Raw genomic sequence first — 57,671 nt, forward strand, 5'->3', positions numbered from 1 at the left:
TACAGGTGGCTGTAAGAGTGAGCCATCAGCTCATTCGCTTTTTTGGTAGCCGCATACAGGCTGACGGGATGATCGACCGGGTCGTCCGTCGAGAACGGCATTTTGGTATTGGCGCCGTACACCGAGCTGGAAGATGCGTAGATGAGATGGTCGATTTTATAGGTCCGGCACGCTTCCAGGACGTTCAGAAATCCGGTCAGATTCGAATCCGCGTAAGCCCTCGGGTTCTGGAGGCTGTACCTTACGCCCGCTTGAGCGGCCAGATTGACGGCCACCCGGATTTCATGCTCGCCGAACACCCGGTTAAGCTGCTCGTGGTCGCATAGATCGGCCGTATAATGATGATAATTCGGGTAATTTTGAAGCTGCTTCAGCCTGTCTTGTTTCAGCGTTACGGCATAGTAATCGTTGAGATTATCGTAACCGACTACCTTCGCCCCGCTTTCCAGCAGCCTTAAAGCCAAATGATAGCCGATAAAACCGGCTGATCCGGTGATCAGAATGGACACCTGCCTACACTCCCCTGCTTACATATTGATGAAAAGACTGCCAGAACTCGCTTCGGTCGCGGTCCAGCTTCGTTTTGTTGAAATTAGCCGCTTTGGCAAAATTCCGGCTTGCCTGCTCCAGCATCCAGTCCCGGTTGATGACTGTTCCCGTAAGCAGAGCGGCCAATTGTTTATCCTGGCCCGGCTTGAACAGGCAGCCCGGATCGAGAAGCTCGGGAATTCCTCCGGCCGTCGAGCCGATTATGGGACAGCCCCTTCCCATCGCTTCGATTGTGGCGCGGGGAAGTCCTTCCTGGAAGCTGGGCTGGATGTAGATATCCACCTTGTCCAGCCAGCCGAACACCGCGCTGCCGCTTGGAAGGACGCCGTCGAACTGGACGTTCTCCTGCAGCCCCAGGCTGCCCGCCATCGCGATCCAGCTCGACTTGTCTCCGTCCCCCAGAATGCGGAACTTGAACGGGGGCAGCTGGTCTTTGATCCGCGCCAGCGCGTTCAAAGCGGTGTCTATGCCCTTAGTTTTGCCGTTCAACGAACCGATCAAACCGATCGTGACCGGCGTTTTCATGCTGCGGATCCGCTCCAGCCTTCTTTGCAGCACGTCCTCGCCCATCTCGGGCAGTTCGACGTTCGAGCACGATTGGGTGCGGCCGCTCGGGCACGGGTATCTTTTCTGCAAAAACTGCTCGGTAACGTAGATGGCGTAGGGGGCTTCCTTGACGTCGGACTTCGTTTTCCATGTTGCGATCGGTGCGTACAGCTTGCCCTGCACGCTGCCGTAGTTCCACAAACCGTCCCAGGCGCAGGCAACAACCTCCACCGCAAACGGTTTGCCCAGCTTCTTGGCAATGGCAATCGCTTCCGAGCCGATTTCACTCGGCAGCCGGGCGATGACCGCGTCCGCTTTCATGACCGCTTCCGTCAGCACGCGCTCGACGTAGCCTTTTTTCGTAATTTTATTAACGGGATTGCTGAGGGAAGGCAGGACGATAAAGTTGACGCCCGCTCCGCTCGACAAGCTTTTCTTCTCCATTTCATGGGCGGAGGTCATTCTCTTGCCCCGGGACACGACTGTGAGAGAGTCGAATACGGAAAGATACCTCTCCCATACGGCGTAAGGCAGCTTGCCGCTTGAGTAAAATTTCCCCGAATCCGTAAAGTAAAACGTATGATCATGTGCCCACAGAACGTTCATAGTGACCCTCTTTTCTAATTGACTTAATGATTTTGGCCGGCACGCCCGCCGCCACTGTCATGGAGGGAACCGGTCTGGTAACGACCGCTCCCGCAGCTACGATAGAACGGCTTCCGATGCTTGCGCCCGCCAAGATCCTGCATCCGCAGCCGATCCAGACATCCCGGTGGATGTGGATTTTGGAACAGACGACCGGATTGTCGCGGATGGGAAGAGACTCGTCCTCCCAGCTGTGCTGGAAGGAGATCAGCGAACTCTGGTGCGCGATGGACACTTCATCGTCGATCTGAAGCTCGCCGCACGCGTCCAGGTAGCACTGCTTGTGGATGCTGACGTTGCTGCCGATCCGCAGGCGCTCCCAGTATTTGATCTCCACCGACCGGCCGACGAAAACGTTGTCTCCGCAGCTGAGCGCCAGGCACTTCAGCAGACAGTACCGCATCGCCACTCCCGCCGTGTCCGGCAGAAGATCGGTCAGTGTCCAAGCGTATTTAAGCGCCGGCCTCGGGAAGAGACGGAGGATGCGGATGACGATGTCCAGCACCGTTTTGAATTTGTGAAACCGGTCTCGGCCTCTCATGAATTCCTCTCCTTTTGTCGCGGATAGACTTTAGCCATTTCAGTGTCCAACCGGCCGTATAAGCCTGAAACATATACAGCAGGGGCAGAATGGGCAGCTTCTTGCGCACCATATTGTCTCCGATCGTGCCGACGCCGTATTCCAGATCGCGTCCCGTTACGGTCATGTAGCCGACGAGCACCAGCGTGCAGGCATAGGCGAAGAGCAGCACCACGACAATCCGGTAAAACGCCCTCGTCTCCTTATATCGGATAAACATCAGCACCGCGAGAGCAAGCGCCACGAGCATCGCGACAGCTTCCAGGGAACGGTACATCACGTTCGTTTCCCAATTTTCCAGATTAACGGGATTGGGGCTCAGGAACAGGAAGGCCGTCAGCAGCACCGCATTGACGATGCCCAGTCCGCCGATTTTGACGGCGAGCACGCCGGCCGAAACGACCAGCATGGCGACCGCGGTTTTAAACCTTTTCGTAAACAACAGGTAAAAGCAAAGCGTGTACACGATCGCATAGTCGCGCAGGCCTGTCGCATACAGCATCACGAACAGAAATAAAACGTACTTCCGCTTCAGCAGCAGATGCGTGCAGTACAGGCCGAGCGCCACACAGGTGACGTCCTTTGCAAAAAGCGAAGTCATCATCATGAACGACGGGCTGACGAACAGTCCCAGAATGATCCAGCCTTCATACATGCGGCGGTTTGTCTGCTCATAGCCGAAAAACGACCGGTTCAGCGCATAAATCAGATAAGCGATCCAGATCAGCATAACCGAATTGTACGTAATGATGACAAGCGGATCGGACACGTCGAGAAATTTAAAGAACGGCATATACATCAGCCCGAAAATCGGGTATGCCGATGAATTGAACAGATAGGTCGAAATATGCTCGACGGCATAATCGAGAAAATCACCCAGTCCCAGGTACGTGACGACCTGCTCGTAATAATGATTTTCATCGGGTCCGGCCAAGGGAGTCGCCGTAAGCGCGTAAACGAACTTGCCGATCAGCATCACGCAAAAGCCAATATACAGCAGAAACGGCTGATCCGGCCACCGAATCATGCAGAAGAGGGGCAGCAGCAGAACGAAAAAAGAAATGATCCCCATGCGCTCATCCAGCAGAAAAATTCCTTTTTCCAGAAGCAGCATAAGGAGTACATATCCGATCACGAACAGGTTCCGAAGAGGAGGCGCTCCCTTCGGCAGCCCTGCTGCGGGGCTATGGCGCCGCAGCGTACATCCGCTCCAGTCTCCGTACACTCGTCTGAATGTCGTATCCGTACTCCTGCAGCGCCTCCAGCCGGACGGGCCAGTCGAGCCGCGACCCGGCGGTTTTCTCCTGCATCACCCCGGCCCACGCTTCGGCCGGTTCGTTCAGGGACAGCCGGCTGACCAGCCCCAGGTTCAGGTCCGCTTCTGCGGGCACCTGATCGGAGATGAGGCAGGGAACGCCCGCAGCCTGCGCCTCGATGACCACGATGCCGAGTCCTTCGTACAGCGAAGGCAGCAGGAAGAGGTCAAAGGCTCCGATCAGCTCGGGGATGTTCTTGCGGACCCCGAGCAGGTGCACATGGTCCGCGATTCCCAGCTCGCGGACCCGGGCTTCCATCTCGCTGCGTAGCGGTCCGTCCCCGATCAGCACAAGCTGGGCGTCCGGACGGACCCGCAGGAAGCGGGCAAAGATCTCGAGCAGAAACCGGTGGTTCTTCTGCTCGCTGAATCTTCCGATGTGCCCGATCACAGGCACATGAGGGTCCGTGACCCCGACCGCTCTGCGGTAAGCCGAGCGGTCTCTCTCCAGCTGCCCGTAAGGCTGGACCTGGATCGAGTTCGGGAACACGACGACCCGCTCGTCCCGCCAGCAGTCGGGGCCGAAAAGCGCTTCGCAGGCGGAGCGGGAGCAGCCGAGCATCGTCGTCGAGTTGCTGCGGATGAGTCCCCGCATGTACCTGCGGTAGAGGCTACGCAACCACGATTCCCGCTTGCTGTCGTGCGTGTTGTGGCTGTGGCTGATTCTCACCGGCACGTTCATCTCTCCCGCAAGCTTCAGCACGTAGCCGCTGAACTGGTAAATGTGGCTGTGCACGACCTGATACGGCCCGTGTTCCTTCAAGTTGGAGAGGAAAGCACGGCGGAAGGCGCGCAGCCCCTTTTTCGGATGGGGCTGTCTGAAGATGCGGCCCCCCAGCTCGATGATTTCGTCATCGTAAAATCCTTTTTCCTCAAACTGTACGGCAAAATGAAATTCGTATTTATCCCGGTCAATCGTCCGGTACAAGTTCATCAATAGCGTTTCGATCCCGCCGGGGTGCATTTTTCCGACGACGTGAAGTATTTTCGTTTTAGGCTTCATGCAGAATCCTCCCGACGTAAGTAACAAGCTCCCGTTTTTTCTGGTTGACGATCCGGACGGAGCCTTCATGACGGTTCTTCTCCGGGACAAGCCCGGCAAGCACTACTTTGGGATCCGTACGGAAATCGAGCACGTGCCCGGAGAGGCCCAGATCTTTGAAAATGCTCGCCAGCTTCTTGTCCCAGGCGATGCCGTAGGTCGGCTTGCCGAAGGAGATGGCCGGGATGCACGCATGCAGGCGCTGGGCGATGACCGTATCGCAGTCCCGGATGCTCTCGACCAGGTCTCCGACATCGCCCGGATAAGGGGCGAATTCCACGCCGGGCATTCCGGACAGCCGCGGTTTGATGTACCGTTCCACGAAGGCGTTGTCGGTATCCGCTCCGTTCGTAAAGACCCGGACGCGGCTGCCGCCGTCGGCCGCCCCTTTCGCCAGGCTGTACCACCAATCGGCGCAATCGTCCCGTTCCCACTGGTAAGGGGAATGCCGCCTCATTTCGTTGGGGTCCATGATACCGAGCCCGACGGTCCGGGCGGAAGCGGACCTTACGCCCCCGGCCGCGTGCTTTCCCGGAAATGCTTCCAGGGTAACCAGCGCCGGATCGGACAAAGCCACGGCCTTGTGCGCCAGAGACGGGGCGATGGAAAGTAAATAAGCCAGCGAATCCTCGTCTCGGACCGAAATCGTTTTGGCGTAATGCAAAATATCGGTAAACCACTTCCGGGCCAGAAAGCTCCAGGGTCCTCTCATGCCGACGAACACGACGTGAAGCGGCTTGCCCTGTCTCTTCACTTCCCGGACCAGACGGCGCATGGCGATGGGAAACGACAAGTAAGTGTCGATGAATAAATGCCCGCCGCCGATCAGAACCGCATCCGCCCGCGTGACAAGCTCGCGGATCTGCTCGCCGAGCACGGCGTCTTTGCGCTTATGGACCGAATACGACTTCATGTAGCGCAGAAAATCCGGCGTCAGCTTTTTTTTCACGCTGACTTCGTTCAGCTTGTAGTCGCGCGTTAACGCGGGTCCGCCGGTTTCCCGGGTTGATCCGCCGCCCGCCGTGGGTTCTTTATACAAACCGGCCGTCAAATCGAAGTTGGTGACGGTATATTCTCCGCACGTGCGGATCAGTTGATTGACGGTCATGGCGATAAGCCCGTCTCCCAGGTTCGTCGAATGGGGCACACCCGCAAGCAATATATGTTTCACGTTAATTCCCTCGCTTTTTGTTGGCGGTCATCCAGGCAAACATCCCGATGGAAATATTCAGCTTCCGCCGGATGACGATCACCATGGCTGTTTTCCAGCAGACGGTACAGAGCAGATTCGTAACGGCCGCTCCCAGCATGCCGAAGGCAGGGATCAAAGCCAGGTTCAGCACGATGTTCAGAACGGCGGAACCGGCCAGAATCCGTCCCAGCGTTTTCTGCTGTCCCGTCATCGTCATCAGCGTCCCCGTCTGTCCGCTGAAAGCGGAGACGAGCTGGCTGGTGGACAAAATCAGCAGCGCCAGCGAACCCCGTTTGAACTCTTCTCCGAACAGGCCGAGAATGGGATCGTTCAGAAACAGGAAGGCGACATAGATGACGCCCGCAAACAGGAATCCCGCCAGGTTGCTCAGGCTGAGCACATGCTGGAGCTGCTTATCGTCCTTCTTGGCGTAAGACTCCGAGATGAAAGGAGCCGCCGTCATGTTGATAGCCGTCAGACCGAACGAAACGAGCGTCGCGATCCGGACGGCCGCCCCGTAAATCCCCGCCTCGGTCGTCCCCTCCATCCAGCCGAGCATCAGCACGTTAAGCTGGCCCAGCACGAGGTACATGCCCGAGACAAACATGAGCGACAGGGACACGTTCACCCATTCGCGGGTGTTGTAGGCGGTGCCCGCATCCCTAGTCCGCGGAGTCAGTCTGCGCTTCAACACCCATGCGCCTATGGCGTAAGACACGGCCATGGCGGCCAGGAAGAGCAGCATCGCCTCGCCCGCTCCGGCCTTCGCTTCCGCGAAGGCGTTGTAGAGAAACAGCAGCGCGATGAAAACGACCGGGCGGATGATTTTCTCCGGCAGCTGCGCGTGCAGCATCTCCTTCAGCGCCTGAAGGGAGCTTTGGCGGAGCAGGGCCAGGGCCATCACCGGTATGCCGAGCAGGCCGGCTATGTAGGTGTAGAGCAGTTCGCCGTTCATGGTTCCGCTCATCAGGAGCACGACGAGGAGCGAAATGACCGTAACGGCCAGCGACAGTCCCGCCGTGATCTGATTTGCCCGGCGGAGCAGGCCTTTCACCTCCGCCCACTGCCCGTGCGCCCGGTAGGACGAGACGTAGCGGACGATAGCGGTGTCGAACCCGAGCTTCGTCGGGAAAACAAGGAACGTCACTACGGTCGTGACGAACGAATAGTATCCGTAGCTGACAGCGCCCAACTGTCTGGCCAGCAGGATTTGCAGAATCAGCGCGATGCCGATTCCCCCCACGTTGACCAGGAAAGACAATGAGCTGCTTTTCATCAGCATTTTCGATAAAGAACGCTGTGTAAGTGGTTTCGCGGTTGTATTCATACTCATCCCGGATTCAATTCCATTCCTGCTTTGGTTTTAAGAGACATTGCGGTAGGTCGGCACCAGATGCTGAAGCAGCGCGCGGATTTCCTCGGGATCGCTGCCGAGCACGCGTTCGAGACGGCGCATTTCGAATTCCAGCTCGGTCCGGTTGATGTTCATCGGCTTCCCGATAAATATCCGGTCGTGCATCGTGGAGGACATGCCTTCCTCGCTGGTCAGCAGCTCCTCGTACAGCTTCTCGCCGGCGCGGATGCCGGAAAATTCGATATCGATATCGACGTTCGGTTCATAGCCGGACAGCCGGATAAGGTCAGTCGCCAGATCCACGATTTTCACCGGTTTGCCCATATCAAGAATGAATACCTCGCCGCCCTTGGCGAAAGCTCCGGTCTGAATCACGAGCTGCACCGCTTCCGGAATGGTCATAAAATAACGCACCATCTCGGGATGGGTAACCGTCACCGGGCCTCCCCTGGCGATTTGGTCCTTGAATCTCGGGATCACGCTGCCCCGGCTGCCCAGGACGTTCCCGAAACGGACGGCCACGAATTTCGTCTTGCTGTGCTTGTCCAGACTCTGGATAAACATTTCCGCGATCCGTTTGGTCGTCCCCATGATGCTCGTCGGGTTGACGGCTTTGTCCGTGGAAATGAGCACGAAGCGCTCCGCGCCGAATTCGTCCGCGCATTCCGCCACGTTTTTGCTGCCGAACACGTTATTCTTGATCGCCTCCGACGGGTTGCGCTCCATGAGCGGCACGTGTTTGTGCGCTGCGGCGTGGAAGACGACCTGCGGGCCGAACTCGCGGAACACGTCCGCAATGCGGGTCCGGTCCTGCACATCGGCGATCACGGTTTCGATCGGAAGATTCGGGAACAGCCGGCGCATTTCCATTTCAATGCCGTAAATGCTGTTCTCGCCGTGGCCGAGCAGGAGCAGCCGGGCCGGTTTGAACGGGGCTACCTGGCGGCAGAGCTCGGAGCCGATAGACCCGCCTGCGCCGGTGACCAGCACGATTTTGTTCTGCACGTAATCGGCGATATTCTGTAAGTCCGTCTGGATGGGATCGCGTCCAAGCAGGTCTTCCACCTGCACGTCGCGCATCTGGTTGGCCGCCATTTTTCCCTGGATGTACTCCTGGATATGCGGAATGATTTTCAGACGGGCTTTCGTCGTTTTGCAAATGTTGATAATGTCCGAAATCTGTGTCTTCGACACCGAAGGCAGCGCGATAATGATGTCGTCGATCCGCTGCTCTTCCACGATCCGGGGGATATCAAGACGGTTTCCCATGACCGGTATGCCGTGAAGCTGAAGCTTCTGCTTGTAGGGATCGTCATCCACGAAGGCGACCGGCTTCATCATGAAGCTGTCGTTGTTTGCAAGCTCCTTCACGAACATGACTCCGCAGCTCCCGGCTCCGACGACAAGCGTCCTTTGGGCGGGCTTGCCGCCCCGTCGGGACCTTGAGCTGCCGTAAAAATTGTCGCAGAACACGCGCCAGACAAACCTTGAACCGCCCAGCATAAGCAGAATGCCGTTCAGATTCTGAAGGAACATGTACAGCGTGATCTCTCCCGCGGACAAGAACGACGTCACCGCATACGAGATCAGACAGGATACGATGACCGCTTTCGCGATCGCTACCATTTCACCGACGCTGGCATACTGCCAGATCCGGTTATAGAGCTGGAAGTAGAACATCGCACACGCCAGCGAAATACCGGATACCAGTGTGTAGAGCATAATGACACTCATGACTTCCTGCGGAATACCGCCCCGGAAATGCGCCAGGAAAGTCAGGTAAATGCTCGCCCATACGATAATCATGTCGATCAGGACAAGCATGGGCGTCCGTTTAGAATAACTCATCTTTTCCCCTCCCTTAGTGTTGGAAACCATTTTGATAAAAGGATGATGAATCTAAATGGATGAAGCCTCCGTTTCCCAAATAAATCAGCTGCTGTAGTCGTAATACGTGTTCATCTTAGCATCCTTGCGGGCGACTTTGTTCAGCACGACGCCGAGTACCCGGGCATGGACGAACTGCAGGCTGTCGCGCGCTTTCTGCACCAGCTCCCGTTTGACTCCGCCCGCGCTCACGACGAGTACGACACCGTCGCACTGGGTCGCCACGACCTGGGCGTCACTGACGGCAAGGACGGGAGGCGTATCGACCAGTATAACGTCGAACTCCTGCTTGAGCCGCTCTAGCAGATCCGTCATCCGCCGGGAACCGAGAATCTCGGACGGGTTGGGCGGTACGGTACCGCAGGTCATGACATAGAGGCCCGGGATATCCGTCTCCTTGAGCGCTTCCTCCACTTCGGCCTGGCGCGTCAGCACATCCGTCAATCCCGTACGGTTCGAGAGGCCGAACGTGTGGTGAGCCGTCGGTTTGCGCAGGTCCGCGTCAATCAGCAGTACCTTCTTGTCCGTCTGGGCATATACGACGGCCAGGTTGTCGATGGTGGTGGACTTCCCTTCCCAGGGGCTTGCCGAGGTGATCATGAGCGTCCGGATTTCTCCATCCACCCCGGAATACTGAATGTTCGTCCGCAGCGTGCGGTACGTTTCGGATATCGGCGACATGGGATTGCTGTGAGCGATAATCGGTCGCTGTTTACTGGATAGGGACACCGGATGCTTCACCTACTTTCTTCCCGATTGGGGTGCGTTTGGGCTTCATATCTCCGGCCCGTATTTCCGGGACGGCTACAAGGGTCGGAAGGCCGAGATAGTGCTCCACGTCTTCCTCCGTTTTAAGGGTGTCGTCAAAATATTCGAGTGCGAAAACGAGCCCGATCGCAAACATGAGCGAAGCCAGGAAGCTGATCGCGACGTTAAGCGGCACATTCGGCTTGACCGGTGCCGGCGTTTTGGCCGGGTCCGCTTCATGGAGCACGAAGACGTTGTCGATTTTCATAATGTTCGGAATCTGCTTCTGGAACATCTGCGCCACCGTGTTAATCATCTGGGCCGCTTTGGAGTATGAAGCATCTTCAAGGCTCAGCGTAAAAATTTGCGTATCGCTGACCGAACTGAACTGGATACGACGCATGAGATCGTCGGAGGTAACTCCGTATTCCGGATGCTCCTTGACGACAAGATCCATAATTGCGGGTGTTTTGATAATTTCTTTGTAAGTGTGGATCAGGGAAATATTCGTGTTGATCGCATTCATATCCAGCCGCAGCATTCCCTGGTTATCCGCAGGGGAGTTCACGATCAGCTTCGTGGAAGCCTGATAAACGGGCTTCAAGTAATATTTGCTTACGACGCCTGTAATCAGACAACCCGCCACCACGATCAGCAGAATAAGCCAGAGCCTTTTACGGAGGACGGCCAAATACCGTTTAATTTCAAAATCTATACTCACCGAACTGAATCCCTCGCTTTCCTTTGGTATCCGTATGACGCGGCCCGGATGAGGGCCTTCGAGCAGCCAAGCTGCTTCTCCACATACTTCATCGCATTAAAACAATGGTTAATTGCCGCTTTGTAACCTTAAAGCATAAAGGTACGCCATTCAGCGGAACATCGCAAAAAGTCTTCGCGGCCGGCCTGAGACCGGTTCCCTTATTTCCAAGGGGAGATCGCTCGCTACCCGGATAGCGTTCCGGCGGCAGTATTCCGCGTAGTCCCGGCCTATCTTCGCCTCTATCTTCGCATAGGCTTCACTGAGCCTGAACGGTCTGCGGACCAGATCATGGGCATCCGACGCAACCAGATGAATCAAACGGCGGGAGCAAAGCTCATAAGCGAGCGACTGTACTTTCGAGCCGAATGTGCCCAGTATGGAATCCGAGGTGAGCTGAAATACCGCTCCCCCTTCCGCAAGCTGCAGCAGCTTGTCCGGATCTCTCGCAACCTCCGCATTTCTCTCGGGGTGCGCAATTACGGGAACGAGCCCCAAAACCGAACATTCGTGGCAGATCTCGGCCAGCTCCGCAGGAAGGGAGTTGGCGGGACATTCAATCAGCAGATACCGGGTTCTCCCGAGCGTCAGCAAAGTATCCTCGTACCAGTCATTGATCAGATTAGGAGTAACTCGGATCTCCTGGCCGCTTTTAACGTGAAGCGGAATACCGTGCTCCAATAAGGATGCATTCAGTTCTGCAACCGCTTGTTCAATTTCGGCGGAAGGGGTGAAATAGCGGCTCGTCCGGTGATGAGGCGTAGCGAAAACCGTCGATATTCCATTCGACACCGCCATTCGCGCCATTTCGAGTGATTGCTCCAGGCTGCCTGGCCCATCATCCAGACCGTGAAGGATGTGTGTATGGATATCGATCATTCATTTTCCCTCCAGATCCGAATGTTACTAAAATTATGTCACAAATCGTATGGATTGCATGAGGGTGTATAGTTATAAATTCATGTAGTTACTACAGCTTATTTTGCAAAGCGAAGTATGAGCTGGATTTCCTGTTTGTTTTTGTTTATATTTATATCATTTTCCAGTTATTTATAATTATTAATCCGTATTTTACGATTAAAATGCCTTCTCCGGCCGCATGCAAGGTACAACGAATCAGACCTTTATCTCTACGCGGCCACTGTCCGTTCATATTTTTTTTTCACGGCGCAAGCCCCCTAATGCTTTTAAAAGACTGGCTCCGCGGGCTTTCGGGGGGTCGTAAATGAATTTTTAACAGTTCCTACCAAAGACAGGTCCCAGGGAAAGCCGTCGGCTCCATTTCGAATTTAAGGGTGGGACAGGGTAACTAACCTAGGTCTTAGGGACGGATTTAGGGGCTGAAAAGGAAGCGGATTTAATTCCCACAATTTTACTTGGAATAGTCCCGGCCTGTACCTACCTCTTCCGAAAACCGGGACAAAATCCGATTTTTCGTCCCGGTCTTCCGGGCAATATCGTTACTAAATTCCCGTCTAGTGTGAGTTTTACCCTCGTAAAAGCCGGTATTTTGCTCTGCCGGGAAGACTCAATCCCGCGGAAACCGCCGATTTTTTGAACGACTTAGGTTTTATTTATCTCCGGGCAGTGACTTTGGACACAAGGAGGCACGCGCCTTCCTTCTTTCAGCCCAATCCGACACGGTCTCAAGAGCTGTTTTTTGCAAGCGTTTCCATTCAAATTTTTAGGGGGTTCTCCTGTACTTTCCTTTTAGTGTCTCGAAAGCCCGCCCGGCTTCCGGCCGGCCAAAAGAAAAAAGCCGCGCGCGGCGGCTTCTCTTTCAACCCTTGTTATTCTGTTCATCAATGCTAACGGAACTTGCGGGGATTGCCTGCCGGATTATTGGTCGGAGGAAGAAAACACGGCTTTCCCGGGGATATAAAGGATCTGTCCGGGGCTGACTTCCTGATCCTCCAGCCGGTTATAAAGCTGCAGCTCCCTCGGATTGATCTCATACCGCTTGGCGATAAGATCCAGCGAGTCTTCCTTCTGAACGATGCACATCGTCACTTTCCGGAACTGCTGATCCTCTTTTTCCGCTTGGATAAAAAGCTTTTTCCACTCCAGTGCATCCGCTTTGGATTCTTCCTGACCCGCTGCGGAGGCGTATTCCCGCTCCTTTTCGGTATGGTCGTTAGAAGATGCACCGTTTGCGAAAAGCGACTGAAGACCGGAACCTCCGGACGATGGCGAATCCTGCTGCTTCTTGCTTCCGAACGCCACCTTCAGTTCCTTCGTTTCTTCCTGCGCGGCGGGCTCTTCGCCGTTAACGACCTCCAAGCTCTCCTCGGCGGGAGCGGAAGCAATCACCGGCTCTTTCTCGGGCTCGATAACTTCCGCATCGACGCTGAAAGCCGGAGACGTTTCCTCCCGCTCCGCCTGACCAGCCGCCTCCCGCTCCGCCGGGGAAGCCGGAGCATGGTTCGCCGCCTGGGCAAGCAGCTGCTGACCCGCAGCCGCAGACGGCGTGCGCTGCTCCTGCGCCTCTTCCCCGCCCGCGCTGCGATAGGAACGCTCGGACGAGAGCTGGTTCAGCGTCAGCTCGCCGAAAGAACGGTCCGCATACGAAGCGGACGAATCCGCCTGCGGCGAAGGAGACTTGGGCGCGGCCAGCCGGTCCCAAGCGCTTGGCGCCGGCCCGGACGGCGGCGCAGCCTGAACCTCGGGCTGCTCTGTCCGCGTCTCGCGCAGCCACGGATTTTCGGCCTTGTACGCGCTGCCCGGATAAACCGGAGCCTGCGGCTGGGCCGATGCCTGCGGCGGCTGCAGCTTCGCCTGCCCGTCCGCCGCAGCCGCATATTCCGTCTGCTGGCGAAGCTGGAGTTCATCGGCTTCTCCCGCAGGTTCGCTCCGCTGCTCTGCCGGAGCATTCTGAGAGACGGAAGCCGTTTCATGCACGAAAACAACCTCTTCGTCCTCTTCGCTCCAGCCTCCGGCTTCGTAAGCCATCTCCACTCCGTGCAGGGAAAGAACCCCCGTCACATTCAGGCTCCGTGAATTCAGTACGTCCACATCAAACGTTTCGATATCGACTAAAATATCCTCGATCCGCTGCACCCGGCTGAGCGGCAGCGTGATCTCCACCGGAATGGAATGCTCCAGCGAACGTTTCGTCTCCTGCTCATCCAGATAGCTTCCGTTCAGCAGCAGGCTGCCTTTCAACAAAGCTTGTTCCTGCTGGGGAATCACCTCTATGCGGGGAATCAGTTCCACATCGTCCAAATCCCGTATGTCGGCGGCTCCTTCCGCCAAATGTACGCGTTCGTAGATGTCGAATCGCAGACCGTTCTGCTCTTCCGTCAACGTTGCCATCCTCCCTTCGGTTGTCCTCTAGTAAAGCTGCGCCTTATCGCGGGACTCCGTTCTTTACTATGTATATGATAGAAGGAGGATGGCATGACTGCATTTTCGTTTTTATGCGTGCATCGCCGCAAGAAGCTCCCGGAAATCATCCGGATAAGGAGCATCGACAGCCAGTTCCTCGCCGGTGACCGGGTGATGGAGCAGCAGGCGTGCGCCGTGCAGCGCCTGCCTTCCGAAAGCGTTCATCCGCCCGCCGTACAGCGCATCCCCGAGCAGCGGGTGGCCGATGTGGCTCATATGCACGCGGATCTGGTGCGTCCGCCCGGTTTCCAGGCGAAGCTCAAGCAGGGCTGCGTCTCCGAAGCTCTCTACCGTGCGGTAATGAGTCACCGCCGCGTCTCCTCCGGGAGACACCCGGCGGCGCGCCCGGTGATGACGGTCTTTACCGATCGGGGCCGAAATCGTTCCCGCCGGAGGTGCCGGCGTTCCGCCGCAGACGGCCGCGTAAATACGCTCGATCGCTTTCTCTCGCATCGCTTCATCGAGCAGAAGATGCGGCAGCTCGTATTTCGCATACAGCACGGCTCCGCTTGTATCCTGATCCAGCCGGTGAATGTGGCGGACACCGCAGCTTTGGCCCGTGGATTCGTAATAGCCGGCCACCGCGTTCGCCAGCGTCCCTCGCTGTCCCGGCTCGGACGGATGAACCGCCCACCCCGCCGGTTTGTTGACGATGAGCAGATAATCGTCCTCGAACAAGACCTGCAGATCGGTCCATTCCCCGGGCACGGATGAAGGCTCGTCGGGGAATACCTTCAACAGTATTTTCTTCCCCTGCCGCCGGATTCCGCCTTCGCGCTCCAGCTTGCGCCACAGCTTAAGCGGAACCGGCAGTACCGCGTGGACCTCTTCCCATGTACACGTATCGCCCGGGAGCGTCAGCTCAATCCATTCCCCTTTTCTTCTGCCCGTCACGATAGCGCCCTCCCTTCCGCAGCCCGACTGCCAAAGCGGCAAGCAGCACGACAAATACGAACACGATAAAGATCAGATCAATCGGAAAATCGAAGAAATAATAGCGTTTCATATGAATATACAGCTCCGTTCGTCATCGAAAGTCTTTCCCATTTTATCATTTCCGCCTTTTAAAAGAAAACAAGCATATGCGAGCCGGAAGCACCCGTTTCCTTAACGGTACCGGCCGGCTTCTCACGGGAGCTGCGGACTGCCTCGCCCGACATGGTCTTCCAAAGTCCGTGCAGGCATAACTATTCTTCCTTGCGTCCGCACAAATACGCACAAAAAATCCCCGGTCCTGACAGACCGGGGAGGCATCATACAACAAGGCAAAACAAAGCAGAACAGTCGAATAACGCCTAAAGCCGCTTCAAAGCTTCGCGGTTCGCCTCGATCGTCGCTTCGATGTCTTCATCGGTGTGGGCAGCCGAAACGAACATGCCCTCATACTGCGACGGAGCTACCGAGACACCCAGATCCAGCAGGTGGCCGAAGTAACGGTTGAATACCGACAAATCCGACGTTTTGGCCGTCTCGTAATTGACTACCTTCTGCTCCGTAAAGAACGGGCACACCATGGAGCCGACACGGTTCAGCGTGCTCGGCACGCCGATTTCTTTGGCATTGGCCAGGAAGCCTTCCGCCAGACGGGCGGATTTGCGTTCGAGGTCCTCGTATACGCCCGGCTGACCGAGCAGCTTAAGCGTTGTATAACCCGCCGCCATCGCGAGCGGATTTCCCGACAGCGTACCCGCCTGATAGATGGGACCGCTTGGAGCGATCTGCTCCATGATGTCCTTGCGGCCGCCGTAAGCGCCGACGGGGAGCCCTCCCCCGATTACTTTGCCCAGACAAGTCAGATCCGGCGTCACGCCGAACAACCCCTGCGCACAGTTAAGATGAACGCGGAAACCGGTCATCACTTCGTCGAAAATAAGCAGGGCGCCGAATTGGGAAGTCACTTCGCGCAGTCCTTCCAGGAAACCGGGCAGAGGAGGCACGACGCCCATGTTGCCCGCAATCGGTTCGACGATGATAGCGGCGATATCCTCGCCGAATTTTTCGAACACCAGCTTGACGGTCTCCAAATCGTTGTAAGGAACCGTCAGCGTATTCTGCGCGACCGATTCCGGCACGCCCGGGCTGTCCGGCAGGCCAAGCGTCGCTACGCCCGAGCCCGCTTTGATCAGAAGCGCATCGGCGTGACCGTGATAGCTTCCCTCGAATTTTAGAATCTTGTTGCGCTTGGTGAAACCGCGGGCCAACCGCAGTGCGCTCATCGTCGCTTCCGTACCGGAATTCACCATGCGCACGATATCGATGGAAGGTACGCGTTCCGCGACCAGCTTAGCCATCTCCGTCTCGATCAGCGTCGGCGCACCGAAGCTCGTTCCTTTTTCCGCCGTCGATTTTACGGCTTCGATCACTTCGGGATGGGCATGTCCGAGAATGAGAGGCCCCCAGGAACCGATATAGTCGATATATTCGTTGCCGTCAATGTCGTACACCCGCGAGCCGCTTGCGCGCTCCATGTACATCGGAGTCAGACCAACCGATTTAAAAGCGCGGACCGGGCTGTTCACCCCTCCGGGGATCACTTGTTTAGCTTCGGCAAAAGCAGCCGCGGACTTCGTATCGTTGCGTTTGTGATTAAGTTCCATAATAGCCGGATACCTCCTGGTTTCAGTCATCAATAAGCTCATTGGGCGGTTCAGACAATCGGAACGGCAAAAATCGCCGTCCTCTGCCGCCCGCTTGACTAAAGCCGGAACGCTTCAAACGAACGAAGACGACCCGGCTCCTGCTTGTCAGTATTTTCTATTATACACGCTTCCGCACGCGATTGCTTTAAGCGGGGTACACGACCTTAGCTGCCGCCGCGTACGTTACCTTTGAGAATAGTCAGCTTCTTTGCTTCATTTCGGCAAGCGGCTTCGTTTTGGTGCGGAGCGCTGCAGACTGTGTGACTTGGACTGCGCCCTTAAGCGTCCCGTGAGGAGCCGTAAGCCTGGATTTAACCCTGGCATTAGCTTTCACTTTTGCCGCTGCCGCTTCGTCCTCGACTCTAGCTTCCGCTTAGGCCTTCGCAGCCGCCTTCGTGCCTCCCGCCGAAGCTTTTGCTGCCGCTCCGGAAGCCGCGCCGGTCAAGCGATCGGCGGCCTCGAATGCCGCCTCCCGTCCCTGCCGGATGCAGTCCGGCAGGCCCACGCCGTGGAAGCCCGCGCCCGTTACGAACACGCCCGGCATACGCTCGGCGAGATCGCTCCGCAGTTCCCGGACATGATCCAGATGGCCGACCGGATACTGGGGCATCGACCGGTACAGACGGGTCACCTCGCAGAAGAGAGGCTCCGCCGTGATGCCCATCAGTTCCGCTACGTCCTTGCGGACTTTCGCCACGATTTCTTCGTCCGTGAGATGGACCCAGTTTTCCTCGCCCGAGCGGCCGACATAGCAGCGGAGCAGGACGTGCCCTTCCGGCGCCGTATGGAGCCACTTGGTGGATGTCCAGGTGCACGCTGTGATCGAACGCCCCTCGGATCTCGGGATAAGGAAACCCGATCCGTCGAATTTGACATTCGCGTCTTTCTCCCGGTAAGCGATGACTACGTTCGCAACCGATACATAGTTGATCGCCTTCAACTTATCGACAGTCGGGTGGTCGCCTAGCAGCTCCGCGGAATGATACGTCGGCAGGGTCAAAATGACGCTGTCGGCCGTTTCCCGCTGTCCGCCCTCGTATCCGACCTCGTAGCGGTCCCCTTCCTTGCGGAGTTCCGTCACTTTCGTGCCTGTCCGGATTGCAACCCCTTCCTCCAACAGTACTTCCTCCAGCCGCTCGACTAGCGTCTGCAAGCCGTTCTTGTAGGTCAGGAAGACGGAGTTGCGGCCGGGGGCCGGCAAATTCAAAGCTTCCTGCTGGGATTTCTTTCGGTTCGACATCATGCCGTAGATTAGGCTGCGATACTGCTGTTCCATTTCGCCAAACTGCGGAAAGGTCGACTGCAGGCTGAGCGCATACGTATCGCCGGCATAAATGCCCGCCAGCAGCGGCTCGACGATCTGGTCCAGCACTTCTTTGCCCAGTCTCCTGTGAAGGAAATGGCCGAGAGATTCGTCGCTGTTGTCTTCCTTCTTGGGCAGCACGAGATCCATCATCGCGCGCGCCTTGCCTTTGGGGGAAACGAGACCCGTTCTCATAAACGGTTCGATATCCGTCGGAATGCCGAGCACCAGTCCCGCAGGCATCGGGTGCAGAGTGCCGTCCCGCAAAATGTACGTCTTCTTCGCCTCCGGGTTCGTACCGGTGAGTTCCCCTTCCAGCCCGAGTTCGCGGCTCAGCTCAATGATGGGAAGCTTCCGGGCCAGGAAAGAATCCGGGCCCTTCTCAATCACAAACCCCTCTTTACGCAGGGTATGAATTCTGCCGCCGAGTTTCTCCGCTCCTTCAACCAGGGTAACATCCGCCGCGCATCCGGTCTCCTTCAACCGCTTCTGCACGTAATAAGCGGCGGTCAGACCGGTAATGCCTCCGCCGACAACGATTACTTTACGGGCCTCGTTCATCATGCAACGTCCTTTCCGCCCGGACCGCATCTTAAGGCTGTCCGGATTATAAAATCGCAAAGAGGCGCATCCAATGTCTGCGCTCCCTGTCGTCTTTCTTTAAGCTTGCTTCGTCAATTCGCCGTACTGCTTCCATACGGCATCGCTGAGCGTCTGCATGTATAGCGGGTCCGTATTAAGCGAATCCGTGCGTTCCAAGTGCAGGCCGATTTCCTTGGCAAGCTGCTGAGCCTCGATATCCAGATCGTACAGCACTTCGAGGTGATCCGAAACGAAACCGATCGGGCACACAAGTACACGCTTCACGCCTTCCTGAGCGAGAGTCCGCAGCACATCCAGGATATCCGGGCCAAGCCACGGTGTAGCCGTTTGCCCCGCGCTCTGCCATGCAAACTGCCAGTTCGCGATACCGGCTTTGTCCGCGATAGCGCGCGAAGTTTCAAGCAGCTGCTCCGGGTACGGGTCGCCGAGCTCAAGAATTTTCTCCGGCAGACTGTGCGCCGAGAACAGGATGCGGACGGAGGAACGGTTCTCCTCTCCGAACTTGCCCAGCGCGCGCTCTACTCGCTCGGTCAGAGCTTGAAGCAGCTTCGGATGCAGATGGTAGCTGTCGACAAACGTCATGGTGATGCCGTGCTCGGCAGCTTTTTCGCGTGCGCGTTTGTTGTAGCTGCCGATGCTCATCGTCGAATAGTGAGGGGCGAGAACAATTCCCACTCCTTCGGTGATTCCGCTCTGAGCCATTTGCTCAATACCGTCTTCGATAAACGGATAGGCGTGCTTCAAGCCTTGGAAACAGACGAATTCCACGTCGTTATGTTCGGAAGCCAGCACATTTTGCAGACCTGCCACCTGGTTATCCGTGTTTTCCCGCAGCGGAAAAACACCTCCGACAATCGCTTCGTAACGGCTGGTCAGCTCATGCAGCTGTTCCGGACTCGGCTTGTTTCCCCGCCGGATATGCGTGTAGTAAGCTTCGATATCCTCCATGCTCCGGGGCGTGCCGTAAGACATCACAAGTACGCCGACTTTCTTCCTGCTCATTGTTCAGACCCCCTTGCCCGCGTTCCGCCCGGCCAGCACCTCGGCAGAATAAGCATGTATAAACTCAGTCAGTTCCTTCAATTTATCCAGGGACGCTTCAGGGAACAGGCCGTGACCCAGGTTGAAAATATAACCGGGCTCCGTGATCCCCTGATCGATAATGCGCTTCGCATGCTCCTGAATGACCGGCATCGGCGCCGTAAGCACGAATGGATCGAGATTACCCTGGACGGCAAAGCGTCCTCCCGTTCTTTTGCGTCCTTCCGGAATGGATACGCGCCAATCGAGTCCGATCACGTCCGTCTGGAGGTCTCCAAGCAGAGGAAGCAGTTCGCCCGAGCTCACGCCCGGGAAATAGATCTTCGGCTGTTCCAGATCCCCGAGTTCGCGGAAAATGCGCTGGATAGTAGGCAGGACGAACACCTGGAAATCCTCCGGTGCAAGCGCGCCGACCCACGAATCGAACAGTTGGACCGCTTTAGCGCCTGCTGCGATATGAGCCCGCAAATATGTAATGACCATGTCTCCGAGCTTATCCATCAGCGCGTGCCATACTTCCGGATTTCCGTACATGAGTTCTTTCGTGCGAATATAGCTTTTCGATGGGCGGCCTTCTATCAAGTAGCTTGCGATGGTGAAAGGCGCTCCGGCAAACGTAATGAGCGGAACCGTCAGCTCGCGGTCCAAAATCCGGATCGTTTCGATGACATGGGACAAGTCGCCTTCCACGTCGATCGGCTTCAGCTTCATCACATCTTCACGGGAACGGATCGGATTCTCGATCACCGGCCCCACGTTTTTAACAATATCGAATTGAATGCCGAGCGACGCTACGGGATTCATAATGTCGGAATACAAAATAGCCGCATCCACGCCGAGCTTCTTTACCGGCATCAACGTGACTTCAGCCGCCAGTTCCGGCTGTTCGCATATTTCAAGCAGCGAGTATTTTTCTTTAATCTTGCGGTATTCGGGATCGTAGCGTCCAGCTTGACGCATGTACCACACGGGCAGCCGATCTACTTCCTGCTTGCGGCAGGCACGAATAAAACGGTCATTAATTATCACAAGACACCTTCTCCTGACCCTGTCATGATTTGTTACCATTATGCCCTAATTATACCCCGGTCACAACCGGAACCGCGCTGCGACTTCCGACAAATGTTTGACAAAGCCGCCGTGAGCGGCCTTTCTTCCGATTTCTTTCTTCCATTCAAACCTTTTAAAGCCGGATAACCGGAGGTTCCGCTTTTTAACGAAATGCGATGAACCCTCTCCTTTTACCCGCATAAAAAATGCTCCGCAGTTTCCCGGCCGGGCTCCTGCGGAGAGAGAGGTACGAAGTGTCTCGGTTAAACGTTTTTCAGCCAGCGTGCCGCATCCTTGGCATGGTAGGTCAAAATAATATCGGCTCCCGCCCGCTTAAAGCCGAGCAGCGTTTCCAGCACGATTTCTTTTTCATTGATCCAGCCGTTCTGGGCCGCAGCCTTCACCATCGAATATTCCGCACTTACGTTGTAAGCCACGAGCGGAAGATCGAAGTTCTGCTTCAGCAGCTGCAGGATGTCCATGTACGCAAGCGCAGGCTTGACCATCAGGAAATCCGCGCCTTCCAGGACGTCACTTTCGGCTTCACGGAGAGCTTCGCGGGAGTTCGCCGAATCCATCTGGTAGGTTTTTCGGTCCCCGAACTGAGGCGCCGAATCCACCGCTTCACGGAACGGGCCGTAATAAGCGGAAGAATATTTGACCGAGTAAGCCATGATCGGCACATGTTCCAAACCTTCCGCATCCAGTCCCGCGCGGATGGCATGTACATAGCCGTCCATCATGTTGGACGGAGCGATAATGTCCGCGCCGGCCTTCGCCTGAGAAACGGCTGTTTTAACGAGCAGTTCCAGCGATTCGTCGTTGGCGATATCCGTGCAGCCCGTCTCCGGATTATGATGCACGACGCCGCAATGACCGGTATCCGTGAACTGGCACAGGCAGGTATCCGCAATAATGAGCAGATTCGGGTTGATCTTCTTAATCAGGCGCGATGCCTGCTGGACGATTCCTTCCTCGTGAAAAGCCGACGTTCCGACGGCATCTTTCGTCTCGGGAACACCGAACAGCAGAATGCCCTGGATACCCAGCTCGGAAATCTCGCGGATTTCTTCTTCCAGACGGTCCAGCGAAAAATGGTAAACTCCCGGCATGGACGGTATTTCGGATTTGATATCGTGACCGGCTTCTACGAAAACCGGCTGAATCAGATCGTTAACGGACAACGCGTTTTCACGCACGAGGTTGCGGATTGCAGCCGAACCGCGCAGACGGCGGTGCCGGACTAATGGGAAACTCATGATAACTTCCTCCTTTTAATAAATGCCGCACAAGGGAGCAGATCCGGATACTTCGCACCCGCATGCCCCTGCCGCATAAAGAAAAGTTTATTGAACTCAAGAGCCCGCAGGCTCTCCGGTTTTAACGGCCCGACCTGCAGCAATGCTTTCCACAAGGGATGAAATAGTCGCTTCCGCCGGCATATAGGCGGCCGCCAGCTCGTATTGGGCCAGCGTCGCTTCCGTCTTCGGACCTATGCAGGCGATCTCCGTGTTTTTCAACAGGGATGCGGGATCTTGGACTCCGAGCTTCTCAAGCGCTCCAATCAAATTCGTAACGGTCGAGGAACTCGTAAAAGTCGTGATGTGCAGCTGCCCTTCTTCCAGCAGCCGGACCACGTCTTCGCCGCCTTCGACCTCGGGGACATTCTCGTAAACGTCTACTTCGTTTACTTCGAGACCGAGCGAACGCAGGCCCTGCGGAAGTGCGTTGCGGGCAATGTCTGCGGTGGGAAGCAGTACGCGTTCTCCCGCTTGGACCGCTTTCCCGAGCTCCGCAAGCAGCTCGTCCGCATGGAACTCCCCGGGAATCGTCTCGACGAGCAGCCCCCGGGATTCCAGAGCTTCCGCGGTCTTAGGTCCCACTGCCGCGATCCGCACGCCGGACAGCCCGCGTATATCGAGGCGCAGCTCCCTCAGGCGGCGGAAGAAGAACTCCACTCCGTTCGTGCTCGTGAACACGACCCAATTGTAGCTGCCGAGCCCGCGGAGAGCTTCGTCCAGCAGACGCTGCGCGTCCGGGCTGCTCGGGGGCTGGAGCTTGATGACCGGAAATTCAATCGGTTCTCCTCCAAGCTCCTCGATCATCGCGACGAGCTCGCTGGCTTGGCTGCGCGCCCGCGTAACGAGCACGCGTTTGCCGAACAGCGGCTTCTTTTCGAACCAGGCCAGCTTCTTGCGCAGCTTCACCACTTCACCGATGATAATAACGGCCGGAGACTGAAAACCCGCCTCCTTCGCCTTGGCGCTAATGTCCGCCAGGGTGCCGGTCAGCGTCTGCTGCTCGGTCCACGTGCCCCAGCGGATCAGAGCGACCGGCAGGTCGGCAGGCTTCCCGTGGCGGATCAACTGCTCGCTGATCTGCTCCAGATTCGCAACGCCCATCAGGAACACAAGCGTTCCGATGCCTTTGGCCAGATGCTCCCAATCGAGCTTCGTGTAAGTTTTGTTCGGATATTCATGCCCGGTTACGATGGCGACCGAAGATGTGAAATCCCGGTGTGTGACGGGGATGCCTGCATAAGCGGGAACCGCTATGGCGGAAGTAATACCGGGAATGATTTCGAACGGAACCTCATGATCGGCCAGAAGCTCGGCTTCTTCCCCGACCCGGCCGAATACGCTCGGATCGCCGCCTTTCAAACGGGTTACGACCTTGCCCTGAAGAGCCAGATCAACGAGCAGACGGTTAATATCTTCCTGCTTCATCATATGTTTGTCCGGAAGCTTACCTACAAACACCAGCTCCGCATCCGGTTTGCGGTGTTTGAGCAGCCTCGGGCTCGCCAACCTGTCGTAGACAATCACGTCGGCCCGCTCAATCGCCTGGAGCCCTCTGACCGTAATTAACTTCGGGTCGCCGGGTCCTGCACCGACTAAAAAAACTTTCCCTCTCTCCACTCGCCCACTCCCTCTCAGCCGCTTCCATCCCCTTGCGGGAAAGGTCACCTTTTCCTTTCACGGTGGCCCTTCTGCCGCTTCTCAATCGGAAGCTTTCTCCCGCTATTTGCAATTTGTACCTCTATCCTTAAGCTGCTATTCCGCAAAATACAAGGCAGGAATCCGCTAAGCCGCTTGCAGCCGGACCGTTTTCTGAACATGAACACCAGCTCTATCGGTCAAAAGAACGGACCGCCCTTCGTTGCGGTAATATGTATTCCAGGTATCCTCTATTTGTAAAAGAAAAAGCGCGCCGGCCAAGAAGCAGCCGTCATAAAAGCCGCGGCCGGGGTTAAACACGCGCATACGGAGTTATCCGGTCCAGCCGGTAAACACCTGCCGGCAAGCCGCTAAGCTGCCGTACCGCTATTCGATCTGCAAGCTCTCGTACACTTCGGCCAGACTCCTTGCGCCCGTCGCCTTACGACCAGCCTGGCCGGGAAAACCCGTTGTTCCACCATCTGAAGCTGCCGTCACGCTATTCGATCTGGCCGCTCTCGTACGCCTCGGCCAGAATGCGGTCCGCGCCGCGGGCGATCAGCTTCTCCGCGGCTTCTATGCCGAGCGCTTCCGGATCGCTGCCCCGCAGCGTCTCCTTCAGCAGCTCGGCGCCGTCCGGCGAACCGACCATCGCCGTCAGCGACAGCTCCGTACCGCCGCCGGTACGCTCGACGGTCGCGTGCGCGCCGAGAGGCACCTGGCAGCCTCCGTTGAGCCTGCCGAGGAAACTGCGCTCGGCTCTGACCGCGAACGCCGTATCTTCATCTTGAATCTTGCTCAGCAGATTCAAGACGAATTCGTCGTCCGCCCGGCATTCGATGCACAGCGCGCCCTGCCCTACGGCAGGCACGCACACTTCGGGCGGAACATAAGCGCTGATGCGATCCTGCCAGCCGATCCGGTGCATACCGGCAGCGGCCAGTACGATCGCATCGAAGCCTTCCGATTCGAGCTTGCGCAGCCTCGAATCGATGTTGCCGCGGACCGGCTGGATGCGCAGGTCCGGACGGCTGTGCTGCAGCTGGCTGGAACGCCGCAGCGAGCTCGTGCCGACGAGCGCGCCCTGGGGCAGCTCGTCCAGCGACTTCTCGCCTTTCGTGATGAGCACATCACGCGGGTCCTGGCGCTTAGGTACCGCACCCACTGTGAGCCCTTCGGGAAGCTCGAACGGCATGTCCTTCATGCTGTGTACGGCAATGTCGATTTCTTTGTCCATCATCGCCTGCTCGATTTCTTTGACGAACAGCCCCTTGCCTCCAACCTTGGACAGCGTTACATCCAGAATCCGGTCCCCTTTGGTCACGATCTTGCGAAGTTCAAACTCGCATTCGATACCGTATTTCCGGCTCAGTTCCTTTAATTCATCGATAACCTGATTTGTTTGAGTGAGGGCCAAAGCGCTCTGACGGGTGCCCACGACGATCGTACGCATGTGTAATTCCTCCGTTTCATCTATGAAGCCTTGAAGATGTTGGCCTTTATTCCACTGTCGGGCCCGTAACCGGGTGCCGGCTCTATTGCTGATCCGCTTCCCTCCAGGCAGCGGCAAAAGTTTCTTCCGAACCCTGCGCCTGGAGCCTGTCCAGCAGGGCAGCTTTCCACGATTCGTATGTACCGGCAGCGATACGGTCCAGGACATGCCAGTGCGGTAGCAGCCGGAGCAGCTCATGCCGCAGAGGCATGTCGTCGACCCGGCGGCGGACGAGCTCTCTCAGCTCCGCCAGAAAGTCAACATAGGACTCGTACTCCGGTCCGTACCTCTCCTGCAGCTCCCGGCGTATTTTAGCCGAAAGCGCGGGACTTGCTCCGCACGTCGATACGGCCAGCGTAAGCTTGCCGCGCCTTACCACAGCCGGCACGACCAGACTTCCGCTGTCGGGCTTGTCCGCCACGCTGACCAGTTTGCCCGCCTCGTCGGCATCGGCCCGCACCTGCTCGTTGACCTGCGGATTGTCTGTCGCCGCAAAAACAATGAGATATGGAGAGAGGTCCGGATATAAGGAGGCCTCCGTTCCCGGCCTGCCCTTATCCGAACCTTCTCTATCTTGTGTGTAAGAATAACCCGCTTCTCCGTAACGCCCGCGGCGCCAGGTTATCCGGCCGGTTTCCGCCCACTCCTCGATAGCCGCGGCGGCCGACGGGCTGATCACCGTAACGAGCGCGCCCGCTTCCAGCAGGGAAGCGATTTTTCTTTCGGCAACGGCTCCGCCCCCTACAACCAGGCAGCGCTTGCCTTCGATCCGCAGCATCGCCGGATATTCCTTCATCCCCCAACCCCCGTCTGCTGCCAGTTATGAAACCCGGAAAGTACGTTGGAGAGGATAAAATTCAGCAGCACGATAACAAAAGCCGCCAAATTCCATTTCGCCAGCTTCGGACCCGACATGCTTAGCGAATGATGCTGAAACAGGTAGAAACCGTACGCGCACAGCACCAGCAGCGAATTGATGACTTTCGAGTCGAACAGCACGTTGACATTCTTTGCGATAAGCACCCATACGACTCCCAGAGCCAGCGCCAGCATGAGCAGCGGCGTTCCGATGACGACGCTCACATAGGTGTAACGTTCGATTTTTTCCAGGGAAGGGAGCCTCTTCATCGTATTCGTCCAGCTTTTCTGCTTCAACTTGCGGTGCAGGAACAGATACATGCCCGAGAAAATGGCCGAGATCGTATAAGCCGCGTAACTGCCGACAGCCAGAGATACGTGAATGAACAGCAGCTCGTCGTTGACGTTCCAGGAATCAATCATGGGAGAGACCTTGGAATCGCTGAAGAAATTTAAAGCCAGTACGGCAAGCCCGAATAAATTGACGAAAAAGACCACAAGTTCAATCCGGAAAAATCGGCTCATAATGAGCGATATCGTAACGAGCACCCAGGAAAATAAAAAGAGCGTCTCGAACATAGAGAACACCCACCGTCCCAGGTGCTCGTATAAATTGTAGCCCAAATAGGCCGTCTGCAAAACCCATACAAAAGAAAGCAGCCCCGTACCCATCCGTTTCGCACTCCGATTCGCGCGCGCAACATCAGAGAAGTAAAACAGCAGGCTCAGGGCATATAAATAAATTATCGCATCGTACAGAAAACTGCGAGTGAACACGGCATTTCTCCTTCCTCTATCTCGGAGAACCGGGAATCAGGAGCGTGCAAGCGCCGGCTGCATCGTAAATCCGCCGGTGAGCTCTTCTTTGGCATGCTTCTGGGCAGCCGTCTGGACCGCTTCCGCTTTGGCTTCTTCCAAAGCTTCGGCTTGTGCCTGCTCCGCCATAAGTTCCTCTAAAGCGAACATTTTCGTAAACATTTCAAGCGCCTCGTCGCCCTTCTTCTCCGCGGCCATTTCTTTAATGGCCAGAATCGGGTCTCTCAGCATCTGGTTGACAATGCTTTTGGTCAATTTCCGGATCACTTTCATCTCGCGCTCATCCAGATCCGGCAGCTTTTTGAACAGGCTTTCCATCGTTTCCTGATGCACCATGTTCGCTTTGGCCTGGAGAGCGTGAATAACCGGGCTCACTCCGAGCGTCTTCGTCCACTGGTCGAAAGCCGCAATCTCGGCGCCGATCATTTCCTCGATTTTGACAGCTTCTTTCTTGCGTTCCTTGAGATGGCTGTCCACGATGGCCTCCAGATCGTCGATGTCGTACAGGAAAACGTCCGGAAGATCGCTGATGTCCGGATCAAGGTCGCGCGGAACCGCAATGTCCATCATAAATAACGGACGGGACTTCCGCTTGGGCAGCACGGATTGCAGCTGCTTCTTCGTCAGCACGTAATCGCTCGAACCCGTGGACGAAATGACGATATCCGCTTCGGCCAGCCGTTCGTAAAGCTGCTCCATCGGATGAGCATGACCGTTGAACTTGCCGGCCAGCTCCAAAGCACGCTCATACGTACGGTTGACGACGTCAACGCGCTCGGCGCCGCTCGCGTACAGGTGCTTCACCGTCAGCTCGCTCATCTTGCCTGCGCCCACGATCAGAATTTTCTTGCCCTCGTAGCTTCCGAAAATCCGCTTGCCCAGTTCCACGGCGGCATAGCTGACGGAAACCGGATTTTCTCCGATCGACGTCTCCGAGTGAGCGCGTTTGGCCATCGTTACGGCCTGTTTGAACAGCGTATTAAAAATCGTTCCCGTGGCTCCAAGGCGCTGGGCTTCCAAAAATGCGTCCTTCACTTGCCCCAAAATCTGCGTTTCGCCGATAATCATCGAGTCAAGACCGCTTGCGACACGGAACAAATGCTCAATGGCCCGGTCATGTTCATATATATACAAATGGTTATTGAATTCCGTCCGCGGAATTTCAAACCACTCTTCCATAAACTTGCGAATGTAGTGCCCGCAAATGTGTACACGATCGACCACGGCGTAGATTTCAGTACGGTTGCAAGTGGCCACGACAACACATTCCAGTATGCTTTTTGTCTGCCTCAGCTCCACGAGCGCTTGCGACAACTCTTCCTGCGTAAAAGTAAACTTCTCGCGAATCGCGACGGGAGCTGTCCGGTAATTTAATCCGACGACGACAATATGCATGGGGCACACCTACCTTTCTTTGCAGCTAACAATAATTATTATAACATAGCCGATCCTCGTAACCGACAAATATTTTGACTAAATTTTGAATGCTGCCGGAAGCCGCTATGCCTAGTGTGGTCTATGTTTCTTGTAGATATACCGATTATTGGAGCAGCTTTTTTTCAAGCAGTTCCCTTAACGCTTCATCCTTTTTCGACACGGCTTCGCTTTGCGAAGTAACGACGCTCCCCGAAGAAGTCAAGAGCTTGCCGTAGGCCTCGTAGAGCTGCGCGTAGATCTTGGCGGATTCCTGCAGGACGCCCTGCTCATCCGCTTTCAGAGCGCGCTCTCCGCCGATTTGCAGCCTCAGTATGTACTGCATCAATTGCGGTAAACTGCCCAGCGTACGAAGCTTCTCGCTTCCTTCCGCAAGTACGAGTCTCTCGTGCGTATAACTGGCCGTGTACAGGGCCTGCTTAAGCGAATCGAGTTCCCGCGTATCGGACGAACGTGCGGCGTCCTGCAGAAAACGGTTCAGCAGCTCGATTTGAAACAAAGAAACCTGGAACAAAAGACGCTCCGCATCCGGCTTATTCGAGCCTTTCGTCACATAGCCATACAAGCTGGTAAGCGGCCAGGCAACCAGCCCGGCTGCCAGCACAAACAGGATGATCTTCGATTTGATCCGGCTTCGCACGGCACCTCTCTCCTTCCGGGGTCCGGTAAAGAAGACCCGTACCATTGTATGAGAGGCCTGACAAACAAATAACCACGGAATGCGGACTCCGTGGTTACCTTACTTATATAAAATCTTTTCTAGTATACTAAAACAACGAACTTACTTAGCCAATACGGCTTGCTTGATTTCCGGCGTTTCGACTTCAAACTCGCCCATTCCGCGAACCAGTTTCTTGGCATAGACCTTCTCCGGCTTAAGCAGCGAGATCATGTGGTCGATAGCCAATTGAGGATCTACCGTTTCACCGCAAGTGTAGCAATCCAGCGCGGCAAAACCTCTCTCAGGATACGTATGAATGGAAAGATGACTCTCAGACAGCAGTACTAGTACTGTGGCACCTTGTGGCTCAAATTGCTTGGACTGAACAGACATGACCGTTGCTCCACACGCTTCAGCTGCGTCTACCATTTGGGCTTGCAGCCACTCTGCATTGTTCAAAAGTTCAAAATCTACTCCCCAAGTATCTACAGCAACGTGTCTTCCGAAAGTTGAATATTCCATCTTCCGGTTCCCCCTTCCTAGGAATAAAATTGTTCTCGCATTTCATCCGCTAGGACCTACGTCATTCACTTCCCGAGGGAATAATCTCTCGCAACATTCAATGTCCTGAGTGAATCCTGGTTCCTATATTGTTTTCAACGAGATTAAAAATAACATCTATTGAACAGAAATGCAATAGTTTTTTTCATATTCGCAAGATTCATTTTTTAAATGCCCTGCTTGCAATTCTGTTCGTAATACACTATGTAGCGCCCCCCCGCTTCGTGTGTGCCGAAGTGAGTCGGACAAATCCATTTTTTTCTTTACAAAAAAATAAAAAAGAGCCTGTGGACAGGCTCTCCGCTTCTGTATATAGAGCTTAACTTGCACGTAAAATAGTATGCTTGCTGCCGGTTTGAGCCGCTTCTACGCCTCGAGTACGAACAGACGGCGGGTCAGCATTTTCAGACGGCCGTCGATATCGAGCTTGAGCGAAGGACAGGGAACTTCGTTGCGCATATCCAGCAGATGGTTAATCTGATCCTGGATCATGCCGATTTCCCTTTCGATCTCCGTCCGGCGGAAAAGGTTCTCCAGCTGGCCGAGCGTATCGTGATACTCATAGACGACGTTCGTATGCTGGCCTTTGATCTCGACGATTTTGACGACTTTCCCGTTCTCATAGGTGTACATCATCACAAACGTAGCATATATCCGCTTAACGATGGCTGAACCCTTGAATTCGGCTATCGCCTTACGCATAAGATTAGTCAAACGCAGACTCGTTACACGGCAGGATCCTGAGCTAATATACTGCTTACCGACGCGTTCAAACGAAAGAACGATCTCTTCTCCCGCCTCTTCCTGAAAGACAAACTCCTGGTTTCCGTTCTCGATGACTTTGACCTGAGCCGTGATTTGCTGATCGGCAAACATTTGGACAAATTTGGACATTTCGGCTTCCGTTAATTGCAGGCGGGTTTTGACATATTCAGTCGCTAACCTCTGTGCCATGGAAATCCCTCAATTCTATTTTTTCAACGCCTTTGATCTTGCCTACTTCATATTATACTACATCAAGACTTAATATTCCTGCGTACGATACATGAAAATCCGGCGAAAACAGCAAAAAACGCTCTCCTGCCTGAAAAAAATGGCTATCAGCACCGTAAAGTCTCCAATTGCCTTGAAAACTCATCGCTTTCCATACAAAGTTCTCAAAATAGTCTTCCATACGGCTGTTTACCCCCTCATGCTTCCGATTAAACAGAAAAAAGCGCGGAATCCGCGCTTTTCACTTCTCGGCCGTTATCGACCATTGGTCAGAACTTTAATTTTTCAGCTGCCGGTATTTAAGGAACGAATACAAGGTCGGGACGAGCACGCTCGCCAAAATAACGACTAGACCGAACCAGGCGGGAACGACCGACGGGAACAGCGACACACCGATAAACACGACTCCCGCCAGCACCCAGATGGGACCCGCCATCCGGTGGGTCCGGCGCCATACTTCCTCGTCGGCCAGCGTCCAGGGAGTGCGTATCCCGAATGTATAGTTGGGGCGCGCACGTCCCATATAGTTGCCGATAACCACCCAAAGAGCGCCTACGCCAAGCGGAACCCAGAAATTGATGGGTACATCGTATCCAAGATTAGTCAGCAGGGTGATGAAGAAAACACCGCTTAATAAAATCGTGATTAAAATTCGGAAAAGATCGTAAAATCCTTGGAATTTCTCGTAATTCGTACGTTTCGGATCAAGGGAAGGCGACCACTTCATCAGCAGAGGCAAAGCCAAGTTGAGGGTGGACATCAGAATCAGGAACGACCCTTTGCTCTGATATCCGTTGGCTTCACCGCCCGTTCCGAAGTGGACCGCCATTTGCTCGGGCAATTTGTCGTAGACCCCTATGGCGTAAAGAATGGGTGCGGCGGCAATGATAAGCAGCAAAGTGTCTTTCCACGTCCATCTCGGTGTTTTACGAACCGCGTTTGTCATGTTGAGTTCCTCCTTCGTCTTTATGCGTAAAATCCATCAACCATCCCAGAGCATCCTGGATAACGGTCGTGTTCAGCGAATAGATGATGCTTTGCCCTTTGCGTTCGTCGAGTACCAGCTTAGCCTGTTTCATGACGCTCAGGTGATGGGAGATACTCGGTTTGGACATTTGAAAATGGTCGGCGATTTCGCCCGCGGATAAATCACTTTCCTTAAGCAGTTTCAGGATTTGTCTCCGCGTCGGGTCCGACAAGGCTTTAAAGGTATCGTTCACCACCCTCACCTCCTCATGAAAACTTGTTTGAATAACCGTTTGAAAAAAGGGATTTCACACGGACAGCAGCTTCCGAGTTACAAGAACAGCTGCCAGCCGGTCGCCGGTACCGTCGTTCGACGAAAGCGGCGATGGTTTCGGCCTGGGCCAGCGATTTTTTTGGCGGCTGTCGCTGCGGCCAGGTTGAGCAGGGGCTCATCGAGCGGGCCATCGCCAGCCCTTACCACATCGGTGCAGCCTGGTGTATAGCACGCTACCCCTGGTTCCGGATGACGCACGAGCAGCGGGCGCCCTTTATCTGCGGGTTGCCTATTCTTTATTAAACTTAATTAGATATTTAGATAAATGTCTAATTAAAGGATACAAGATTTCCCTCTTTCCGTCAAGAGACCGCTCCGCCCTTCTTTTCCCTCACCCGGCGGACAGAAAAAAACCGTCTCCGTAATGAGACGGTTTCCGCCCTGCAGCCGCGGGCTAAGGAGAGACCGCGGTTATTATTCCTCCGAAGGAGCCGATTCCGGCAAAGCTTCGCTATCCGGCTCCTGCTGTCCCCAGCCGATAGCGGACTCCAGGACTTCCCACAATTCGTCCTTCCCCATTCCCGTTTCAGACGAGAAAATGATAAAAGGACCCGAGCGGTCAAACTCCAGATCGTCTTTGATGATCTTGGCGTGCTTCTGCCATTTGCCTTTGGGCACCTTGTCCGCTTTAGTCGCGACGACAATAACCGGCACGTCCATATGCTTGAGCCAAGTATACATGGCCTGGTCGTCCTTGGACGGCGGATGACGCAGATCGACCAGCTGCATGACCGCTTTCAGCGGTTCCCGCTTCAGCAGGTAATTTTCGATAAACTTGCCCCATTCGGCACGTTTCGTTTTGGAAACTTTAGCATAGCCGTAACCGGGAAGATCGACAAAATATAAGTCATCATTAATGCGGTAATAATTGAGGGTTTGCGTTTTGCCCGGCTGGGAACTTGTCCTGGCCAGATTTTTACGGGAAATCATGCGGTTGATGAGCGAAGACTTACCCACGTTGGAACGCCCTGCCAGAGCAATCTCCGGCAAGGCATCCTCAGGGTATTGTCCCGGTCCCACCGCACTGATAATAAATTCAGCCTGGTTGACCTTCATGTTTCACACTCTTTTCATCGATATGCGCCCGGTCTCCGCTTCCGGCAGACAGAAAGCTCTCCGAACGGCTTAAGCCTTCAGATCCACTTCCTTGACGAGCGCGTGTTCCAATACCTGGTCCATATGAGCGACCGGAACAAACGTAAGATCGTTGCGGACGCTTTCGGGAATATCCCGGATGTCTTTCTCGTTGTCCTTCGGCAGGATGATGGTGCGGATTCCCGCACGATGTGCGGCCAGCGCCTTCTCCTTCAGTCCTCCGATAGCCAGGACACGGCCGCGCAGCGTAATCTCGCCGGTCATCGCCACTCGGCTGGACACGGGGATGTTCGTCAGCGCGGAGATCAGTGCCGTTCCCATCGTGATTCCTGCCGACGGTCCGTCTTTGGGGATCGCGCCTTCCGGGATATGAATATGGATATCATTCTTCTCATGGAAATCCGGCGCGATCTTGAGCTGCTCCGCTCTGGAGCGGGTGTAGCTGAATGCCGCCTGGGCGGATTCCTTCATCACGTCGCCGAGCTTGCCCGTCAGCGTCAGTTTGCCGCTGCCCGGCATGACCGTGACTTCGATGACCAGCGTATCGCCGCCCACTTCCGTCCAGGCAAGACCCGTGACCGCACCGATCTGGTCCTGCTCTTCCGCCATATTATAGCGGAATTTGGGCGGACCGAGGTCTTCTTTGACGGTGTCCACCGTAACCTCGACTGTCCGGCCGGGTTCGGAGACGATCTTCTTGGCGGCCTTGCGGCAGATCGCGGCAAGCTGCTGTTCCAGGTTGCGGACACCCGCTTCGCGGGTATATTCGCGGATCACCTGGAGAAGAGCGTCGCGGTTCATCACCATCTGGCCGTCTTCGAGCCCGTGATCGCGCTTTTGCTTAGGCAGCAGGTAGCTATCCGCGATTTCAAGCTTCTCGATTTCCGTGTAGCCCGGAAGGTACAGAACTTCCATCCGGTCGAGCAAAGGCCGCGGAATGTTGTGCAGCGCGTTGGCCGTCGTAATGAACATCACGTTAGAAAGATCAAACGGCACTTCGATGAAGTGGTCGCTGAACGTATTGTTCTGTTCCGGATCGAGCACTTCAAGAAGCGCGGCGGCCGGGTCTCCGCGGAAATCCATCGCCATTTTGTCGATTTCATCGAGCAGGAACACCGGATTCACGCTGCCGGCCGTCTTCATGGCCTGAATAATCCGGCCCGGCATAGCCCCGACATACGTGCGGCGGTGTCCGCGGATCTCGGCCTCATCGCGTACCCCGCCAAGCGATATGCGGACGAACTCGCGGTTCATCGATTTCGCGATCGAACGGGCAATGGACGTTTTACCTACTCCAGGAGGACCCGAGAGACAGAGGATAGGCCCTTTCAGCTTCTTGACCAGCTTCTGGACCGCCAAATATTCCAGCACGCGTTCTTTCGGTTTTTCCAGTCCGTAATGATCGGCGTTCAAAATTTCTTCCGCTTTATGAATATCCAGATCGTCTTCCGTCCTCTTGGTCCACGGGAGAGCGAGCAGCCAGTCGATATAATTGCGGATGACGCTGCCTTCCGCCGATGTGGAAGGCATCTTCTCGAGACGGTCGATTTCCTTCTCGATTTTTTCCTGAACGTTCTCGGGCACTTCCGAGGCGGCAAGCTGGCTGCGGAGCTCTTCGATCTCCCCGGCCCGGCCTTCCTTATCGCCCAGTTCCTTCTGAATCGCCTTCATTTGTTCCCGCAGATAGTATTCCTTCTGAGTCTTCTCCATCTGCTTCTTCACGCGCTGGCTGATTTTGCGTTCCAGTTCAAGCACTTCGCGTTCGTTATTCAAAATACTAAGCAGCTTCTCCAGACGGCTTCGCACGTCCACCGTTTCGAGAATGTCCTGCTTATCTTTGATTTTAAGGGAAAGATGGCTGCAGATGACATCGGCAAGTCGCCCCGGCTCGTCAATGTCGGATACCGCCGCCAATGTTTCCGGCGTTACTTTCTTGGACAGCGTAATATAGTGCTCGAACTGATTGAGCACCGTACGCATCAGCGCGTCGATTTCGGCGTCGTTCACTTCTTCTTCGGGAAGCTCTTTCGCGTTGACTTCATAAAACTCGTCATTGGCGATATACTCCGCGATTTCCGCCCGGATGACTCCTTCTACAAGTACCCGAATCGTTCCGTTCGGAAGCTTGAGCATTTGACGCACTTTCGATATGGTACCCACCCGGTAAATATCTTCCTTGGCGGGTTCTTCTATATTCACTTCGGCCTGGGAACAGAGCAGGATCATACTGTCTTCGATCATTGCTTTTTCCAAGGCTTTGACCGACTTCTCCCGGCCTACGTCCAGATGCAATACCATGCTCGGATATACGAGCAGTCCCCTGAGAGGCAATAACGGCAGGCGGCGTATCCGCGTTTTATTAGGCCCCATGTTCCGACACCTCCACTTTTTTACAGGTGGGCTAATGCTGTAGATAACATTTTAACAAAATTGTCTGCAAAACACCAATTGGGCACAAATCGGCCCCCGGAAAGGAATTTCTCCCTGCCGAAAGCCGCTTCTGCCCGGAGACGGAATTTTACGATTTGGCGGATTCCGATCCGTCGGTCGGTCCCGCGTGCAGGAACGGCATCGTGCCCGTCATCATCTGCTCTCCCGCCGCAGGCATCGGAATGACATTGCTGACGATCTGCAGGCCGAGGGCAAGCGAAAGCACTTCTTCGACCGATTCCACCGCAATGACCTCGACACCCGGCAGCTCCGCGAAAAGCTCCTGCCAGTTCTCCTTCGGAATAAGCACGCGCGTCGCACCCGCCTGGAAGGCGGCTTCCACTTTGGCGACTACGCCGCCCACCGGCTTCACTTTCCCGTGTATGCTCATCTCGCCGGTCATGGCGAGCTTGTTATCCACGGGAATCTGGTGAAGGGCCGATGCGATCGCCGTAGCCATGGAGATTCCGGCCGACGGTCCGTCAATCGGCGTGCCGCCGGGGAAGTTGATGTGCAGGTCGTAGTCCGATGTGCGCAGGCCCATCCGTTTCAAGACCGTCAGCACATTCTCCACGGAGCCGCGGGCCATGCTTTTGCGGCGCAGCGTGCGGGCACCGCCGCCCATCTCTTCCTCGTCGACGACTCCGGTGATGTTAAACGAACCGCTACCCGGTCGGGCGGCGGGAATTGCGATGACTTCCAGCTCCAATAGCGTGCCCAAATTCGGACCGTACACCGCAAGCCCGTTAACAAAGCCGATCTGCGGCTCCGAAGGGATTTTGCGCTCCGGTCTGGGCTGGATCTGGGAGCTGTTGACGACCCACTCGATATCGGCCGCGGTCACTTCTTCGCGCTTGTCCGTCAGAGCCAGTCCGGCCGCGAGCTGTATCACATTGACCGCTTCGCGGCCGTTAGTGGCATAGCGTTTGACGACATCGATGGCCGATTCATTCGCCGGGAACCCGATTTTGGCCAGCGCATTGGCCGCAATCTCGCCGATTTCCTCCGGAAGGAGCGGACGGAAGAAGATTTCCATACAGCGGGAGCGGATAGCCGGAGGGATTTCATTCGGCGTGCGCGTCGTTGCTCCGACGAGACGAAAGTCCGCAGGCAGCCCGTTTTGAAAAATATCATGGATAAAGTTCGGAATGTTGTTGTCTTCCGAATTGTAATAGGCGCTTTCCAGGAACACTTTGCGGTCTTCCAGCACCTTGAGCAATTTATTCATCTGGATCGGATGCAGTTCCCCGATTTCGTCAATAAACAGGATACCGCCGTGAGCCTTCGTAACGGCACCCGGCTTCGGCTGCGGAATTCCGGCAACGCCCATCGCACCGGCGCCCTGGTAAATCGGATCGTGAACGGAGCCGATCAGCGGATCGGCAATCCCCCGCTCGTCGAAACGGGCCGTGGTCGCGTCGATTTCCGTGAATTTCGCTTCATTGCGAAACGGCGATTGCGGATTTTTCTTCGCTTCTTCCAGAACGACCCGGGCAGCAGCCGTCTTCCCCACACCAGGAGGGCCGTAAATCAGCACATGCTGGGGATTGGGACCGCACAGAGCGGCTTTTAACGCCTTTAGCCCTTCCTTCTGCCCGACGATATCCTGCATGCTGGAAGGTCTTGTTTTTTCCGCCAAAGGCTTAGTGAGCGAGACGGATCGGAGCTTTCTTAGCTTCTCCAGCTCTTTCTTCGATTCTCTATCGATGGCAGACCGGTTGGTCTGCTGGTTGCGCAGCAAATTCCAGAAGTACATCCCGATGACAACGGCAAAAAACACCTGAATCAACATTAAAATCATACTAAAGCTCATATCCATTTTACCTTCAGTCCTTTCCGGTCCGATCTCATACATGGCAGTATTCCCCTCCTGTGACGGAATAATCATGCCGTTCAAATGTTTTCTCCGCGAATAGTGAATGAGAGGACTGCCGGCGTAGAAAGCTACCCGTATAACTTTTCCGGAAAGGATGGACCGGATGTTTACCAAACGCTTACTAACGGGCATCTGCCTGGCCGCTTGTATGACCGCCCTTTCTTTGTTGGCCATGGCTTGCGGAACGCCAAACCGGCTTGCCGAAACCAAGCATAACAGCGATACCGCCGCGCAGGCATCCAAGCTTGCAGCCGACGCCAAAAAATCGCTTACTACGGGAAAAGCTCATGCGGAATCGCTGCCCGGCATAGGGGCAAGACCGGCACCAACGCCAGACACCGGCCATTTCACGGTTCCACCAAAAGACGCTTCCAGAACCAACAGTCATATAAATCCGCCGGATGTTCTGATCGATGTCGGACACGGCGGGATTGACGGCGGGGCCGTTCACGGCACCCTGCTCGAAAAAGACATCAACTTGGCTGTAGCCAAACAGACTTATCAATTGCTCACGAAAGCGGGCTACCGGGTCGTTTTGAACCGGGACAAGGACTATGCTCTGAGCGACGACAACAAATGGCTCAATAACCGCAGCCGGCATATCCGGGACCTCGCCCAGCGGATGCAGATGGCAAACGACCTTAAACCGAAGCTGCTCATTTCGCTGCATGTGAATTCTTCTTTCATCCGTTCCAAAAAAGGCCCTTATGTGCTGCATCAAAACAGCGCGGGTTCTCTTTTTCTCGCCACTCAGATTCAAGAGCGCTTGAATGCCATTTCCGGAACCCGGCATCTTCCTATTCACGGCAAAACGTATTACCTTCTTAAAAGGGCCCAGAGCCCGTCCGTCATCGTAGAGGTCGGATTTATTACGAATGCGGAGGACCGGACACGGATGACGAGTGCCGAAGGCCGGCAAAAGATCGCAGCGGCGATCCGGGATGCCGTTGCCGCTTATCTCGCACATGGGGATTTGGGTCCCGGACCTGACGGCAAATCGGGCAACGCTCCTTCACCGGTAAAATGAAAGGCAGCTTCTTAGCTTGCCAAAGAAATCGGCTTTGAGGCTAAGGGGGCGAAAGGATTCCGGCAAGTGCAAGCATCAAGCTCCAGCTTGTACGGCGGTAAGGATTAAGCTCCCGCTTGCGCAAATGTCAAATACAAGCCCCAACAAAAAAAAGTCACGATCCCGGAGGATCGTGACTTTGCTTTTTCTGCGTTCATACTAGCTTCAGTGCCGAAGCCTTGGCCGGGGCATCATCCAGCATTAAGAATGCTGGGTTTGAGCCTGCTTTAGAGCGAGCTCGATACGTTCTTGATGCTGGCGGCGTCCCGGAATTTCACCTGTACGGTTGAATTCATGGACAATGATGTCGATTTCCTTCTTCAGCTCGTTCAGAAGTTCGGCTTCCGGTACCTTGCGGACCATTTCCCCGTAGCGGAAAAGCAAGCCCTCGCCTCTCGCGCCCGCGATTCCGATATCGGCTTCGCGGGCTTCGCCCGGGCCGTTCACGGCGCAGCCCAGTACGGAAACTTTAATCGGCACCTTGAGGTTGGCAATGTAGGCCTCGACTTCGTTCGCGATGGAAAAGAGGTCGATGTCCAGACGTCCGCAGGTCGGACACGAAATAAGCGTCGCCGCATTGGTAATGAGACCGAACGTTTTCAGCAGCTCACGGGCGACTTTCACTTCCTCGACCGGGTCCGCGCTGAGCGAAATCCGCATCGTGGAGCCGATGCCCATGCTAAGCAGCGCACCAAGCCCCGCAGCGCTCTTCACCGTACCGGAGAACAGCGTTCCGGCTTCGGTAATGCCGAGGTGAAGCGGGTAATTAAATGCCTGAGCAGCCTGGGTATACGCGGCGATAGCCATCGGCACATCGGACGCCTTCAGGGACACGATAATGTCGTGGAAATCGAGCTCTTCCAAAATGCCGATGTGGAACAAGGCGCTTTCCACCATCGCTTCAGGCGTCGGATACCCGTATTTCTCCAGGAGATGATTTTCCAAAGAACCGGCGTTTACGCCGATGCGGATCGGAATTCCCCGTTCTTTACAAGCCTTCACAACGGCTTCGACTTTCGAGCGGCGACCGATGTTACCCGGGTTGATCCGGACTTTGTCGATGCCGTTCTCAATGGCCGCCAGTGCGAGGCGGTGATCGAAATGGATATCGGATACAAGCGGAATGTTAATCTGCTTCTTAATTTCTTTAACGGCATCCGCCGCTTCCATATTGTTGACGGTCACACGAACGAGCTGGCAGCCGGCTTCTTCCAGACGGTGGATTTCGGCTACAGTCGCTTTGACGTCCGCCGTTTTCGTCGTACACATACTTTGAATGATAACCTCGTCGCTGCCGCCGATCGTTAGATCTCCGACACGAACCGGTCTCGTATCTTTTCTGTGAAACATACGTGTCTTCTCTCCCATGAACCAAACATCCTCCGCGCCGCACCGGCAGAAGCCGCGCCGGCCTCAAGTGATGAAGCGGGCAGCCAAGGCCGGGCAGCTTGGAGGCTGTCGGTTACTCTATAGTATGAGCTCCGATCTCAACCGAGATCAGGCGCTTTCTTCTTTCTTCTTGTTGACATCCTGGCCTTCCTGAGAGGAAAGAATAGGGGTCAATTTGTCCTGAACCGTATCTTTCGTAACGGTGCAGTTCGTTACATCCGTGCGGGACGGCACGTCGAACATCACATCCAGCATAATGCTTTCAATGATAGCACGAAGACCGCGGGCACCGGTGTTGCGCTTAATGGCTTCTTTGGCGATAGCATCCAGCGATTCCGCATCGAATTCAAGCTTGACGTTATCCATATCCAGCATCTTCTGATACTGCTTCACGAGCGCATTCTTCGGTTCGGTGAGAATACGAACGAGAGCGGCTTCGTCCAGCGGTTCCAGCGTGGAGACAACCGGCAGACGTCCTACGAACTCCGGAATAAGTCCGAATTTAAGCAGGTCTTCCGGCAGTACCAAGGACAAGTACTCACCCGGTTTCAAATCGGTTTTCAAACCATCGGAGCTGAAGCCGATGACTTTCTTCCCGATTCTGCGTTTGATGATTTGTTCCAGGCCGTCAAACGCGCCGCCGCAGATGAACAGGATGTTCGTCGTATCGATCTGGATAAACTCTTGATGCGGATGCTTGCGTCCGCCTTGCGGCGGTACGGAAGCGACCGTACCTTCGAGAATTTTCAGAAGGGCCTGCTGTACGCCTTCGCCGGACACGTCGCGTGTAATCGACGGGTTCTCGGACTTACGGGCTACTTTATCGATCTCATCGATATAGATAATGCCGCGCTCGGCTTTCTCTACATCGTAGTCGGCCGCTTGGATCAGCTTCAAGAGAATGTTCTCGACGTCCTCGCCCACGTAGCCGGCTTCCGTAAGGGAAGTCGCATCGGCGATGGCGAAAGGAACGTTGAGAATTTTGGCAAGCGTCTGGGCAAGAAGGGTTTTCCCGCTTCCCGTAGGACCCACGAGAATGATGTTACTCTTCTGCAGTTCCACGTCTTCCAGCTTGCTTTGGGAGTTGATCCGCTTATAGTGATTGTAAACGGCAACGGATAGGGATTTCTTCGCCTGATCCTGGCCGATTACATATTGATCGAGAATGCCGCAAATGTCTTTCGGTTTCGGAATGTCTTTGAGATCCAGCTCTTCTTCGTGTCCGAGCTCCTCTTCCACGATTTCCGTGCACAATTCAATGCACTCATCGCAGATATAAACGCCTGGACCCGCAACGAGTTTACGGACTTGATCTTGGGACTTTCCGCAGAAAGAACATTTCAACTGACCTTTTTCATCGTTGAATTTAAACATTGGATCACTCCTTTAAGATTTCAGGTCGCTTCGAGTGATGACTTCGTCGATCAATCCGTACGCCTTCGCATCTTCCGCGCTCATAAAGTTATCGCGATCTGTATCGCGATCTATTTTATCATACGGCTGGCCGGTATGCTTCACATAGATATTATTCAGCTTCTGCTTCGTTTTGATGATCCAATCGGCGTGAATTTTGATGTCCGACGCCTGCCCCCGGACACCGCCCAGCGGCTGATGGATCATAACCTCGCTGTTCGGCAAGGCAAAACGCTTACCGGGTGCACCGGCCGTCAGAAGCAGGGAACCCATGCTCGCTGCCATGCCTACGCAAATCGTCGACACGTCCGGTTTGATGTGCTGCATCGTATCGTAAATTCCGAGTCCGGCCGTTACCGAGCCACCCGGAGAATTAATGTATACGTGAATGTCTTTCTCTGCGTCCTGGGACTGTAAAAACAGCAGTTGGGCAATGACAAGGTTAGCCACATCATCATCAATCGCGCTGCCGATAAAGATAATCCGGTCTTTGAGCAGGCGAGAATAGATGTCGTAGGAACGCTCACCACGGGCTTCTTGCTCCACAACCATAGGGATAAGACTCATTGGACCAACTCCTTTGCGGTTACTTACTTTTCATTCTACCATGTTTAAAAGGTAAAGTCATTTTTAGGATAAATCCCGCTAAAAATCGCTTCCGCGGCTGTTTTCGGGTAAAACAAAGGCACGCTTATGATTACGTGCCTTTGTATGTGTCCTATTATACAGCTTTTGTCGGGATTGCGCAGTGCTTGGGAAGGTGAAGCGATTACTCGGCCGCTTCTTCTTTAGCTTCCTCTTTCGCTGCTTTTTTAGCTTTCGATTCTTTCTTAGCCGGCTTTTCCTTCTCTTCCGTGCTGTTAGCGAGCAGGAAGTCTACGGTTTTGCGAACAGCCAGATCCTGCTTGATGCCTTCCAGGCTGCCGTTAGCTTCGAAGATCGAGCGAAGCTCTTCAACGGATTTCTGGTACTGCTCGGCAAGACGATCCAGCTCGGCGTTCACGTCTTCGTCCGTCGCTTCGATTTTCTCCGCGATTGCGATCGCTTCGAGAACCAGGTTGTTGCGAACGCGTTTTTCGGCGTCTTCTCTCATTTGAGATTTCAGCACGTCCACGTTCTGGCCGGAGAATTGGAAGTACAGATCCAGCGTCATGCCCTGCATGCGCAGACGTCTTTCGAATTCACTTACCATCTGGTCGAGTTCGGTTTCGATCATGGAAGCCGGAATTTCAACGTTCGCGTTAACAGCGGCCTTCTCGACCACAGCTGTTTCGCGCTGAACTTCGGCATCCTGCTTCTTCTTCTCTTCCAGGTTCTTCGCGATGTCCTGCTTGTACTCTTCGAGCGTGTCGAATTCACTTACGTCTTTAGCGAACTCGTCGTCAAGCTCAGGAAGATTTTTGCGCTTGATGTCGTGCAGCTTCACTTTGAAAGTAGCCGCTTGACCTTTAAGCTGCTCGGAGTGGTATTCTTCCGGGAATGTCACTTCGATGTCCTTCTCTTCGTCCTTGGTCATACCGACGATTTGCTCTTCGAAACCAGGGATGAAGCTGTTGGAGCCCAGCTCAAGGGAGTAACTCTCCGCTTTGCCGCCTTCAAACGCTTCGCCGTTCACGAAACCTTCGAAGTCGATGATCGTGATGTCTCCGTTTGCCGCCGCGCCTTCTTCAACTACGACAAGCTCAGCGTGTCTTTGTTGAAGGCGTTCCAGCTCTTCGTCGATTTCCTTCGGAGTTACCGCGCTGTCCGCTGCAGGAATCGCAATGCCTTTGTAGTCGCCGAGTTCCACTTCCGGCTTCACGGCTACTTTCGCTTTGAACTTCAAAACTTGGCCTTTGCCGAATTGTTCTACGTCCACTTCAGGACGGTCAACAGGCTCGATGCCCGTTTCTTGAACGGCCTGCATGTAAGCTTCCGGCAGAATGATGTCCAGTGCATCCTGGTACAGACTTTCGATGCCGAAACGCTTTTCAAAGATGGACCGAGGTACTTTACCTTTGCGGAATCCCGGAACGTTTACTTTTGCTACGACTTTCTTAAAAGCTCTGTCGAGAGCGTCGGCAACTTGCTCCGCTTCCACTTCGATATCAAGAACTGCAGTGTTCTTCTCTATTTTTTCCCAGCTTGCTTTCATTTTATGCTTTCCCCTCCAAAAATGTACCCTGACAAGTATTTTTTCACGTCCTGACCTCATAAATAAGCTTATAAGCCTTTTAGTGGCCATTATAACCATTCTAGTATACCACAAACCCTTGCTTTTTCAAGCGAATGACCGGAATCGCTTTATTTTATCCGCCCGTGTACAAAGCCTGGATAAAAGATTGCAGACAAGCGTAGGCTTCGCCCCACGGCTGCAGCATGGAAGCGGTGATCCCGTACTGCTCCCGCAGATGCTCCCTGTCCGCGCTTCCGAATAAAGATTCGTGAAGAACGGTATGCAGAGCGCTCGCCCAGACGTCCACCTCTTCTTCCCGGCAGTTGCTCATGGACGTGTACAATTCCGTGCCGTACACCGTTTTGAGAAACTCCAGCCAGGTCTGCTCGGCGAAAAATCCGAAGTCCGGCTGCTCCGACTCGCTGATCTGCTGAACCCGGTATACCATTTCGCGTATCCGGTCCGGAAATTCTTCGAGCTTCAGGGGCGTATCTTCGATGCGGAGCACCATTTTGTTCTGCGCGCGGGCAAGTACGACAGGCCCTTTTCCTCCCCGCTGCTTCAGCATCTGCAGGGCTCTGAACTGGACGAACGGATGGCTTCGCGCGGTCTGGAGCCATTCTTTAACAAACTCGTCGATCCGGTCGTCTTCCGCAAAAGCGAGCTGCTCCAGGGCGATCATCTGCCGCTCCATATCCGTACCGTCCTCGAGCATGTCCAGCAGACGCCCGACGTACTGCCAGCCTTCCGCGGACTTTCCGGCCACGGACTGGCGCTTGAGGTCTTCTTCGGTAATTTCCTCCTCTTCAACGCCCTCCTGCATGATGGCATCGTCGTACAGAGTTTCCGGGAACATCGTTTCCAGCCACTGCAGAAGAGCTCTCCACTGGGCTTGTTTCTCCGCGTCGTCTCTGGCAAACTGCAGAAGGTAGCGAAGCAGGCGGACCGCCTCTTCATAGCGCTCCTGCTCCAGCAGTTGGGTCATCTGCTTCTCGTAGGAAGCCGCCGTTTTGGGAAATAAAACTACATTGTCGTAGGAATGAGTCAAAGGATCCACCTCAAAACCGGACTCGTCCCGGCTGATTTTGTTATTCTCCCGCAGTCGCTCCTGCAAAAGATCATCCATAAAGTGTACCGGATTAACGGGAGGAAATCAAAGAACGGGATTTCCGGATACAATTGCAAACTTCCCGTACAATGTCCTCCGGTAAAGTCCGGTCCGTAAAAAAAGGCCAGCCTCCCGTCGAAAGGAAGCTGGCCTCGTTTGTTGAGCCTCTTATGAAAAGCAAATCAGACCAGTTCAACGACCGGAATTTCACCGGCGCACTTGTTTAATCCGGCCGCTTGTCCGCCCCGCCGTACAAGCGTAAAGTATTCGTAGCGCCCGATAACCGAATAGTCGCCGTGCATGACGCCCGGATAGGCCCGGTCCACGGAGTAAACCTGGCTTTTATGCGCCTGGAGCGCTTCTCCCTTGCGGCTGCGGAATTCCGCTATATTCACGCGTGCCGTAATGGGGCAGCATTCGGACGGTCCGCAATCCCCGCAGTGGTCGTAATAGTTCGGAATGGACGCGTAATAAAGGTCGGGCGCCGCACCGTCCATCCCCTCGACCGCCCGCAGCACCGCCTTGGAAATGGCGATATGATCGGGATGTCCCGTTACCCCGTCCGGTGGAAACGTGACGACGAGATGAGGCTGCAGGTCCGAAATCGTCGCGGCCACCCGGGCGGCCAGCAGATCTTCACGGACCTCGGCCAGGCCTCCGTCCGGATAGCGGTAGAAGTGAACCTGCTCAACGCCGAGAACGGCGGCTGCCCGGCGGAGCTCTCCTTCCCGGTACAGCGCGATTTCTTCCCTGCAGGTAAACGTGTACTCCCCCGTTTTGCCTTTACAGCCGGATGTGGCGCAGGCCAAATGGACGGCATGTCCACGCTCCGCATATTTGGCCATCGTGCCTCCGCAGGCAAACGATTCGTCGTCCGGATGCGCAAACACAAAGAGCAGCGTTTTCCTCATAACGTCCCCAACCCTCCTCCGGATTTACGGCAGCAGGCTGAGTCCCTGGGCGATCACGCCGTAAATCGGTTCTTTTTTTACTTCCTCCAGATTACATGAAGGGGCGAATTCGCGCAATTTTTTCGTTAAATGGCTTCGCACAAGCTCATTATTCTGGAGAACCCCGCCCTGGAGGATTAAAGTGAAGGAAGTGTCTTTCATTCCAAGCTTTTCGATAACGGCCCGCCCTCCGTAAAAAAGCTCATCCGCCGCACTTTCGAGAATACGCAGGGAAGCCGCGTCTCCCTCCCGCGCGGAATCGCTGACGAGAAGCGACAGCTCCGCAACGGTGTCTACCCGGTAGTCGGCCGAATAGACCCAGTTGTAAAGCTCCTCCTCCGAACGGAGGTCGAGATAGGGCAGCACTCTGCGCGTAAGAATCGTCGGCCCCTGTCTGCCGTCCAAGGTCTGCAGGATGGCCGTGAGGGCCTGCTTGCCGATCCAGTAGGCGCTCCCCTCGTCCCCTACCCGGTAGCCCCAGCCGCCCGCGCGGGCGCTGCGTCCCTGCCCGTTGACGCCGTAGACGATAGAACCGGTGCCCGCAATAAGAAGGACACCCGGTTTGCCGTCCGTCGCTCCGAGCAGCGCGGCAAGCCCGTCGTTTTCCACGACGATCCGGTCTGCCTGAATCTCCGCCCTGTCGAGGGCTTCCCGGACGAGTCCTTCAATGATCTTCCGGTCGTAGCCGGTATCCAGGCCGGCCAGCCCGAAGACGGCGCATTCGACGCTCAGCGTTTCATCCGCAGGGGAAGGCTCGCGGAACTCCTCCTTGGCGATCTTCATGGCCCGCACCAGTTCATCTACGGCGGCTTCCGTGCCTGTCGTCTGATAATTGCAGGAACCTCCCCGGCCGGTTCCCTCTATTTTTCCCTGCTTATCGGTAAAAACAGCCAGGCACTTGGTTCCACCGCCGTCTACGGCAAGCAGCGGAATTTTGCGCCCCTTCATTGGCCGGAGCTCCATCCTTCAAGCGCCGCATCCAGATGCGAAAGCGCCTCTTCCGTTTGGCTCTGCGATTCCCGGAGCCAGGCTTCCTGGGTGTGCTGGCGGCTGCGGCGGTCTGCGATCGTACGGCGGATTTCGTCCGGAGCAGGACCTCCGGGCAGGGTACGGATGTGGACGAAATGGACGGGGTCCAGCGAGCTGCGGAACGCTTCCTCCGTAATCGACAAGTCGCGGCCGATCACCTGGCGGGCAACCTCGTTAACCATAGCCAGCGAGATTTCGTTGGCTGCCAGCCCTTCGGCTACCGCCCGTTTCACGACACCGCTGACGATGTGGTGGGCTTTGCGGAAAGACAGATTGTCGGTCCGCACCAACGTATCGGCCAGCTCGGTCACCGTGGCGAAGCTGCCTTCCGTCCGCTTGCGCATCACATCCTTGTCCACATGAATCGTACCGATGACGCAGGACAGGAGGCGGTACATCTGGTCGAGGACGGCCAAGGCTTTCCATGCGTACGGCTGCATGTCGTCTTCGGTGTCGACGATGTCGCCGAACGGCGTGTTGTGCATCATCGTCAGGACGGTCTGGGTGTTCCCCACGCAGCTCGAAAGAAGCGAGCGCATGTGTTCGAACGAAACCGGATTCCGTTTCTGCGGCATGATGGACGAAATCTGGACGTACGGGTCAGCAACGCGCAGGACGCCGAATTCCTGTGTGCACCACAACAGGAAATCCTGGGAAGAGCGGCCGAGGTTAATGGCGGCCAGCTGCACGGCCGTCGCAATCTCTCCGACATAATCGGCACCGCCGATGGCGTCGTAGGAGTTGTAAATCAGCTCGTCGAAGCCGAGCAGTTCCTGCATTCTCTCCCGGGAAATGTTGAACCCGGAGGTGGTCAAGGCGGCGGAGCCCATGCTGCTGCGGTTGCAGTTGGCGTAGGCGGCCTGAAGGCGGCGCACATCGCGGTCGAGCGAATCGGCCACCGCCATGATGTAGTGAGCGAGCGTTGTCGGCTGCGCCTGCTGGGTATGCGTGTAGCCGATCATGATCGTTTCGGCGTGTTCCTCGGCGAAGACGAGCAGCTGGCTTTTCAGGGCAAGCGCTCCCCGGATCGTCGTCTGGAGCTTCTCCCGGAGCACGATCCGGTAAATAGAGATGCCCATATCGTTGCGGCTGCGGGCCAGATGGAGATTGCCGGCGATGTCTCCCGCCGCTTCCAGCAGGTCGCTTTCCACCTGGAAGAACAGGTCCTCGAACTGCCCCGTATACTCCGCCCGGCGCAGTCCTTCCAAATCCAGTCCGCGGATCGCTTCCGCTATTTGAGCCGCTTCCTCTTCCGTAACGAGCCCCTGGTCCTTGAGCATAATCAGGTGTGCTTTATTAATTGCCATCATCGGGCCGAGAAGACTTGCTTTCGCTTCGTTGAAAGCGGGTTTAAGCACGGCTTCCGTATAAGTCAGCCCGGGAAAGGCGGCGCCTTCTTCCTGTAAAATCTGTTCGCGGTTTCTCATGTGGTCCATTCCTCCTAATGGTACTTTCTATATGTTTATGGCAGACAAACGGTGTGCGGTTCAGGGAGCGGGCCGGCCGAGCCAGTTCGCAATGAGGGTGTTCATGTTGGCCGTGACCTCGCCTACAATCCAATCCCCGGTCTTAAGAGAAGTCTGACGGATATGACCCGTGTAGCCCTCCCAACCTTCTGGCGTGCCTTCCACTAAAACATAAGGCATCGGAGAAAGCGGGGGAGGCGGAGTCAGCTCCGCATCTTCTTCCGAGACATGAACCAGGTCGGGACGGAACACTTTGACGGCGGACATTTCGTAAGGCCCGCCGTGCCCTCTTCCTGTCGTCCCTTGAAAAAATCCGAGCTTTTCCGGAGCGTCCGCAGCAGCCAGCTGCCACCAGTTGATCAGGAGAAAGCTTGCATCCTTCCAGTGGGAAGTCACTTCCTCGGCAACCGTCCTGGAGGCTCCGATGTTGCCGTCATGGGCGTTGAGCAGCACGATTCTTCTGAAGCCCGAACGGCAGATGCCTTCCAGCACATCGCTCAAATACCGGTGAAACACGGCCGGATCAATGGAGATAGTGCCGGGATAATCGCCTGTTTTTCCCGGACATGCCGTGTAAGGAACAGCCGGGTATACGAGGGGTTTTAACCCCGGGTCAATAAGAGAGGCGAAGCCTTGGGCCAGAAAAAAATCCGTCCCCAGCGGAGAATGCGGACCGTGGTATTCGAAACTGCCCAGCGGAACGACCGCAAAAGCGGCATTCCCGAAAGCGGCCTCGGCATGCCTTCCGTGAATATCTAGGGCCTGCATGTTGTCCCCTCCGGTTTCTTTAGGTTTGTCGCTTATCTGTCTCTATCACTTCACACGTTCCGGCTTGCCGGATCAAGCTGCCCGCGAATAGAACGGAGGATCGGAAGATCCCCCGCTGCGGTTTTGCTTCATTTAAATAAGGAGTGAATCCTACAAGGCAGTTTGAAAATTAAAGGAAAGTACCAGTTCTTCTTGCTAAGCTTACTGCTTCAAGCTGATCATGTTCACGAACATCCGGATGGAGCCCGGAACAAGGCTCGGCATTTCACGGTACCAGACAAGCGAGCTGTACGTATACGTGCCTTTGCCGTAATCGGCGGACAGGAACGTGCCCGTAAATTCTTTTTCGCCCGGATCGCCGTTGGAAATCAGCTCAGTGTACTCCTTGCCCCACTCAGCCGGATTGTAGGCCGAACGGTCCTGAATCCAGTTCTGCCAGTCGGCGTCCGTAATTTTGTTCGGCGTATTGAAGATCTTATGATCCGGCGCCAACATGGTTACTTTCGAATTCTCGTCGGTTACCCGCCATTGAATGAGAGGCTGGCCGATTTTGATCGGATACGGCGCGAGGTCCGGCGTCCATTTGTCTTCCGGCTTGTGATACTGAACGACCAGGTTGCCGCCGTTCTTCGCGTAATCAAGCAGACGCTGGTTGCTCGGAATCAGTTCCGGACGGAATGCGTAGGCGCGAATGCCGAGCACGATCGTATCGTATTGGGACAGGTCCCCGAACTGAATCGCCTTCGCGTCCAGGTTCGTCACGTTAACGCCTACCTGGCGCAGAACCGCGTCGATATTGTCGAATCCGCTGGAAACATACCCGACTTTAAGATTTTGCGGCATGTTAAGATCGAAAGCTTGAATCGTTAATGTGGCCGGTTTCACGTAATAAGTCGTGCCGATATGCGGGTACGAAATGACCTGCACCGTACGGCTTGTATCGGTCTGGCCTTCTTTGGCCACGGCGGAAATGTCCACCTTGCCCGGTTTCACACCCTTCGGCGCTTTTACGGTAAACTCGACGGCTTTCGTTTCGTTCTTCGCCGCAAAGCTTACGTCCCGGGAAGCGGGCTCGATTGTCCAGCCTTCCGGAGCTTTCAGCGTAACGGTCGTTTTGGAAGCTCCCGGCGCGTAATTGCGGGCGGTTACTTTCACCGGTACGGCTTCGTCCGGCTTAAGCGTGTTGAACACGGCCGCTTCCGGGCTGAGGGTCAAGGACGTTGCCGGAAGAACGGCAACCGCGTTGTCCGGTACCGCATGGACCGCTGCCTGCGTGCCGTAGGCTGTGTATGTAACATCAGCGCTGATGAGCGGCAGGGCGTACGGGTTGAAGTCGGCGGCTTTCGCCGGAACGGTCACTTCGAACTCGGTTTTGACCGTCTGGTTGTAACCCAGTTTCTTGAACTCGGCGTCGCCCGCCGGCTTGGCCGTCCAGCCTTCGGGAACATTCAGCTTCATCGCGATGTCCGAGATATCCACGCTGCCGCCGCTGTGTGCGGTGACTGCCACCTTCGCCGTCTGTCCGGCTACAAGCTCGCCCGATACGGGCTTCACTTTAACGGTCAGAGAGGCCGCTTCCATGCTCGCTTTGTTAAGCTGATCGGTTTTCACCTGCAACCTATGAAGGAGATCAGTTTTAACGGAAGCATCTAAAGTGGATTTTTCCACATTTTCAATCGCTGACTTGACGTCCGCTTTCATCTCATGAACCTCGCGTGCTACGGTCGCGAATTTCGGATAAGCGGCTACGACTTCATTGGCATCCTGCTGCAGGGTTTTCAGATCTTTGACGATCTTGTTGTCCTTGCCTTTGGTGTCCAGCTCTTTGGCAAGATCTTCAAACGTAAAGGAAATGCCGTCGAAGAGCGAGCTGCTTTTTGAAACGGATGTCTTGTTGTCCCCGGCGGTCCCTGCCAGCTTGTAATAGGAGTTTCCGGGACCTTCATCTACATGGCGGCCCATGCCTTGGCTTTTGTGCATAAAACGTGATTCTTCCCCCAGCTGCGAGTAGGAGGCTCCGTAAATCTCGTTATAGTCTCCGACCGGAAGGGCGACGTCGTACTCTTTGTCCGTGGCCGGCAGGTACAGCTTCTTGGGCTGCCACACGGCGAGGCCTTCTTTAAGCTGCTCCGGGAAAATAGCCGGATTGCCGGCGTCTTTGAACGCCCGTACCGTCAGCACGTTGATCGCCCGGTGATGACCGTGAGTGGACGCTTCGTTCAGGAAAGCGGGAATCAGGATGTCCGGCCGTTTCTGACGGATTTGGCGGATCAGCCGTTCGTAGGCGACGGATTCGCCCCACTTCTCCAGCGTTTCGTCCGGGCTTTTGGAAAAGCCGAAATCGTAGATCGGATCGTCGAGCTTCACGCTAAGGTTCGCCAGCGTAATGTTCGTGATTTTGGAAGCTTCCTGCAGTTCCCGGGTCCGGATAATGCCGAGGGCATTTCCGAGCTCGCTGCCGATTTCGTTCTGTCCGCCTTCTCCGCGGTTGGCGATGACACTGGAGGTGTCGACCCCTTGACCGAGAGATACATACGCGAGTGTAGCACTGTGCTCATCGTCGGGGTGAGCCCCCGTGTTCATGGCACTGGCGATTGTGGTGAGCGGCTTGATCGATTTCCAGAGATCGACAACCCCTCTGTCGGCCGAGGCTGTCTGCGGCACCGCCGGTAAGGCGACGGTTCCGACAACCGTCAGCGAGACGGCGGCTGCCACCCACTTTTTCATCCATCTGTTTGCACTTGCTTGACTCAATCGCTTCTCCTCCTCAGGCGTAAAAGTGGCGGCAGGAATCCTGCATGACTCCCTGCCTTTATCAAAATCGCGGCGGACGCGGCGTTCCGCGGGGGAACGGCCGCGACCTTACGATAATGAACCGTAGCTCGGGTCAGATAGCGGACCCGGCGTTGCCGCCGGTCAGCTTCCTGGAAACGAAAAGAACGAGAATGATCATGACAATCTGCAAGACTCCGTAGGCGCATGCCGTACCGAATTCGAACGCGTACATGCGCTGGAAAATTTCAACCGACATAGGTGTCGTGTTATTCGTGTACAGGAGGATCGACGCTACGAACTCGCCGAGGCCTTCCACCATGGCCAGCAGCGTTCCCGCGAGAATACCGCTCAGGGCCATCGGGAAGACAATACGCCGGAAGCTGTACCACCAGGAAGCTCCAAGGTTACGCGCCGCTTCTTCTACCGAGCTGTCCATCTGCATCAGGGTCGAGGATGTCGACCGGAAGATCAGCGGCAGATGGCGGACGAAATAAGCGAGCGGTAAAATCCAGAAGCTGCCGATCAGAACCTGGTTGAACGAGAATACGTTCGGTTCGCTGAAGGCGGTGATCAGGTTGACGGCTACGACCGTACCCGGCAGGGCCCATGGCAGCATGATCAGGATGTCGAGCAGCGTTTTGCCCTTGAATTTCATCCGCACGATGGCATAAGCCGCCGCAACGCCGAAGAGCAGGTTGCCGATGGTCGCCACGAAGCTCATCTTGAAGCTGTTGGCGATCGGGCGCCACGTTTTCGGATCGGTAAACAGGTCTTTAAAGTGCTGGAGCGTGTACTCCGGCGGAAGGACCTGAACCGTCCATGTACTGTCTTCCGAGAAGGACAGCAGGATAATGACGAGAATCGGCAGCATCAGCACAAGGGTGGCGATAAAGGACAGCACCATCGCCGTGTACTTGCCCGCCTTGCTTTTCACCTCGGTCCGGTGGACACTGACGCCTTTGCTCATGTTCTGATAGTTCCGCGCGTTCTGGTACCAGCGCATCATAATCAGGAACAGGATGGACACGACCGACAGCAGGGTCGATTGGGTCGCCGCCATGTCCAGGTCCCCGTTCGTGCGGGACAAGTAAATCTGCATGGTGAGCGTCCGGTCGATCCCGAACACGAGCGGCGCCGTATAGGACGCCATCGAGATCATGAAGACGAGCAGCGAAGCCGCGATGATGGCCGGCGTAAGCATCGGAAGAATGACTCTGCGCCAGATGAGCAGCCGTCCGGCGCCCAGATTGGCCGCCGCTTCTTCCAGCGACGGGTCCAGACCTCTGATGGCGGTGGACGCCGTCATATAGAAGTAGGTGTACATCGTGAACGTATGGACGACGATGACTCCCCAGATGCCCTTAAGCGCAAGCGGCGCGTGATCCAGGGCAAACAGCTTCTGCAGCGCCCGCGGGATAATCCCGCTATCCCCGTACAGGAACGAGAAGGACAGCACCCCGATCAGCGGCGGAAGCGCCATCGGTACGATCGCGAGGACGGACAAAATTTTGCGTCCCGGAAACTCGTAGCGCTCCAGCAGGAACGCCATCGCGACACCGACGATGCCGCATGTGATAACGCTGAGTACGGAAATGTAGACGCTGTTCCACAGCGCTTCCAGATTCGATGTATGATCAAGACTGAAGAAGCGGGCGTAATTTTTGAACGAAAAAGCCCCTTCCAGCTTCACACTCTGTAAAAACGTCTGAAAAAACGGATAAATGACATAGGCAAGCAAAATCAGAAACAACGGCGCGATGAGCACATAGACGAAGTAAGGCGACGTCGTGATCGTGGTCCATCGGCTGTTCGGACGGATGGCCGGCCGCTGTTTGGCTTGCGGTTTGTTCGTCTGCACGGGCGCACCCTCCTTATTCTACGAAATAGACGCTTTCCTTCGGGACGGCAAAAGCGATATCCTCATCGCGGTGACGCATGCGCTGGCCGGGGCCGATGAACATCGCTTTAATCGGAAGTGTGCCGACCTGTGCGACGTAATTGACGCTCACGCCCGTAAATTCCGACATCAGCACTTTGCCGGCCAGAATATTCTCCTGGCCTCTCTCCGACGCCGCGGCTTCGCGGATCGATTCCGGACGGACCGAAACCGTCACCTTGCTGCCCTGTGCCAACCGGCACTCGGGCGAAGCGTTGGCGGCAAATCCGGCAATCAGCACGTCGGACGAAGTGCGGACGTACACCGTGTCGCCTTCCAGGCGCTCCACGGTCCCTTCCCACAGATTCGCCTCCCCGATGAAGGAAGCGACGAACCGGTTGACGGGACGGTTGTAAATGTCGTGCGGGGTGCCGATCTGCTGTACGATGCCGTCTTTCATGACCATGATCCGATCGGACATGGACATAGCCTCAGCCTGGTCGTGCGTGACATAAATCGTCGTAATGCCGAGCTCCAGCTGTAAGCGCTTAATTTCCAGCCGCGTCTCTTCCCTCAGCTTCGCGTCGAGGTTCGACAGCGGCTCGTCAAGCAGGAGAATATTCGGTTCGATCACCAAGGCGCGGGCCAGTGCCACACGCTGCTGCTGCCCGCCGGACAGCTGGTCGATTCTGCGGTCGCCGTATCCGTCCAGGTGGACGAGCTTCTGGGCGCGCGTCACCTTCTCCTTAATTTCCGCCTTGGACTGTTTGCGGACTTGGAGACCGAAAGCAATATTCTCGAACACGGTCATGTGCGGAAACAAGGCGTAATTCTGAAACACCATCCCGGTGTTGCGTTTGTTCGGAGGCGTGTAGGTTACGTTGTTCTCGCCGAACATAATGCGCCCCTCCGTCGGGTAGTAGAAACCGGCAATCATGCGGAGCGTCGTCGTTTTGCCGCAGCCGCTCGGTCCGAGAAACGTGAAGAATTCGCCCGGCTGGATGTGGATATCTACGTTTTCAACGCCGCGGGCGCCGTTAAACTGCTTGCTGACTTTATCGAGCTTGACTTCTATCAAGTGGAATCCCTCCTAAAAAGTAAAACTTCCCTGCCTATCCGTACGTCTCTCCCGCCGGCACAAAGGCTCAAATCGTATGATATGCCCGGCCTAAACGGGCCCGGATGGGGCTTCCCCCACCCGGATCTGTCAGGCTTCGGGCTTTATTTCTTGCCTTTGCCCTTGATGTTTTCATCCCAGTACTGCATCCACTCTTTTTCTTTGGAGGCCAGTACTTTCCAGTCGAGCTGCAGCGGTTTCGTTTCGATTCCTTTGAGCCAAGCCGGGAATTCATCCTTATTGATGTCCGTCCGGGTCGGGATCTGGAACAATTTTTCCGCTTTTTTCTTCAGTTCTTCTTTATCGAATAGGAACTCGTAAAATTTCTTGGCGGCGTCCATGTTTTTGGCGCCTTTGACAATGCCTACGCCGTCTACGAGGATCGGCGCGCCGCTGGACGGATAAATGAAATCGAACGGCTGTTTCTTCATTTCCTTCTGAATCAGGATATCCTGGAGGTTCCAGAGGGAAAGCGTGCCTTCCTGACGAGCCATTTTCAGATACAGGTTGGTCGGATCCTGTGTGTATTCCTTCGTGTTCGCATCCAGCTTCTTGAGCCAGTCATACCCTTTCTGCGGGTTCGCAGAGTCCTGGCGGTAAATCATCGAGGAGTAGATCGTGCGCATCGTACCGGACGCCATAACGCCGCGGATCAGAAGCTTATCTTTATATTTCGCGTCAAGCAGCTCATCCCAGTCCTTCGGAGCGTCTTCTTTCTTCAGCGCCTGGGAGTTGTACATGATCACTTCGGGCAGTAGCATTTCGCCGTACCAGCGGTCCTGGGCGTCTTTGTTCTCGGCCGCGACGTTATCCGCGAAGGTCGGCTTATACGTCTCGAGCAGGCCTTCCTCGGCTCCGGTTATGAAAGAGGACTGTGTGCCTCCCCACCAGAAGTCCGCCTGGGGATTCGATTTCTCGCCGCGGATACGCTCCAGAACCTGCTGGGCGCCCATCGTCATGACTTCCACGTCGATGCCCGGATTCTTCTCTTTGAATCTCGGCAAAATCTCGTCTACCACGTTCTTGTCGCGGGCGGTATAGATCACAAGCTTCTGGGAACCGGAAGCGGCTCCGCCGCCAGCGCCTTCGGCACCCTTCTTCGCGCCGTCGTCACCGCCGCCGCAGGCCGAAAGGCCGACGGCCATTGCCGCGATAAGAGTCAAACTGGTCCATTTGGTCATCTTCATTTTCACTTGTACTCCCCCTAGTTCTAGATTGTATCGTTTAATCCGCGCCGGCAGATCCGGCGGATCTTGCCGGCTGGGCGGACGGAAACGCTTCCAGCACACTGTGAACGGCCCCTAGCAAACCTGCCCGTTCCCGCAGGCCCGCCAGCTCAATATCCGGCAGCACCGGCACCCACTGCGCAAGCAGCTCGCGGATTCGGGCCAGGCCGCTTTCGCTCAGATGGACCATTTCGCCGCTCAGGATGAGCAGCTCCGGGTCCAGCACGCTGACGGTGTTGGCAATCCCGGACGCCCAATGCGTGTAAACATCCTCGAGCAGCGTCCGGGCCTGGCGGCTTCCCTGATCCGCCTGTTCGCCCAGCTGCCGCAGAATGCTGCGCCCCGGGTCGACGGCCAGGCCGGCCGCCTTCGCTTTGTCGCAGATGCCGGTAACGGAGTAGTTTTTCTCGAAAACGCCGAACTCCCCTTGTCTGCGGAGCCGGTCGCCGCCGATAAGCATATAGCCGATTTCGCCGGCAGCTTCCTTGCTGCCTCTGTAAAACTGCTTGTCGATGATAATGCCGGCCCCGATCCCGGTTCCCACATACATATAGACAAGGCTGGAAACTCCCGATCCGGCGCCGCCGTAAAATTCGCCCATCGTCATCATATTGACGTCATTGTCGAGAATAACGGGAATGCCGAGCCGTTCTTCGATTTCCTTCCCGACCGGCAGGTTCATCCAACCCGTGCTCGGCGCGTAGCTGACGGTGCCGCTGCGCTTCTGTGTAATACCCGGCAGGCCGACGCCGATCCCGATAACGCGGTCGCGGCCGAACCCGCTTTTCTCAAGCAGCGTATCCAGGTTAGTCTTGAGCGCTTCCAGAGCGGAATCGCCGTCAACCGGCTGCTCCAGGCGGGTATGCACATGATGCAGCAGCTCGCCTTTCATATCGGCAATGGCCATTTCCAGCTCACTGCCTTCAAAAACGGCCCCGACGACCGTGTACGCCTGCACGTTATATTCAAGGAGAATCGGCTTACGCCCGCCCTTCGACTCCCCGGTTCCCACTTCATGAATAAGCCCTTCATGGATCATTTCGTCCACGAGTGAGGAGACGCAGGGTCTGCTCAGCTTCGTCCGGACCGACAATTCGGCTCTCGACAAACGGGGATGCTGGCGCAGCTGGTACAAAATGCCTTCCCGGTTCATTTGCTTCACAAATTTCGTATTTCCCGTTTTCCCCTTGCCGATCAAAAGCCCGATCACCACCTTACTTAGTTAAAATGACTAACAAACTAATTAAATCAAGTATATGTATACGTTTACATGATGTCAACAATTAAATGTGAAATTACTCATAGAAAATAATAAATAATGACGTTATTATTGATAATTTCATACCTTATCCTAATTTTTCATAACTTTTTATAGCTTTTCATAACTAATAAGCGTTTATTTCTTCCCTTCAGTTTATTGGCCTCCCGGCCTCCTTATGCGTCCGCATCAAAAAGCCCGCTGCAGCCGCAGCGGGCTTCCGTCTTCCCTACGCTTACTTCTCCGTCCCGTGGCTGGGATTGTTCTGGGCCGCATGCTTGACGTTTTTGGCCTCCATCTCCTCGGCAAATTCCGCGTTGACTTCGTACTTTTTGCCTTTGGTCGCTTTCGAAACCTTCGCCATGTTCATCACCCCCGCCCGGTTGTCGATTTTTCGTTCTCCGGCTTCGGCCGCATGCGGACTGTGCACCGGAATACTTAAAGCGGCACGGCTCAGTGCTGTTTGTTCGGGAGCCGTTTTTCCGGGCGGTTTTTGCCTTGCGTCCTCCGGTTGCGTTCGTCTTTACGCTGAGTGTCATGCAGTTTGCTGATGAAATGACTGTCCATCTCCGCAAGCCTCCCCGAGAAATAAGTTTCGTGAAGCCGTCTTAGTATGTCCGGGCTTTGGGGGGAAGCATGCCGAGTCCCGCGAAAAAAAGAAAAAGAGCACCAGCCGGCGCTCCCTCGGTTCTCTATACGTATAAGTGCTTGTCCGTTCAGGAAATCTTAAGCTTCCGCTTCCAGTCTCATGGCCATATCAACCAGAACCGCGCGCGCTTCCGGCTTCATTTTCACTTCGCTGTAAAGCTTCTCGAAAGCCGCTTTGTTTTCTTTGAACTCGCCTTCGTTCTTGATCGTGAAATGGCTCCACTCGATCAGACGGTTCTCAGCCTGGCGAAGCTCATTGAAAGCTTTATGGAAACCGCTGCGTTCAATCGCGTCTTCCATTTCTTTCTGACCGATTTCCGCACCGTCTTGTCTCATGT

51 protein-coding genes (2 of these 51 cut by a window edge) are annotated in these 57,671 nt (G+C 55.4%); 1 reads left to right on the top strand and 50 read right to left on the bottom strand.

Going from position 1 to position 57,671, the window contains the following annotated elements; translation table 11 throughout:
* The 33 genes from AC58P5_RS08550 to lonB all read right to left on the bottom strand — a co-directional run.
* Positions 1 to 509 carry the 5' portion of an NAD-dependent epimerase gene (locus tag AC58P5_RS08550; RefSeq protein WP_497385729.1) on the bottom strand. The gene continues 499 nt to the left of window position 1, outside the view, so only the first 509 of its 1,008 coding nucleotides appear in the window; it begins with the start codon at positions 507 to 509; the stop codon falls past the left edge of the window.
* Positions 510 to 513: 4 nt separating this feature from the next.
* Positions 514 to 1,701, bottom strand: coding sequence for a glycosyltransferase (locus AC58P5_RS08555; RefSeq protein ID WP_497385730.1), 1,188 nt, complete (start codon positions 1,699 to 1,701; stop codon positions 514 to 516).
* Positions 1,679 to 2,281 carry an acyltransferase gene (locus AC58P5_RS08560; RefSeq protein ID WP_405082195.1) on the bottom strand — a complete coding sequence of 201 codons (603 nt, stop codon included), beginning with the start codon at positions 2,279 to 2,281 and terminating at the stop codon, positions 1,679 to 1,681. The genes AC58P5_RS08555 and AC58P5_RS08560 overlap by 23 nt, the downstream gene beginning before the upstream one ends.
* Complete coding sequence (locus AC58P5_RS08565; RefSeq protein ID WP_497385731.1) at positions 2,193 to 3,455, bottom strand: hypothetical protein; 1,263 nt, start codon at positions 3,453 to 3,455, stop codon at positions 2,193 to 2,195. Before AC58P5_RS08565 ends, AC58P5_RS08560 begins: the two co-directional genes overlap by 89 nt.
* 49 nt (positions 3,456 to 3,504) lie before the next feature.
* Positions 3,505 to 4,638, bottom strand: a complete 1,134-nt coding sequence (locus AC58P5_RS08570) for a glycosyltransferase family 1 protein (RefSeq protein WP_497385732.1) — start codon at positions 4,636 to 4,638, stop codon at positions 3,505 to 3,507.
* On the bottom strand, positions 4,628 to 5,848 hold the full coding sequence (locus AC58P5_RS08575; protein ID WP_497385733.1) for a polysaccharide pyruvyl transferase family protein: 1,221 nt from the start codon (positions 5,846 to 5,848) through the stop codon (positions 4,628 to 4,630). Before AC58P5_RS08575 ends, AC58P5_RS08570 begins: the two co-directional genes overlap by 11 nt.
* Position 5,849: 1 nt before the next feature.
* Complete coding sequence (locus AC58P5_RS08580) at positions 5,850 to 7,202, bottom strand: flippase (RefSeq protein WP_497385734.1); 1,353 nt, start codon at positions 7,200 to 7,202, stop codon at positions 5,850 to 5,852.
* Between the two features lie 30 nt (positions 7,203 to 7,232).
* A complete protein-coding gene (locus tag AC58P5_RS08585) occupies positions 7,233 to 9,071 on the bottom strand; it encodes a polysaccharide biosynthesis protein (protein ID WP_497385735.1) in 1,839 nt (612 codons plus the stop codon).
* 84 nt (positions 9,072 to 9,155) lie between these two features.
* Positions 9,156 to 9,839, bottom strand: coding sequence for a CpsD/CapB family tyrosine-protein kinase (locus AC58P5_RS08590; RefSeq protein WP_497385736.1), 684 nt, complete (start codon positions 9,837 to 9,839; stop codon positions 9,156 to 9,158).
* Positions 9,823 to 10,578, bottom strand: a complete 756-nt coding sequence (locus tag AC58P5_RS08595; protein WP_497385737.1) for a YveK family protein — start codon at positions 10,576 to 10,578, stop codon at positions 9,823 to 9,825. The genes AC58P5_RS08590 and AC58P5_RS08595 overlap by 17 nt, the downstream gene beginning before the upstream one ends.
* A 150-nt stretch (positions 10,579 to 10,728) precedes the next feature.
* Positions 10,729 to 11,496 (bottom strand): tyrosine-protein phosphatase, encoded by a 768-nt coding sequence (locus AC58P5_RS08600; RefSeq protein ID WP_497385738.1) that lies wholly within the window; start codon positions 11,494 to 11,496, stop codon positions 10,729 to 10,731.
* Between the two features lie 960 nt (positions 11,497 to 12,456).
* Positions 12,457 to 13,929: a LysM peptidoglycan-binding domain-containing protein gene (locus tag AC58P5_RS08605; RefSeq protein WP_497385739.1), complete on the bottom strand. Its 1,473-nt coding sequence runs from the start codon at positions 13,927 to 13,929 to the stop codon at positions 12,457 to 12,459.
* Positions 13,930 to 14,031: 102 nt separating this feature from the next.
* A complete protein-coding gene (locus tag AC58P5_RS08610) occupies positions 14,032 to 14,895 on the bottom strand; it encodes an RluA family pseudouridine synthase (protein ID WP_497385740.1) in 864 nt (287 codons plus the stop codon).
* Positions 14,864 to 15,007 carry a hypothetical protein gene (locus AC58P5_RS08615; protein WP_497385741.1) on the bottom strand — a complete coding sequence of 48 codons (144 nt, stop codon included), beginning with the start codon at positions 15,005 to 15,007 and terminating at the stop codon, positions 14,864 to 14,866. Before AC58P5_RS08615 ends, AC58P5_RS08610 begins: the two co-directional genes overlap by 32 nt.
* A gap of 289 nt (positions 15,008 to 15,296) precedes the next feature.
* Positions 15,297 to 16,598, bottom strand: a complete 1,302-nt coding sequence (gene hemL, locus AC58P5_RS08620; RefSeq protein WP_497385742.1) for a glutamate-1-semialdehyde 2,1-aminomutase — start codon at positions 16,596 to 16,598, stop codon at positions 15,297 to 15,299.
* Positions 16,599 to 17,013: 415 nt separating this feature from the next.
* Positions 17,014 to 18,507, bottom strand: a complete 1,494-nt coding sequence (gene hemY, locus AC58P5_RS08625) for a protoporphyrinogen oxidase (protein ID WP_497385743.1) — start codon at positions 18,505 to 18,507, stop codon at positions 17,014 to 17,016.
* A gap of 96 nt (positions 18,508 to 18,603) precedes the next feature.
* Complete coding sequence (hemH, locus tag AC58P5_RS08630) at positions 18,604 to 19,548, bottom strand: ferrochelatase (RefSeq protein ID WP_497385744.1); 945 nt, start codon at positions 19,546 to 19,548, stop codon at positions 18,604 to 18,606.
* Positions 19,549 to 19,551: 3 nt separating this feature from the next.
* Positions 19,552 to 20,616: a uroporphyrinogen decarboxylase gene (gene hemE, locus AC58P5_RS08635; RefSeq protein ID WP_497385745.1), complete on the bottom strand. Its 1,065-nt coding sequence runs from the start codon at positions 20,614 to 20,616 to the stop codon at positions 19,552 to 19,554.
* Positions 20,617 to 20,900: 284 nt separating this feature from the next.
* Entirely contained in the window at positions 20,901 to 21,896 is a 996-nt protein-coding gene (hemB, locus tag AC58P5_RS08640) for a porphobilinogen synthase (protein ID WP_497385746.1), read from the bottom strand.
* Positions 21,897 to 21,992: 96 nt separating this feature from the next.
* Positions 21,993 to 23,555, bottom strand: coding sequence for a uroporphyrinogen-III C-methyltransferase (gene cobA / locus AC58P5_RS08645; RefSeq protein ID WP_497385747.1), 1,563 nt, complete (start codon positions 23,553 to 23,555; stop codon positions 21,993 to 21,995).
* 517 nt (positions 23,556 to 24,072) lie between these two features.
* Positions 24,073 to 25,026, bottom strand: coding sequence for a hydroxymethylbilane synthase (gene hemC / locus AC58P5_RS08650; RefSeq protein ID WP_497385748.1), 954 nt, complete (start codon positions 25,024 to 25,026; stop codon positions 24,073 to 24,075).
* 82 nt (positions 25,027 to 25,108) lie between these two features.
* Positions 25,109 to 25,861 (bottom strand): precorrin-2 dehydrogenase/sirohydrochlorin ferrochelatase family protein, encoded by a 753-nt coding sequence (locus tag AC58P5_RS08655; RefSeq protein ID WP_497385749.1) that lies wholly within the window; start codon positions 25,859 to 25,861, stop codon positions 25,109 to 25,111.
* Positions 25,858 to 26,700: a cytochrome c biogenesis protein gene (locus tag AC58P5_RS08660; protein ID WP_497385750.1), complete on the bottom strand. Its 843-nt coding sequence runs from the start codon at positions 26,698 to 26,700 to the stop codon at positions 25,858 to 25,860. Before AC58P5_RS08660 ends, AC58P5_RS08655 begins: the two co-directional genes overlap by 4 nt.
* Before the next feature lie 36 nt (positions 26,701 to 26,736).
* Positions 26,737 to 28,134, bottom strand: coding sequence for a glutamyl-tRNA reductase (gene hemA / locus AC58P5_RS08665; protein WP_497385751.1), 1,398 nt, complete (start codon positions 28,132 to 28,134; stop codon positions 26,737 to 26,739).
* A 145-nt stretch (positions 28,135 to 28,279) separates the two neighbouring features.
* Positions 28,280 to 28,813: a hypothetical protein gene (locus tag AC58P5_RS08670; protein WP_497385752.1), complete on the bottom strand. Its 534-nt coding sequence runs from the start codon at positions 28,811 to 28,813 to the stop codon at positions 28,280 to 28,282.
* A 141-nt stretch (positions 28,814 to 28,954) separates the two neighbouring features.
* A complete protein-coding gene (gene speD / locus AC58P5_RS08675) occupies positions 28,955 to 29,356 on the bottom strand; it encodes an adenosylmethionine decarboxylase (RefSeq protein WP_016423520.1) in 402 nt (133 codons plus the stop codon).
* Between the two features lie 405 nt (positions 29,357 to 29,761).
* The gene (locus tag AC58P5_RS08680; RefSeq protein WP_497385753.1) at positions 29,762 to 30,349 is read right to left on the bottom strand and encodes a non-ribosomal peptide synthetase module; all 588 of its coding nucleotides are present in this window, start codon (positions 30,347 to 30,349) and stop codon (positions 29,762 to 29,764) included.
* Positions 30,350 to 30,401: 52 nt separating this feature from the next.
* On the bottom strand, positions 30,402 to 30,569 hold the full coding sequence (locus AC58P5_RS08685) for a hypothetical protein (RefSeq protein WP_497385754.1): 168 nt from the start codon (positions 30,567 to 30,569) through the stop codon (positions 30,402 to 30,404).
* Positions 30,570 to 30,665: 96 nt separating this feature from the next.
* On the bottom strand, positions 30,666 to 31,334 hold the full coding sequence (locus tag AC58P5_RS08690) for an SdpI family protein (protein WP_497385755.1): 669 nt from the start codon (positions 31,332 to 31,334) through the stop codon (positions 30,666 to 30,668).
* Complete coding sequence (locus tag AC58P5_RS08695; RefSeq protein ID WP_497385756.1) at positions 31,315 to 31,608, bottom strand: autorepressor SdpR family transcription factor; 294 nt, start codon at positions 31,606 to 31,608, stop codon at positions 31,315 to 31,317. Before AC58P5_RS08695 ends, AC58P5_RS08690 begins: the two co-directional genes overlap by 20 nt.
* A gap of 494 nt (positions 31,609 to 32,102) precedes the next feature.
* Positions 32,103 to 32,744 (bottom strand): ribosome biogenesis GTP-binding protein YihA/YsxC, encoded by a 642-nt coding sequence (gene yihA, locus AC58P5_RS08700; RefSeq protein ID WP_497385757.1) that lies wholly within the window; start codon positions 32,742 to 32,744, stop codon positions 32,103 to 32,105.
* A 69-nt stretch (positions 32,745 to 32,813) separates the two neighbouring features.
* Positions 32,814 to 35,153 (bottom strand): endopeptidase La, encoded by a 2,340-nt coding sequence (lon, locus tag AC58P5_RS08705; protein ID WP_497385758.1) that lies wholly within the window; start codon positions 35,151 to 35,153, stop codon positions 32,814 to 32,816.
* A gap of 148 nt (positions 35,154 to 35,301) precedes the next feature.
* A complete protein-coding gene (lonB, locus tag AC58P5_RS08710; RefSeq protein ID WP_497386048.1) occupies positions 35,302 to 37,026 on the bottom strand; it encodes an ATP-dependent protease LonB in 1,725 nt (574 codons plus the stop codon).
* Between the two features lie 166 nt (positions 37,027 to 37,192).
* On the opposite strand from lonB, the gene AC58P5_RS08715 reads away from it, so the two are divergent.
* Positions 37,193 to 38,116, top strand: a complete 924-nt coding sequence (locus tag AC58P5_RS08715; RefSeq protein WP_497385759.1) for an N-acetylmuramoyl-L-alanine amidase — start codon at positions 37,193 to 37,195, stop codon at positions 38,114 to 38,116.
* A gap of 240 nt (positions 38,117 to 38,356) precedes the next feature.
* Here the strand turns inward: AC58P5_RS08715 and ispG are convergent, their stop codons facing one another.
* From ispG to AC58P5_RS08800, 17 genes are all read right to left on the bottom strand, one after another.
* On the bottom strand, positions 38,357 to 39,505 hold the full coding sequence (gene ispG, locus AC58P5_RS08720; RefSeq protein WP_497385760.1) for a flavodoxin-dependent (E)-4-hydroxy-3-methylbut-2-enyl-diphosphate synthase: 1,149 nt from the start codon (positions 39,503 to 39,505) through the stop codon (positions 38,357 to 38,359).
* Between the two features lie 147 nt (positions 39,506 to 39,652).
* A complete protein-coding gene (gene clpX / locus AC58P5_RS08725; RefSeq protein WP_326051083.1) occupies positions 39,653 to 40,918 on the bottom strand; it encodes an ATP-dependent protease ATP-binding subunit ClpX in 1,266 nt (421 codons plus the stop codon).
* 12 nt (positions 40,919 to 40,930) lie between these two features.
* The gene (gene clpP, locus AC58P5_RS08730) at positions 40,931 to 41,524 is read right to left on the bottom strand and encodes an ATP-dependent Clp endopeptidase proteolytic subunit ClpP (protein ID WP_009674201.1); all 594 of its coding nucleotides are present in this window, start codon (positions 41,522 to 41,524) and stop codon (positions 40,931 to 40,933) included.
* Between the two features lie 202 nt (positions 41,525 to 41,726).
* Positions 41,727 to 43,091, bottom strand: coding sequence for a trigger factor (gene tig / locus AC58P5_RS08735; RefSeq protein ID WP_497385761.1), 1,365 nt, complete (start codon positions 43,089 to 43,091; stop codon positions 41,727 to 41,729).
* 154 nt (positions 43,092 to 43,245) lie between these two features.
* Positions 43,246 to 44,226, bottom strand: coding sequence for a hypothetical protein (locus tag AC58P5_RS08740; protein WP_497385762.1), 981 nt, complete (start codon positions 44,224 to 44,226; stop codon positions 43,246 to 43,248).
* Between the two features lie 176 nt (positions 44,227 to 44,402).
* On the bottom strand, positions 44,403 to 45,131 hold the full coding sequence (locus AC58P5_RS08745; protein WP_497385763.1) for a PIG-L deacetylase family protein: 729 nt from the start codon (positions 45,129 to 45,131) through the stop codon (positions 44,403 to 44,405).
* Positions 45,132 to 45,155: 24 nt separating this feature from the next.
* Positions 45,156 to 46,118 carry an N-acetylglucosamine kinase gene (locus AC58P5_RS08750; RefSeq protein WP_497385764.1) on the bottom strand — a complete coding sequence of 321 codons (963 nt, stop codon included), beginning with the start codon at positions 46,116 to 46,118 and terminating at the stop codon, positions 45,156 to 45,158.
* The gene (argH, locus tag AC58P5_RS08755) at positions 46,115 to 47,626 is read right to left on the bottom strand and encodes an argininosuccinate lyase (protein WP_497385765.1); all 1,512 of its coding nucleotides are present in this window, start codon (positions 47,624 to 47,626) and stop codon (positions 46,115 to 46,117) included. The genes AC58P5_RS08750 and argH overlap by 4 nt, the downstream gene beginning before the upstream one ends.
* A gap of 60 nt (positions 47,627 to 47,686) precedes the next feature.
* The gene (locus AC58P5_RS08760) at positions 47,687 to 48,433 is read right to left on the bottom strand and encodes a creatininase family protein (protein ID WP_497385766.1); all 747 of its coding nucleotides are present in this window, start codon (positions 48,431 to 48,433) and stop codon (positions 47,687 to 47,689) included.
* A gap of 201 nt (positions 48,434 to 48,634) precedes the next feature.
* The gene (locus tag AC58P5_RS08765; RefSeq protein WP_497386049.1) at positions 48,635 to 51,160 is read right to left on the bottom strand and encodes an NEW3 domain-containing protein; all 2,526 of its coding nucleotides are present in this window, start codon (positions 51,158 to 51,160) and stop codon (positions 48,635 to 48,637) included.
* A 160-nt stretch (positions 51,161 to 51,320) separates the two neighbouring features.
* Positions 51,321 to 53,027 (bottom strand): ABC transporter permease, encoded by a 1,707-nt coding sequence (locus AC58P5_RS08770; RefSeq protein ID WP_497386050.1) that lies wholly within the window; start codon positions 53,025 to 53,027, stop codon positions 51,321 to 51,323.
* A 52-nt stretch (positions 53,028 to 53,079) separates the two neighbouring features.
* Positions 53,080 to 54,162, bottom strand: coding sequence for an ABC transporter ATP-binding protein (locus AC58P5_RS08775; RefSeq protein WP_497385767.1), 1,083 nt, complete (start codon positions 54,160 to 54,162; stop codon positions 53,080 to 53,082).
* A 143-nt stretch (positions 54,163 to 54,305) separates the two neighbouring features.
* Positions 54,306 to 55,388, bottom strand: coding sequence for an extracellular solute-binding protein (locus tag AC58P5_RS08780; RefSeq protein ID WP_497386051.1), 1,083 nt, complete (start codon positions 55,386 to 55,388; stop codon positions 54,306 to 54,308).
* Between the two features lie 37 nt (positions 55,389 to 55,425).
* Positions 55,426 to 56,625, bottom strand: a complete 1,200-nt coding sequence (locus AC58P5_RS08785) for an ROK family transcriptional regulator (protein WP_497385768.1) — start codon at positions 56,623 to 56,625, stop codon at positions 55,426 to 55,428.
* 295 nt (positions 56,626 to 56,920) lie between these two features.
* Positions 56,921 to 57,049: a hypothetical protein gene (locus tag AC58P5_RS08790; protein WP_497385769.1), complete on the bottom strand. Its 129-nt coding sequence runs from the start codon at positions 57,047 to 57,049 to the stop codon at positions 56,921 to 56,923.
* Positions 57,050 to 57,138: 89 nt separating this feature from the next.
* Positions 57,139 to 57,252 carry a DUF4023 domain-containing protein gene (locus AC58P5_RS08795; RefSeq protein WP_016423522.1) on the bottom strand — a complete coding sequence of 38 codons (114 nt, stop codon included), beginning with the start codon at positions 57,250 to 57,252 and terminating at the stop codon, positions 57,139 to 57,141.
* A 159-nt stretch (positions 57,253 to 57,411) separates the two neighbouring features.
* Positions 57,412 to 57,671 carry the 3' portion of a hypothetical protein gene (locus tag AC58P5_RS08800; protein ID WP_413006777.1) on the bottom strand. Its footprint extends 94 nt past the window's final position, so only the last 260 of its 354 coding nucleotides appear in the window; the start codon falls outside the window, past its right edge; the stop codon is at positions 57,412 to 57,414.

It is taken from the genome of Paenibacillus sp. JT31N7, assembly GCF_059692095.1.

Excerpts from the sequence above, each read along its gene's own strand:
- hemY (WP_497385743.1), bottom strand. The coding sequence starts at position 18,507 with ATGATGAACGAGGCCCGTAAAGTAATCGTTGTCGGCGGAGGCATTACC.
- AC58P5_RS08615 (WP_497385741.1), bottom strand. The coding sequence starts at position 15,007 with ATGAAACGCTATTATTTCTTCGATTTTCCGATTGATCTGATCTTTATC.
- clpX (WP_326051083.1), bottom strand. The coding sequence starts at position 40,918 with ATGTTTAAATTCAACGATGAAAAAGGTCAGTTGAAATGTTCTTTCTGC.
- AC58P5_RS08750 (WP_497385764.1), bottom strand. The coding sequence starts at position 46,118 with ATGAAGGGGCGCAAAATTCCGCTGCTTGCCGTAGACGGCGGTGGAACC.
- AC58P5_RS08715 (WP_497385759.1), top strand. The coding sequence starts at position 37,193 with ATGTTTACCAAACGCTTACTAACGGGCATCTGCCTGGCCGCTTGTATG.
- speD (WP_016423520.1), bottom strand. The coding sequence starts at position 29,356 with ATGGAATATTCAACTTTCGGAAGACACGTTGCTGTAGATACTTGGGGA.
- AC58P5_RS08585 (WP_497385735.1), bottom strand. The coding sequence starts at position 9,071 with ATGAGTTATTCTAAACGGACGCCCATGCTTGTCCTGATCGACATGATT.
- AC58P5_RS08690 (WP_497385755.1), bottom strand. The coding sequence starts at position 31,334 with ATGACAAACGCGGTTCGTAAAACACCGAGATGGACGTGGAAAGACACT.
- hemL (WP_497385742.1), bottom strand. The coding sequence starts at position 16,598 with ATGGAACTTAATCACAAACGCAACGATACGAAGTCCGCGGCTGCTTTT.
- AC58P5_RS08760 (WP_497385766.1), bottom strand. The coding sequence starts at position 48,433 with ATGCAGGCCCTAGATATTCACGGAAGGCATGCCGAGGCCGCTTTCGGG.
- clpP (WP_009674201.1), bottom strand. The coding sequence starts at position 41,524 with ATGAGTCTTATCCCTATGGTTGTGGAGCAAGAAGCCCGTGGTGAGCGT.
- AC58P5_RS08745 (WP_497385763.1), bottom strand. The coding sequence starts at position 45,131 with ATGAGGAAAACGCTGCTCTTTGTGTTTGCGCATCCGGACGACGAATCG.
- ispG (WP_497385760.1), bottom strand. The coding sequence starts at position 39,505 with ATGTTTCACAGAAAAGATACGAGACCGGTTCGTGTCGGAGATCTAACG.
- AC58P5_RS08560 (WP_405082195.1), bottom strand. The coding sequence starts at position 2,281 with ATGAGAGGCCGAGACCGGTTTCACAAATTCAAAACGGTGCTGGACATC.
- AC58P5_RS08555 (WP_497385730.1), bottom strand. The coding sequence starts at position 1,701 with ATGAACGTTCTGTGGGCACATGATCATACGTTTTACTTTACGGATTCG.
- AC58P5_RS08780 (WP_497386051.1), bottom strand. The coding sequence starts at position 55,388 with ATGAAGATGACCAAATGGACCAGTTTGACTCTTATCGCGGCAATGGCC.
- yihA (WP_497385757.1), bottom strand. The coding sequence starts at position 32,744 with ATGAAGGTCAACCAGGCTGAATTTATTATCAGTGCGGTGGGACCGGGA.
- hemA (WP_497385751.1), bottom strand. The coding sequence starts at position 28,134 with ATGCATATTGTCGTCGTCGGATTAAATTACCGGACAGCTCCCGTCGCG.
- AC58P5_RS08600 (WP_497385738.1), bottom strand. The coding sequence starts at position 11,496 with ATGATCGATATCCATACACACATCCTTCACGGTCTGGATGATGGGCCA.
- AC58P5_RS08790 (WP_497385769.1), bottom strand. The coding sequence starts at position 57,049 with ATGGCGAAGGTTTCGAAAGCGACCAAAGGCAAAAAGTACGAAGTCAAC.
- argH (WP_497385765.1), bottom strand. The coding sequence starts at position 47,626 with ATGAGAAACCGCGAACAGATTTTACAGGAAGAAGGCGCCGCCTTTCCC.
- tig (WP_497385761.1), bottom strand. The coding sequence starts at position 43,091 with ATGAAAGCAAGCTGGGAAAAAATAGAGAAGAACACTGCAGTTCTTGAT.
- hemH (WP_497385744.1), bottom strand. The coding sequence starts at position 19,548 with ATGAGCAGGAAGAAAGTCGGCGTACTTGTGATGTCTTACGGCACGCCC.
- AC58P5_RS08605 (WP_497385739.1), bottom strand. The coding sequence starts at position 13,929 with ATGGCAACGTTGACGGAAGAGCAGAACGGTCTGCGATTCGACATCTAC.
- AC58P5_RS08765 (WP_497386049.1), bottom strand. The coding sequence starts at position 51,160 with ATGAAAAAGTGGGTGGCAGCCGCCGTCTCGCTGACGGTTGTCGGAACC.
- lonB (WP_497386048.1), bottom strand. The coding sequence starts at position 37,026 with ATGAGCTTTAGTATGATTTTAATGTTGATTCAGGTGTTTTTTGCCGTT.
- hemB (WP_497385746.1), bottom strand. The coding sequence starts at position 21,896 with ATGAGTTTCCCATTAGTCCGGCACCGCCGTCTGCGCGGTTCGGCTGCA.
- AC58P5_RS08685 (WP_497385754.1), bottom strand. The coding sequence starts at position 30,569 with ATGGAAGACTATTTTGAGAACTTTGTATGGAAAGCGATGAGTTTTCAA.
- hemC (WP_497385748.1), bottom strand. The coding sequence starts at position 25,026 with ATGCGTACGATCGTCGTGGGCACCCGTCAGAGCGCTTTGGCCCTCACT.
- lon (WP_497385758.1), bottom strand. The coding sequence starts at position 35,153 with ATGGGGCCTAATAAAACGCGGATACGCCGCCTGCCGTTATTGCCTCTC.
- AC58P5_RS08680 (WP_497385753.1), bottom strand. The coding sequence starts at position 30,349 with ATGGCACAGAGGTTAGCGACTGAATATGTCAAAACCCGCCTGCAATTA.
- AC58P5_RS08655 (WP_497385749.1), bottom strand. The coding sequence starts at position 25,861 with ATGAAGGAATATCCGGCGATGCTGCGGATCGAAGGCAAGCGCTGCCTG.
- AC58P5_RS08795 (WP_016423522.1), bottom strand. The coding sequence starts at position 57,252 with ATGGACAGTCATTTCATCAGCAAACTGCATGACACTCAGCGTAAAGAC.
- AC58P5_RS08570 (WP_497385732.1), bottom strand. The coding sequence starts at position 4,638 with ATGAAGCCTAAAACGAAAATACTTCACGTCGTCGGAAAAATGCACCCC.
- AC58P5_RS08580 (WP_497385734.1), bottom strand. The coding sequence starts at position 7,202 with ATGAGTATGAATACAACCGCGAAACCACTTACACAGCGTTCTTTATCG.